Here is a 56,555-nt window from a genome sequence, read left to right as displayed (position 1 = left end):
CGACGACGGGTGCCGAACGCAATTGCCCGATCAGAAAAACGGAATCGGCCTTTTCAAGGAGGGTGACCGCGTCCGCGAGAGCTTTCGGCGAAATGTCCGCGAGCATGTCCTGAAGGGAGGCAATGTCCCGAACCACCAAGTCGCGCAGGAAACCAACTTCGCTACGATCGGCGCGGGCACCCAACTCGATGTCCAGAGCTTTGATGCGGGCCTCGAAACCCGGGGCGGCGGTTGACAGGCGCCGTTGAAATAAGGCCTGCAGCTCCTTGAAACCTTCATAGCCAAGTGACTGGGCAAAGCGCACGAAGCTTGAGGCGTGGATGCCGCAGCGATCGGCGATTGCGTTTACCGACAGGACCGCGACATCATTCGGGTTCTGGGTCAGATAAACGGCAATCTTTTGATAAGACTTGCTCATGTCATCATGGCGATCGTGGATGACACGGATCAATTCCTCATAGTCTTCCGGTGTCTTCACGCCCTGCATTTAATGTGCTCTCGTCACTGGTTTCATAGTGTGCGGATGCTGACAACTTCTCGTTCGGAACGTTGTCCTCTCCAAAAATTCAGCAAGCGCCAGGGCGTCGGCATTTGGTCGAGTATCAGCTGCACAGCCTGGCCGTTGACCGGACCGGTCAAGGACCAAAGAGACTCGCGCGCCCTCGCATCACCATCCCTGGCGGCGGAGCACATCATCGATAGCGCCGGCGAACATTTATTGACACTTATGCATATCCGCAATATCTCTTGCAAGCAAATCGAACATTCGTCGGCGTTCATTGCGGGCGTTCGCGACGCTGCGCCGTCCCAAGCGACATTCGACGACGGATACCGCGCGCTCATGCTCGCGGAGGCAGGTCGAGTCCGGCAGGACCGGAAGAAGGTCGGAGTTCGCAATATCGCGTGCACCTTGAGGGTCCCTTTGGCGTCGAGCAGCAGCGACACGCCGAGCAGCGCTCCGACTCTTGGAGAACCCAAATGACTTCGATGCATGGAAAGATCGCGATTGTCACGGGGGGAACCCAGGGGCTCGGTGCCGCCATCGCCAAACTGTTCGCCGAGCGTGGCGCGCAGGGCATCGTCACGTGCGGTCGTGATGAGGCGAAGGGGCGAGCAAAGGCCGATGCAATCGCCACAGCCACGGGCGCTGCCGTGGTATTTGTGCGCGCTGACCTGACGAAGACCGAGGATTGCGCCAGAGTCGTTGCTGAGGCGGACAGGGCCTTCGGGCGCGTCGACGCCTTGGTGAATGCTGCGGGCGATACGAGCCGCGGCACCATCATCGATACAAGCCCAGAATTATTTGACAAGATCTTCGCCGTCAACGTGCGTGCCCCGTTCTTTCTGATGCAGGACGCAATCAAGCTGATGCGCCGCGACAAAGTGCAGGGCACGATCGTCAATGTCTCTTCAATGTCGGCGATGGGTGGCCAGTCCTTCATTGCGGCCTATTGCGCATCGAAAGGCGCGCTCGACACGCTGACGCGAAATACTGCCCATGCGCTGCTGCGCAACCGCATCCGTGTGAACGGTCTCAACATTGGTTGGATGGCCTCAGAAGGCGAGCTCAACACGCAGGAGGTCTACCATGGCCGGTCCGCGAGTTGGCTCGAAGAAGCGGCCGCGCGGCAGCCTTTCGGCCGATTGCTCGATCCCACCGAGGTGGCGCGCGCCGTTGCGTTCCTGTCCTGCGATGAGTCTGGAATGATGACGGGGGCCACGATCAACTTCGATCAAAGCATCTGGGGCGCCTATGATGCGTCACCGCATCCGGAAGCGCCGCTCTGAGACGATTCGAGGCCAATGGCTTTTCTCTGCGGCAAGCGGGCGACGGCATGGACGGGATCGCGCCAGGCAAGCTGGACGTGGTCTTCCTACACTTGCGATGTCCAGCATTCCGGCCAAGCCGCCATGAGCGTCCATGCAAGCGCCCTCGCCAGCATGTGAAATAGGTGTTGCAGGATTGCAGGGTATGCAATATTGGTTGCAAAAAGACGATGCGGCCGGATAGAGCCGCCACCGCATGGAGGGAACGCGTGGCTTTGCTCGATGTGCGAAGCATCTCGAAGAGCTTTGGTGCTATTCGGGCGCTGTCCGATGTCAGCTTTTCGGTTGATGCGGGGGAAGTGGTCGGGCTGATGGGCGACAACGGCGCCGGCAAGTCGACCATGGTGAAGCTGATTGCCGGAAACTTCCCGCCGACCGAGGGTGCCATCGTCGTCGATGGCAAGGAATGCCATTTCCACAGGCCGATCGAGGCTCGGGCCGAGGGCATCGAAGTTGTATATCAGGAGCTCGCGCTCGCCGACAACCTCACGGCCGCGGAGAACGTCTTCCTCGGACGCGAAATCAAGAAGGGTTTCGGGCCGTTCCGCATCCTCGACAAGCAGTCGATGATCGGGCGCGCCGGCGAGCTCTTCGCGGAGCTCAAATCGGAAACGCGTCCCCGGGACCTCGTGAAGAAGATGTCGGGGGGGCAGCGTCAGGCCGTTGCGATTGCCCGGGCCCGGCTGTCTAATGCCAAGCTCGTCCTGATGGACGAGCCGACAGCCGCCATTTCTGTACGACAGGTCGCCGAGGTGCTCGAACTTATCCGCCGGCTGAAGTCTCGCGGAGTATCGGTGATGCTGATCAGCCATCGCATGCCTGACGTGTTTTCCGTCTGCGACCGTATCATTGTGCTCCGGCGTGGCTCAAAGGTGGCCGACAAGGAAACCGCGACGACCTCGCCGGAGCAGATCACCGGCCTGATTACGGGGGCGATCCGTGAAGCCTAGTTCTGCCAAAGTGATAGAAGAAACACACGCCGCAATCAGTGATGTCGTCAGCATTCGCGAGCAGACCACCTTCCAGCGCCTGGTGGCCAATCAGGCAATCTGGGTCGCAGCCGCACTCTTGGCTCTGGTGATCTTCATGACCTGGCTGGAGCCGAGCTTCGGCACAACCGACAACGTCACGAACATTACGCGCAACTTTGCTCCGCTTGCGATCATGAGCCTTGGCATGACTGTTGTCATCATCACGGGGGGCATCGATCTGTCTGTGGGCTCGGTGATGGGGCTCGTTGCCATTGTCACCGGGTTGCTGCTGACCTGGCATCATTCCTGGTATGCCGCCTTCGCAGCCGGACTCCTCGCGGGACTGGCGTGTGGAGCCTTCAACGGCTTCTTCGTTGCCTATGTTGGCATGCCGTCCTTCGTCGTGACACTCGGCATGCTGTCGATCGCGCGCTCCCTGGCCGTGGTGCTGTCCGGCAACCAGATGCTCTACCAGTTTGGTCCGGACGCGCCGATCGTCAGGGCAATCGGCCAGGCGAAGTGGCCGCTCCATGCGCCAGCTGGCTGGGCTCCACGCTGGATTCCCGAGCTCTCATCCCATTTTTGGGTGATGCTGATCCTTGCCTTCATCCTTGGCGCCGTCTTCATATTCACAGCCTGGGCGCGCCACCTCTATGCGCTCGGCTCCAACGAAAACGCTGCGCGCCTGACCGGCGTGTCGGTCGACTGGATCAAGTTTCAAGCTTACCTGTTTTCGTCATTCACGGCTTCCATTGCTTCACTGCTGCTCCTCGGCTACAGCGGCTCGGCCATCAACGCGATGGGCACCGGCTACGAGCTTCGTGTGATCGCCGGCACGGTCATCGGCGGCGCCAATCTGATGGGCGGCTATGGGACCGCCTTCGGTGCCGTGATCGGTTCGGCGTTCCTCGAGGTCATTCGCAACGCGCTTCTGATGGCCGGCATCGATTCGAACTGGCAAGGCGCGTTCGTTGGCATGTTCATCGTCATTGCCGTGCTGCTCGGCATGCAGACGAGCGGGACGTCGCTTCTTGCTGCGTTCCGCGAGTGGATTGTTTGGAAGCGTAGCTAGAAATCCGATGGCAATAAGGTCGGAGACTGGGAGTCAACAAAAAGGGAGGAGAACGTGCATAAGCATCTATTGATGGCCGCCGTGGCGTTTTCAGCGTTCTTGGGAGGACAGGCCAGCGCGCAGCAGAAGTTCACCTTTGCGCTCGTTCCCAAGAACATGAACAATCCGTTCTTCGATCAGGCGCGGGACGGCTGCAAGAAGGCGGAAGCCGAGTCCAAGGGCGCGTTCCAGTGCATGTATATCGGCCCCGGAGAGCATGGCGGCGGCGAGGAGCAGGTGCAGATCGTGCAGGACCTTGTGGCCAAGAAGGTGGACGGCATTGCCGTGGCACCGGCCAACGCGGCGGCGATGGCCGTTGCGCTGCAGGCCGCCAAGGGCGCCGGCATTCCCGTGTTGACCTGGGACTCCGACGTTCTCCCCGAGAACAAGGATCTGCGCCTTGCCTATATTGGCACCCACAACTACGAGATCGGCGTCAACATCGCCAAGATCGTGCAGACCATCAAGCCGAAGGGGGGCACGATCTGTATCCAGTCCGGCGGCGCAGCTGCAGCCAACCACAACGAACGCATGAAGGGTATCCGTGACACGCTTTCAGGCAAGGAATCCGCCCAATCGCCTGGGGAGCGGCTGACCGGGCAGAATGGCTGGAAGGAGATCGAGGGCTGCCCGCTCTACACCAACGACGATTTCCCACTGTCGGTGCAGCAATTCCAGGACATTATGGCAAAGAACCCGAGCCTGGACGCGTTCACGCCGACGGGCGGCTTCCCGCAATTCGTACCGGACGCTAATCGCGCTGCGGTTGCGCCCTTCAAGGACAAGATCGGCAAGAAGGACTTGGCGTTGGTGGTTGCCGATACGCTGCCGGTTCAGATCGATCAGATGAAGGAGGGGCTGTCGCTCGGCCAAGTCGGGCAACGTCCGTTCGAGATGGGCTACAAGACCATGTTCGCTTTGAAGGACGTCAAGGAAGGCAAGGCTCCGCCTAAAGATCCGACCTATACGGGTCTTGACGTTTGCACTTCCAAGAACGTCGATACCTGCATCGCAAAGTAGTTTCGATGGACGGCAGCGGGCTAGGGAGCTGGCCCGCTGACCTCATCGGCGATGAAAGCGAACGTAGCCGCTCGCATCTCCGATCTACCCGACCACTATCTAGTGAAGGGGCGGCTTGCAAAGCGGACTATTCTTGCCGACCTTGGTAGGCCGCCATCGTCGCTGGCCTCGCCGATTGCGTCGTGGTGTTCCGGTCATTGGCCCAAGGCTAATTGGTCGTTTCGGTCAGACCAGCAGTATCAGACGCCGTGTCGGGCGAGAAGGCCTATCTGATGCCTTATGGTGTACTGGCGTCGCCGCAGCGCTTTGCCATGCGCGTTCGCCGTTTCATGCACGAGTACGGCGTGCGCCAGGAGGCGCTGCGTGCGATTGCACTCGCCTCCTACCATCATGGGCAGACCAATCCGCCGCGACATACGTGGCAAGCCTCTGGATCCCGACAGGTACGACGCTTCACGATGGATCGTTGAACCCTTTCATCTCTATGATTGCTGCATGGAGAATGACGGCGCGGCCGCGCTCGTGCTCGTCACTGCCGAAGGCGCCGCCGAGTTCCGGAACAAGCCGGCCTACCTGCTGGGCGCGGCGGTCGGCTCTGGCCATCGCGCTGGAGCTGCGCCGCACAATACTCCACGGCGCTCCTTCAATCTGCATAACACCTGAAAGGTTCGGCGTTTCGCATATCCCCTCGCGCCACAACCGGAAGCCTAAGAGAAAGAATGTGTTTCGCGCTTCGGCGGTATTTACCAAGGTACCTGCGCGCTGCCTTCAACGAAGTTGAATGCAATAGCTTCGCTTCGTTTCAATGCGTGCGCGGTGAAGCAGAAGTCGCGGAGCGTTGCACATTTGCAACCCGCACAGCCGCTCGAGGTAGTAAGCTGGGCATCAGAATGACTGAAACATATTTCGTGCTTTCTTCAATACGATCAGCGGGGGCGAAAAGTGTTTGATGTTTATCGAAATGAGAGGCGCGACTTTCTCGTTCTAAGCACTGGCTGTGCGATACCCTCGGTTTGCTGTCAGAATAAGTGGCGCAAGAGCAGAAAAAGAGTTCTCAAAGTCAGCGACGAGATCAAGTCAGCCGTTCAAAGACAGGGCTATTACGTTCGCAGCTTGCGCGGCCAACGAGTGCATGATCTAGGGCGAGCGGCAGCTTCTACCGTCCATCCCAAAGGAGCGCCGGGTGATCCTGACGACCGATGCGGAGCGCGATGATGATAGCAACGACTATTCTGTCGTACCTGTCCCGCAGCACATTCTCTTGAGGATCATCTAGGGAAATGCTGAGCCATCTTAGTAGGTATTGTGGAGCCGATAGCCTCGGGCGGTAAAAAGAGGAAATCTCTGTGGCCACCTGACCCGAACTTGCAATGCTTGACGTCATCGGGATCGACATAGGGCTAGTATCGGTCACCGAGAAACATCACCTCGGAATAACGCAGATTTTCGAAGTAACCAAAAAAGGTCGGAAGCTTCGGCCGGAACGGCTTCAAACTGGATCACGGGTCGGCTCTTTGTTATGGTCTGCTCGGTTCCCGAGAAGACATTCAATTCGTGCCCCTCAACGTCGCACTTGATGAAGCGCAGATCCGGCATGTGCATGCTGTCGAGAGCGGCGAGTTGGCAGGCCATGCGCTCGACGCCATGCTCAGGGTTATCGGTCTTCGCAATTCCGGCGCTTCTCTTTCTATCGCTCGCGGAAGGCGCGCAGGCGGCTGGCGACGGCACGGGCGTCTTGCGCTCGGCTTGAGTCTGGCCGAATGCGTCTTGTTCGGGATGGGCGTGATCTATTCGTACTTTTCGCTGATCGGTGTTCCGATTGCCCAGGCTTTGCTCGGGAACCAGGGTGTCTCGCTGCTGAGCCAGATTCATCGCCATTCACACGATCGTCCTGAGTCCCCTCGCTAGGCTGTTGCTGGCATTCGGCAACAGCGCAAGGGGATGCTCGAAAGGGCTTGATCTCCGTGACCAGCAACCCATGACAGTCGCTCTGGCCGCCGGCCTTGTCTGGCGCCGAATCGTATTTTTCGGGCGATGCGGCGTCCGACCTCAAGGGACTGGCCGAATATGGTCTCGACGTCCGTATCGTCGACGGTCCAATCGGCGCGGCCTCGGCTTTGAAGCTATCCTACGCTGGAATTACCAAGGGGTTGGTGGCGACCGCGATGGTGCTTGCAGCCGAACGCGAGGGAGCGGGGTCGGCGTTGAAGGCGGAACTGGCCTTGAGCCAGCCGTGGCGCGGAGTTTCCGGAAGCGCTAATGTACAAGGCCGCAGCCGGCCTCTATGCCGCCGACGTCGCGGGCGATCGTGAGGCCTGCAAGCGCATCGACGCGTTCCTCGCTTCGTAGCGGTCCTGACGGCGGGCCTTTTTGTCCCTCCAAGAGATGCTGGTCTGGTGGTCGCTTCGGGGGCAAAGTTCTCTAGACGATTTCTCGCGGGTGCTAGCGGACGTCTTCCGCCAACTATGATTCTAGGAGGGAGGTGATGGGCTAGTCGCCGTTCTCGACCTTACCGCCAAGAGCACGAGTGGCGCGGGACGCGCTGGCGAGCAACGATTTCACCTGCGCACTTGTCGACTCGGTCTGCATGGACGCCCGTGTGCCGGCCAAGCTTAACGTGAACCGGAGATCGCCGTTCCAGTCCAGTACGGGTGCCGCAAGAGAGACATAGCCGGCGAGATCGGAGCGGACGATGGCCGTAAAGCCTTTGCGCTTGAGTTCCCGGCTTGCGTCTTCCCTGAACTTGCAGACATCGGGTTTGCCGCCGAAGGCTGCACCCCATTGTTGTTCAATTAGGGGCGCCGTCAAGTTCAATGGCATTCGGGCCGCATAGATCTTTCCTGCAGCAGTCGTCAGCATCGGGATCAGCCCGGTACGAAATTCGAAGGCGCCTCGCTGGTCTCCATCCTGCTTGAACAGACTGATCGGACCGTCGTCGGTCCATGTGGTGACGGCAGCGCTTCGCCGCGTTGTGTCGCGCAGAATGGTCACCTCCCGGCGGACGACTTCAAAGCCGTCGATCTGCTGTATCGCGCTGACACCAAGGGAAAGTGCCGCAGGCCCCAGTCGATAGAAGCCGGGTTTCTCATCAGCGGCAGCGAGTCCGATCCTCACCAGGCTCACTAGATAATTGTTCGCAGCGCTGGTCGTCAGTTCCGCCAGCGGCGCGATATCCTTGAGAGCCATCGCCTGCTGGCTCTTTTGCAGAGCGTTGAGGATACGAAAGGCAACTTCAACCGACTGAATGCCTCGGCGGGGCTTCTTTTCCTGCATCTGCTTCTTTCAGCGGTCCGGGATTGAAAATCCGGATTGACACAAACGCACGCGGCTGCATTTTACAACAGTAAACAATATCTTCGATAGCATTGAAGGTGGAAGGGAGGACGGGGGTGTCTCTCGGTGCTATCCGGAGCGGGCTACACGGTCGCTAGCTAGTGACATGGATCTCATGCAGCGCTTCTATGAAAGAGCGCTGGGGCTTCCGGTGGCATTCGGGATCGCAACAACTGGTGTCAGTTCAAGGCCGGACAGGTTTCATTTGCCTTGAGCTCGCTGCCTGAGGCGGCCGGAGGTGCGCGCGGCAGCGTGATCGTTTTTGACGCTCGACCTTCACTGACGCCCGTATGGAGCGCATCCTGAGGCGTGCCGGTTGGCCGTTGGAGCGGCTCTGTGAGGCGCAGGCGGTAGGGTCGACCATGGCGCTTGCAGGATTTCTTCGCGATTCAGATCAAGTGCTCTCGGCCATGTACCGGCAGGCCGAGGTCGATGGACCGGTTCTGATTTCGTCCACTTCGGAACGCAAGGCGGACTGATCTCTGGTCGGCGATGTCTCGTCCTATGGTGGCAGATCCGGCAGGGCCACGACATCTGGTTACTCTGAACCGCTGGCGATCGACCTGACGATCGCAGAGGTCGCCGCCCGCCATGGCGGCAGTTACAGCGATCGGCTGCATCGGGAATTCGATCCCCAGGCGTCGGGCGAATTTGTCGGATCCCACTTGCGGCAACTGGAGGCGATGCGGCGCGAAGGCATGGTCGGCCGTCTCGCCGACGGCAGTTGGAGTTGTTGGGAAGGACTATCTGGATCGGGCGCTTCGATACGAGCAGTTCCAGCGATCGGGCAATCCGGTGCGGGTCACGGTACTGTCATGGCAAAGGTTCGAAGACCCGCCGCAGGCGCTGGGCGCAACCTGGCTTGTCGCAAGCTTGTTGGGAAGGAATCCGAGGAGCTCGCGTCGACGGGCTTCGGCGCGGACGTCGAGACCGCGCTACGAACGAGGCGGCAACGGCTGATCGGGCAGGGGTTGGCGCGAGAGGAAGGGGGCCAGGTGCGTTTTGCACGGAAAATGCTCGAGACGCTCGAAGCGCGCGAGTTGGCACGGACTGTCGCTAAGATCTTCGCGCGCACCGGCCTTGAACATGTCGATGTCAAGTCTGGCGACAAGATCGACGGCGCCTAGCGGCTTATGCTGACGCTGAACAGCGGGCGGTTCGCCCTGATCGAGCGACCCCACGAGTTCGTGCTCGTGCCCTGGCGGCCGGTGCTGGAGCGAGCACGCGGGCAACTGGTCACCGGTCAGGTCGGCGGGGAGGGCATATGCTGGTCGATCGGCATCAAGCGCGGGATTGGACGATGACGAAGAACTTACTTCCGTTTGGGCGCTCGTCGGGCTGAAAAGCTATCGACGTCGGATGTCTTGACCAAAACGCCGCCGGGCTCGTCCACCGGCGCTGAGAGGTACTTGGCGCGAGCGATCTCCTCGATCCTCGACCTGTTCTTGAGGAACGCTTGCAGGCGGCCGTCCTGCCCGAGGCCGTCGGCGCCGAAATGGTCGTCCAGTGCCTCGCGGCTGACTGCGCAGTTGACCGCGCCGCCGGGCGCTTGGCCCTGGAACGTCACGACATCGCGGCTGAAGTCATAGCGAGCAGGAGGATTGTCGAAGGAAAGATCCATGTCCGGAATGATCGAGCGAGGCGCGGCAATGGTCTTGAGCACTGCGTCGCGAACCGAGGCCGCAAGGAGAGCAAGCCCTTCGAACATCAATTGGCGCCATTTGGGATCGCGACCATGAGCCTCCTCCCAGGCCGATTTCAGCTCATGAGGTCGCTTTTCTGCCAGAGCCGCGAGCAGGGCCTCGGACTGCTGCAGGTCCTTGTCGCGTTTGGCAAGCCCCTCCGGGCGCCTGCGGGAGATGATGAGCTTGTGGACGGCGTAGCGCGCCGGCGCCGGCACGTGCACATAGATTCCGGCGCCATGCAGGATGACCGCGGGCTCGGGTTCGCGGATCAGGAAGTCAAGGAAGCGCAGCGGCTGCGCGTCTGTGTTCAGGGCGGGCAGCTTTTGGGGACGGGCGGTCTCCTTGCCCTCGTGGGGCGTGAGAAAGTCGACGCGCAAGCCGCCCTTGGCGGCATAGCTCGTCACACGCCGGCCATCAGATACGTGAGGGACGGCACGAAAGGATCTGTCGACTTCCTTCAGAACGTCCAGAACAAGCGGCGTGGAATTCTCAACCGCCACCGAGACGTTCTTGAACTGCGCGATGTCCATGTCGCCGGCCTGCAGCGAGCCGGCTGAGAGGCGAACGCCGAGCATCGCGGTATAGGTTTGGTAGGCGATCGTCCCGACGAGCACGCCGCGAAGGCGAAACACCCCTACCTTGGCGAGCGCTGCGATGACGTCGCCGATCTCTGGAATGGGACGAGGGAAGCTGAATGAGCGGACCAGCGTAGAGACAAGCGCCCGGCGTTCACGCTCGTCTTCGCGAACCTCCTTATGGCGGGCAATGCGCTCCAGAAGCTCTGGCGTCTCGGGCCCGACATAGCGCTGGGACCGATCGGCGCCGGTGCCGGTCTGGAAGTACCAATACTTGCGGCCATTGATGTTCTTGGCCGTGAATGAGCCGTTGTCTGCGAAGGCGTTCTGGAAGGCGGCGTTCGCGGCGCGCTCCAGGAGCTCGACGTAGGTCGTCTGGGCAACCAGGGAGGGGGCCGGCATGGTCGTTTTTCGGATTATACTCAGTCCGCGGATTGAGTATAAACGGAGTGGAACCCGGGGTCCAGTACGTTATACGCGTTTCGCGAAATGAGTATAACGCCGATCAACCCTCCGTTACATTGTTTCGTGTGGGGAGATCCGCGAGCGGATTGAGCAGATGACCAACTATTTTATCTCGCTCACGGTATTGCGGACTACGGCCCGGTCCTTTGCCCAGCCATGCTCCTCGCATTCGTGGATCGCACCGGCCTCAAGGAGCACGGACATGGCCCAGCCCCGCAGCGTCCGGATTGCGGGCCGCCGTTCCTTCGTCATCAGCATCGCGTTGGCTCCTGCGGGGGACGAATCCTTACGACCCCATGCTCGTTCCGGGCGGTTAGCACGGGGCAGGGATTCGCAATCGGCAGGGCGGCGGCTTGTCCACCTGTTCCGCGCGGTCTGTGCAGAACGTTATGCTTGCGGCGCGGGTCTCCCTTCTCGCCAGTCGCCACGATCTTCAACGCCCCATCGGGCAGCGGTCGTTGCAGCGCTTCGGCTTCATCCCACGGCGCCCGCATCCACACATCGTACTCCTCGGTCGTGGTGAGGATCACCGGCATGGCCTTCGGATGGACGCGCTTCACCTCGGCATTGGGTTCGCAGGTCAGGAACCCGAAGACGTCGATGTTGACCTCGCCTTCCTTCGCCTTGCGAACGCTCGTCCAGTTCGTCCAGATGCCGGCGCAGGCGGCGAGGGGACGAGATTCATCAAATGCGAACCACACCGGGACCTTCTTGCCGTCAATCGTGTCGTACTCGGAAAACGATGTAAGGGGCACGAGGCAGCGATTGTCAGGCCCGAGCCAACGCTTCGGTGGCTGCTGCTTGTGTTGCGGATGTTCGTGGTGCCGCTGTCCGGCTCCATCCGAAGCAACTCCTTGAAGTCTACCGTCTTGCCCTTGGCCTCGAGTTTCTCCGCGCGCTTCTTGGTGGCGTCCATCAAGGCCTTGGACGACGAAGGCATTCCCCATCGCGCCATTGCGATCTCGCGTCGTCGGCTGCATTGCGGACAATGGGGGGCAGGATAGTCGGGAAAGATGCCCGGCACGCTCCTCTCCATCCGAGACCTGACGATGTGGGGGTGGTGAGCGAGCTGCAGCAACGTCGCGGCAGGGCGGCGGCCCGCCTTAGTTTAGAAAGGGATCGCGGGCGGCGCCGGCCTAGTGCGCCGTTAGAGATATTGCCAAGCAAGAGCTTCCACGGCTTGAAATTGAAAGGAAATTCCTTACAGTAAGGAAAGTCCTTGACCGGAGTTGCGCATGATTACAAGTAAACTGACTACCAAAGCTCAAACCACGATCCCCCAGGCAGTCCGAACCGCTCTGCGTCTGAAGGAAGGTGATGAGATCGCTTATACGATCACTGGTGATAAGGTCGTGCTGACAAAGGCTGAACCTGCTCTGGTCGATGATCCCTTCGTCACCTTCAGCGAATGGGACAGCGAGGCAGATCGGAAAGCCTATGGCAGTCTTTAAGCAGGGTGACGTCGTTAGGGTTCCTTTCCCGTACACTGATCGATCAACTCGTCAGCATCGCCCGGCACTCGTTGTATCCACAGGAGGCATCGGGGAAAATGGAAACCTTATTTGGGTGGTGATGATCACGAGTGCTGAAAACAGAACATGGCCCGGGGATCTTGCAATCAGTCGCTACGAAGAGGCCGGTCTGCCTGCTCCCTCCATCATTCGACCTTGTAAGATCGCGACGATAGAGGCGCGCCACGCGGAACGGCTCGGTCGCATCAAGCCTCGTTTGATGATCGAAGTTTTATCAGAGATGCGCAGCATTCTGGGTAGCTGATGGGAGGATGGTGACCTTTCTAATGAGCGTCTACACGAGCGATTCGCATAACCTTCATTATGGAATATCCGAAGCTGAGCTGTGTCAGAGTCGCAGCTGCCGAAAGGACTGTCCAGCTAATTTACTGTCGTCCGGTTTGCGAGCATCGCCATCGAATCGTTTAGAGCGATTCGATATGTGGCCTTATGCGGTGAAACGGTTTGCAAACAAGCTTACAGATGCTCCGCGTCCCGCTCGGCGAGATTCGCAAGCGCGTTGCCTCGCTTCTCATCACGCGCGCGCTTATATGCGAATAGGTCCTCTGCCCTAATTCTGCGATGACGCCCCACCGTCACGAGCTGAATTTCGTTCTTCTCGAGCAGTGAGACCAAAAACGGACGCGACACATTCAGGATGTCGGCAGCTTGCTGAGTAGTCAACATCTGATGTACAGGGACGAGCGTTACCGCATCGCCGCGACCGATATGACGAAGCAATTCCATCAAGAGACTCGACAAGGCCGGCGACAAGGTTATCTCAGCAGCCTGCTGTGCATCGTCGAGCACTCGCAGCTTGGCGTCTCCCGTCGCATGCGAAGCGAGTATCTGACGAAGTTGGTTGGCTGCCGCCTTCTCGCTCGCGGAAGGCAGGCCAGTACCTCCCAGCTCTTCAGCGTAGGCTGGCATCGTCATCGTATTTTCTCCCCTGTACGGCGGCGAGGGTGCAAGTGCAAGCCTCGTCGGCTTCCTGTCATTCGTGTCGGAACGTTGCGCCTGCCTAATGAGCGCGGCCGTAAGTCGTTCAGTGCTCATGTCCATGCAAACCTGGACAGGCGACTTCCCAAGGCAAAGTCGAGGGTATCTCGGGCAAACTTGGCAGTGGCAACCTTGACCTCGTGCGACATGGTGATGTTCTGACATAGAAATCTAATGTTGTTTATTTCTTTGCGGAGCAAATTCACTCGCAGATCGTGTTCACTCAAAGGGAAGTCATATTCGCCTCGGTATCCCTCGAGAAAGCCTGCATAGATGAGCGCTTCCGCCTCATTGCCCTCCGCCCTCAGGGCCCAAATAAATGTCGCTATGTCGTAGGCTAGTGGCCCATGACCAAAAAATTCGAAGTCAAAGAGTACCGCCGTCCCGTCGCGGTTGATCGCATTGCCAAGCCAGGCATCGCCGTGGCAGATACCGTCCGAAGCGGAAGGCGTGTCGGATAGCTGCTGGACCAAGCCGGTAAGTTCTTCAAACACGGGGCGAATCATCGGGTCAATTTCACCCTCACCGCTGATGGCCAGCATGCGCGTCGGCCCTTTGATTGGTGTGCGATGCAGCCGGGCCAGCGAATGTCCGAAAGCGCGCGCGTCATGTGCTGTCGAGGCGAGCACAGATCCAGCAATCGTGTGGGTCAGCAAAACATTGTATTCGAGGCCATTGACAATGTGCGGGCCATGGACAGAACACCCGTCGATAGCTACCAGCTCACAGCATGGTATGTCCTGCTCACGCAAGGTCGCGATCAAAGCGGCTTCGTTTATAAGGGCCTTGCGGCTGTGCAAGGAGGTCGGCGAGAAGCGAACGAAGGCGTCATCATAATCGCTGACGACGCGAAGAGTTTTGTTAACGCCGTCCGTGATCATTCGGACGGTGCCAGGTGCGACACCGAACCACCGGGCCGCGAGTACGGCAAAGGGTGACATGTTAGAAGTGCCCTCTTGGAAATTTTTCGGTCGCATAGAGAATTGATAGAATCGGAGAGTATGGATTTCTAATGTCCGCTAGATCGCCGACCCTCTCCGTACGAATGGCATCCGCCCTGAGGATGCCCATATCGATCAGCCTTGAGGTCGACAATGTTTGGATCACGACGTCGCCGCTTTGCCAAAGCGATCGGTCAGAGGCGTCCTTCAGGGTCTCCTTGTCAGGAAGTCCCAGGGTTTTGCTGGGGCTAGGCATCAACGCATTCACCGGATCGAACCGCTACGGGTTTGCCGAAGGCCATTTGGTTTGAGTTCTGCCGCCATGGCCGATTGTTCCAGCATGGCGTCGCAGCGTTACTCGGGTTCGAGGGCGTTCGAACTCGACGGCCTCAAAGCTGTAACCCGCGCCAATGCATGTCGATTTCAGTTCGGAGACGTCCAGCGACTTTCGGGGCGAGCTCGTGGAGGGTTGGAAGAGGATCGTGGCTTCGGACTTTCATTTCACGACGAAGCCGTGGGCGTAGGGATCGCGATCGTCGATGAAGATCGTATTGATGCCGGTCATGCGGGCCCAGCCGGCAATTGAGGGCACGATCGCGTCCCGGTTGGCGACCCTGGCGGCGGCCTCGACTCGTCCTTTGAACAGCGAGCCGATGATCGATTCATGTACAAATTCGTCGCCAACCTGTAGCCTGCCTTTGGCGGCGAGCTGCGCCATGCGCGCTGAGGTGCCGGTACCGCACGGTGAGCGATCGATCGCCTTCTCGCCGTAAAAGACGGCGTTGCGCCCATGCGCCTCCAGTTTCGTCGGCTTTCCCGTCCACTGAATATGGCTGAGACCTTTGATCTCCGGATGCTCGGGATGGACGAACTCATACTTCTCATTGAGCGCGGCGCGTAGACGCCGCGACCACGCCACCAGTTGGTCGGCGGTATGGTCGGCGATGTCGCGAAAATACCTTTGCGGTTCGACGATGGCGTAGAAATTTCCACCATAGGCGACGTCCACGATAATTTCGCCGATACCATCGACCTCGGCCGTCAGCCCCTCCTCGTAGAGAAAGCCCGGGACATTACTGAGACGCACCTCCTCCACGAAACGGCCTTCTTGGCGGTAGGTGATATCGACCCTGCCAGCCGGCGCGTCGATTGACAATTTTTCGGGTTTGCGCGGCGTTATCAGGCCATTCTCAATGCCCATCGTGACGGTTCCAATGGTGCCGTGGCCGCACATCGGCAGGCAGCCGGATGTTTCGATGAACAACACGGCCACATCGCAATCCGGACGTGTCGGTGGATAGAGGATGGAGCCCGACATCATGTCGTGTCCGCGCGGCTCGAACATCAGGCCGGTGCGGATCCAATCATAGTCGCGCAGGAAGTGGGCGCGCTTTTCAAGCATGTTCGCGCCCTCCAGATGCGGCCCCCCGCCGGAGACGAGACGCACCGGATTGCCGCAGGTGTGACCATCGATGCAGGAAAATGTGTGGGTGGCCATGGTCAGAGTCTCCGAAGCGAGAGAAGAGAGAGGTCGCTGGCGGGCATTCGCCCCTGGCACGCGGCCGGCGACAAACCGGGCAGCTGTCGGCCGACTACCGATGCTCCAGAGCACGCCAAGCGAATAGAGGCGACGCAATCCTAGGAGCTTTCGACAGAGAGTGGTTGTATGTGTTGAACCACGATTGATCAATTCAAGCCTCGAAGAAATTGCGTCGACGAGGCAAATTGAACTCAACGCGCTTTCTGCGCCATCTTGTCACGTTCGCGAGAAAGTGACCGACAAAGCGTCGCACCTAAGAGTAATTCTAAGAGACAACAACCCAGAGTTTCAACAATAAATCCCGCAATGACGCGGGCAAAGGGAGTTACCTGCCGACGGCAATGACCGGATAGTCGCCGGCGGCTCGTTAAACGCAGAGCATGAACGATTTCGGCCTCTATGGCGAGCGGCTCGCCACACTTTTTCCGATGATCCAGCAGCCCCGCTCGGGACTCGTCAAATCGCTGCAGAAGGGAACGTTCGCCGCTGTACGAATGGCCCATTTCGGGCGGGCTAGCGATCCGACCCTGCCATCACCGCCCGACGAGGCGTTCGCGCTTTGTCTGCGGCTGCGACATCAGCGAGCAGAGGCGTGGGTCGATGGGCGCTACGCGCGCAAAGGTGCTATGAAGGATGAGATCAGCATCTACGATCTGCGATGCGAGACGATCGTCCGCTTCCAGGATCCATTCGATTTCCTCTATTTGTACCTGCCGCACAGCACTTTGAACGGGCTTGCCAGCGAGTTCGATGCCAGCCGCATTCAGTTCGACATCGCAGCCGGTTTGAGCATTCGCGATCCGGTCGTGGCGCATCTCGGCAAGTGTCTATTGCCGGCGCTGGAGAGGCCACATGAGGCAAACGAACTGTTCGTTGGCTATGTTGCGATGGCGCTCAATACCCATTTCCTTCGCAAATACACGACCATCCTGCCCGTCGATCGCTTGCAACGCAGCGGCCTGACACCCTGGCAGCTTCGGATCGCGAAGGACGTGATCCGTGCCCATCTCGATGGTGAGGTTTCTCTCTCACGTATCGCGAGCGAATGCGGTTTGTCGGCAGCCCATTTTGCCCGCGCTTTCAAGATCAGTACGGGCACCCCGCCCCATCGTTGGCTGATGGATCAGCGCATCGAGGAAAGCAAGCTCCTGCTCTTGGGGTCAGCATTGCCGCTCACCGAGATCGCAATCAAATGCGGCTTCTCCGACCAAAGTCATTTCACGAGGGCATTCTCGGCGAAGATCGGGACGACACCCGGGCGCTGGCGACTCATTCGAAAGAGCTGACGGTGCCGCACCCTCGGCATGGTGCTATGATAGCTGATGATCTCTGCTGTTTTGTTCGATCTTGACGAGACGCTGCTCGATCGCACCACGTCTCTTGTGGCGTTTTTGGGCGATCAGCACTCGCGCTTCGCAGCAGGTCTTGGCTCTGGCTCGTTCGAGGCATGGCGTGATCGCTTCCTCGAGCTCGACGCTCGCGGGCGCGTTCCCAAGGCAGTCGTTTATCGCTCGCTGCTGGCAGAATTTCACGGTGATGCATCGCTCGCTGAAACGCTGCTGTCCGATTACCGAACGCGCTGCTCGCGCTTCGCTCGCCCATGTGACGGCATGGCGAGCACCCTGATGTTGCTCCGCGCAAAGGGATTGCGACTGGGTGTCGTGACTAACGGAGAGACCGAGTTCCAAGTCCGGCATGTGGAAGCGCTCGGGCTCGATAGTTTAGTGGACGCAGTACTCGTGTCGCAGACTGAAGGTTTCAGGAAACCGGATGCAGCCCTGTTCCGTCTTGCCGCAGGCAGGTTGGGAGTCGAGCTCGCCAATTGCCTCTTCGTGGGCGACAACCCTGTGGCCGACATTCTGGGAGCCGACGCAGCTGGAATGGCAACGGCATGGTTCCGGTGCGGACAGGAGTGGCCGCCGGCCCTGCCACCCACTCCTGGTTTCGTAATCGACCGGCTTTCTGATTTGCTGGAGCTTGTGTGACTGCATCCACATGTCCTGTGGCTTTGCTGCCGGGTCGACGGGCAGTCAGCAACGAAGGGGACTATGAGAGTTCCCGTCACACCAGCTGCCTTGCTTTGATCACCTCTCGCGTTGAGGGGGACGCGGCATTGCTTCGACAACGAGGGACGTCCGTGCGTGCGAACGCTGCTCAAAGTTGCTCCAGAGCATGATCCGGAAAAGTGTGGAGCGGTTTTCCGAAAAGATCCTGCTCAAACAAGGAGCTAAAGCGCGATGATGATTCAGCCCAATCTCATCGCGCTTTAGTGGCGGTCTCCGTCGCAATCCTGAGCACAATGCTCTCGTTCATCGTCTTAGATGGCATCTTGGAGATGCAATGGAGAGGACGCATCAAATACTGAGCGCTGCGACAGGGCTGTTTCGGCGGCAGCGGCTGTCGGAAGCGAGGCAATCAGGACAAGTGCCGTCACGGCGGCATGCAGCAGCGATCGATATTCCGTCATCGTCAGCTTCCTTTGGGGGGCGCAGTCTTGAGCCAGATGCCCAGCGCCGACAAGCATGACAAAACGTAGAGCGTCGCGACGAGCGGGAACGCAGCTTCAAGACCAAGGAACTGCGTCACGCCGACGCCGGCAATGATGCCGCTTGCGGAGGCGATTTGCTGGGACGCCTGCGCGAGACCCAGAACCGACCCCTGCCGATCATTGATAGCGGTTGCCGAAATGAGCGCGAGGAGGACCGGCGTCGTTCCCCCAAGAAGCGCGCCCCAGATAAAGTACAGGAGCGCGAACACGGCAACGGAGCCCGTACCGCCCGCCAGATATGTGACCAAAACGCACGCGGCCGAGATGAGCACGTGGGCCCCCAGCACATAGGATGGCGATCGGTTCTCAAAGAGACGAGCCCACAACGGTGCGGCCAGAACAAAGCCACAAGCCAATAGCCCATAGGTCAGGCCGGCCACCCAGTGCGGCGCACCAAATACCTGGGTCATGTACAGCGAGAAAGGCACCTGGAGGACCATGCGGCTAGCGAGCAGCATTCCCATCAAGGCAAGAAGAGCTGCGATCGGGACAACAGTCGACGTCGCAGGTTTTGCGGTCGTTGCGTTCCCGGGATTGGCAGCACCCGCTCCTCGCGCCGGCACCGGCAGGCTCGACCAGGCAACGGCAGCGCACAGCGCACAAATTATCCCGGCCGTCAGATTGACCGCGGCAAAGGGAAAGCGATCGAGAATGAGCCCACCCAGGAAAGCGCCGCCCAGCGAGCCTACATTGGTGGCAACCTGAAGCCAGGCAAAGAGGCTTGCGCGATCCTTCCCGCCGGTGATCTGCACGCCATAGGCCTGGGCCGGGGCGATATAGCCGGCGCAGGCACCCTGCAGGAAGCGCAACGCCATGATCGTCCAGACATCCTGTGCAATGGCAACGAGTAGCTGCGTGACCGCCAGACCGCAGAGCGCGCGAACCATCATCAGTCGATTGCCATAGCGATCGCCGATGCGCCCCCAAAGGGCGCTGGTCAGAGACATTCCGATCATCGGGCCGACATAGACGGCAACGCCTGCCAGTCCGAAGACGCCGTCGGATGGGCTCAACGCCTTGATCTGGATCGGCCAGAATGGACCGCTCATTTCCATGGCCCCCATGGAAACGAATTGCAGGCCGAACAGCAGAACAAAAACAGGTCCGAAGCCGCGAACCGCGACGGAAGCATTTGTCATTGCGCTCCCGCCAGGGGATTTGGCAACTCGTGCTCAAGGCGATAGTCACGATACCGCTCCAAATGCATCCGCAGCACCGAGCGGCTGGGCCACGGCTTCTCAAGGAAAGCCTTGCGCTCTTCCAACCAGAACGCGTCCGACAATACCCGCGGCCTGAGTGCGTCGAAAGCGGCCTCGGTCTCCTCCCGCAGGATCTGCCAAAGGTTGGTTCCGGGTAGCGTATAAAGTTCGTCGAGGCACAGTGCGACTTCATGAAGATGGCAGACAAAGCAAGCGTTGATAAGGAATGAGCGCACGAGGCCGATATCGTGGTCGAATGTGGTAGGCAAGATTCCCGCGCGTGTGAAGGGTTGGAGATTATGCCCTCGCTCCCTAAAGAGTGGAGCAAAACTGCGCCCATCACCGAAATCACGGATCAGGAGTTTCAGCGGGCGGCCAGTTTCGTCGAACAGAATGGTGCTGTTTTGCTGATGCGCCTCGAAGGCAATTCCGTAAAGCAGGTACATGGCGAGCGTAGGCCGGATGACGGTCCCCGCATAGGCGCGGAAGAACGCAGAAACCGCTGCTTCGCTCTCGTTGCCGTTTCGTGCAATCAGCTCGCAAATGAGCGGACGGCCATCGATCGGGCTTGCCGTCAACAGCGCCGCGACTGTGACCGGCAACAGCCCATCATTTCGCGCCAGAGCGTCGGAGTTGCGGTAGACGACCGAAAGAAAGCGGCCCGGATGCTCGTCACCCGTTACCGGATGATGCAGAATCGCACCCAGCTCTTCGGTGAAGATCTCCAACCTGTCACCAAGATCCCTCTCCTTTGACAGAATATCGGAAATCAGGGTGCTGAGACGCGGCCCCATGTGAATCGACTTGGCCTGCAGAGTGCGCTGTTCGCTGGTCATCCAGATCGCCACCGGCAGCTTGATAAAGGGTCGTGGTTCCCGTGTGTCCGGCAGCATTGTGCGGAACGACATCGACGGTAGCGTCACGACCTCCGGACCATCCGGGTCGAAAACTCCGGCAGCTATCTCGGAGGCGAATTCACGATACAGGAAATTGTCGAGGTGCCAGATATGGACGGGCAGAGGCAGCCAGTCCTCAGGAGACTTTCCACTCTTGTTCAATCCTTCGGTCCAGTCCCGCCAGAGTTCAGGAAATTTCTGCGAGAACCATTCCGAATAGCCGCCGACATGCGGCATCTTCTCCACATAGGACCATTCTTTGCGCAAGGCTGCTATCCGGACGCGTACGCGAGCACCGAACTCAGGCGACAACGCCGTGACATCCTCGGGCGGCAGGTCGGGTTTCGCCTTCCATGTTGGATAGAAGGGATGACCCTCCAGCGCGCCCCACTGATCGAGAGTCATGGCCGCCAGATGCGGCGGCTGGCTCTTTTCCAGATATGCGAGGAAGCCACGCGCTTCTGCCTCAACTATTGCGCCTCGAAGCTCAGCGCTCCAATGCTCCCGGTGACGACGCGCCAGAACGTCGTTGCGCATGCTGTCCTCGACATCTCTTAGTAGATGCTCGAGGCCGTCCGATGCGGGTGCGATCGCCAAGGCGGGCGCGACCTGCCGCATCAGGTCGGAGGGACCATCGATCCGGTAACGAGCGCTGGTCTCGTCCAGGACTTCGACAGAACCACGATTTCGCAATGTTCCGGCAGGCCTACGACGTAAATCGGTGAAATGCAGAACCCGATTCGACTGCCAAAGAGGCAGCCATGCCTGGTTACCGTCGCGCGCCCACAACAATGCATCCGGGTTAAGAAGACGTTCGGCAAACAAGCATCGAATCAACCGATTGAGGGCATTGCGCGCTGCAGCCGACCAACGCTGTGCCTCACGCGCCCGGGCTTCGGCCTCTGCTGGGGAAGACATCCGCTCCTCCATTACGCTTCCTCCGGCCAGTTGGCGGGCAAGCAGGCCGATGCGCCTTCGGAGAGCCCGCCGTGGTATTCGAGCGCCCATTTGTAGGTTTTCGAGATCGCGGGAGTAGCTACGTCAAGTCGCGCGGCCAATTCCACCAGTAGCGCCTGTCCGAGGGCGATGTCTTCGTGGAAAGCGCGGCTTGCGCGATCGATGACAAGACCGGGCCCGTCCGGATTGGGAACAAGGGGAGCGTGAATGCCCGCGTAAGCACGGTTGGTACGCAACAGGGAATACACGGTCCTGTCGTCCTCGATCTGGCTGCCATAAGCCTCGACCAACTCCTGTCGGAGCGGCTTCACCGAACACAGATCAATGCCCAGGCGTGATTCCGCCGCATAACGGATTGCCTGGTTGTCCGCATCGCAGGCCTCCAGCAATGCAGCGCCGGCGCGAGGGCAATCGCTCCACCAGCAGAGAGGACGGTCAAAGGGCTTGTTTTCCCAGGGGGCGCCGGGGCCGATCAAGGCATAGAGCACCGCGGGATGCATCAATGCGTTGCCCGGCGTCAGCGTGATTTCGAGATAGTCCCGCAGCAGGGTGACCGGAGCTTCGTAAAGGTGGCTCAGCATCGCTTGAAGCTTGTCGCGGCTCGCGGCGGTCTCGCGGCGATGGAGCGCCGCGAACAGCTGAGCTTTGGCCCCTCCCATGCGAACCCGCTCGCCCGGCGCCAGATCAAAGGCGGTATGCGGCACGTCCTTCAGGCCCCAGATCACCACATTGTCCACGCCCGAAAGGGCTTTGGCCGCGAGCCAGTCGAAGCCGCAAAAGCCAGGGATCGCGCCGACATAAACCAGCTTGTCCCGGGGCAAATGCCGCGAGAGGCCGTGGAGAAGCACGGGCCGCGCGTGGGCCGGCTGCGTCACGATCACCATGTCGGTATCGACGAGTGCCTCACTCGGATCGATGCCAACATAGTCTGGTCGCCCACTCAACACGCGACCGTCGGGCGTCTGTGCCCGCCAAACACCATCACCGCCCCCCCACCGGTCGGCGACCGCAGGCGCTCCCGTCAGGACGGAAACGGTGATATGTGGCCGCTGCTTGAAGAGCACGGCATTCAAATGCCCGGTGCGCCCTGCGCCGCAGATCGTGACCTTCATGCTGCGCGCGCTCTTCCAGGTAGCCAGGCGTCGAGTTGTGCGGCGATTGTCGGATCCAGCAAATCGCGCTTGCCCATCCATTCATCGTCGAAGACCGAGCCGAGATATTTCTCGCCACCGTCGGCAACGGGCGTGACCACCGTGCCATGCAGCTTGCCTGCCGCAATGAATTCCAGCGCCTTGTATATGGTGCCCCCGGTCGAACCCCCGACCAGAAGCCCGTAGCGCCGCGCGATAAAGCGTGCTGTTTCGAAGGCTTGGCCGTCGGTGACCTGGACCCCCTCGTCGATGCATCCATAGTCGAGCACCTTGCCGACTTCGTCGCCCGCAGGTGTTCCCGTGCCCGACTGGTAATAGGGATGCCCGGGTTTGCCGAAGATGATCGAGCCGGCCGGCTCAACCGCGATGGTCCGAATAGCAGGGTTAGCCCGCTTCAGACGCTGGGCGATGCCGGTCATTGATCCGCCAGTGCCGACACACCCAACATAGGCGTCGATACCCTCCGGAAGCTGTGCCAGCAATTCGTCGACGAAACCGGCATAGCCTTCCGGATTCGCCGGATTGTCGGATTGGTTCATGAACAAGGCATCAGGAAGCTGGGCACCAAGTTGGGCGGCCAGCCGTTGGCGCTCAACAACCGCGACCTCGTCTTCCCGAAAATCGCCCTCGACATAGCGAATTTCTGCGCCCAGCGCGCGCATCGTGCGAATCTTGTCCGGCGCGGCGTGATGATCGACGACAGCGATAAAACGCAGGCCCAACTCCACTGCGGCCAGCGCCAGCCCGATCCCGGTGTTTCCGGACGATGACTCCACGATCGTACCGCCCGGCGGAAGCCTTCCGTCCTGAAGCGCGGCGAGCACCATGCTGCGCGCCATGCGGTCCTTCATCGACCCACCCGGATTATTCTTTTCGAGCTTCAGCACAAGCGTGGCGTCGCTGTCAGGGACCGCGATCGGCATCACCGGCGTTTGGCCGATCAACTGGCTTACGGTCGTGCAGAGCATTTTGTCTCTCCTATCGTGTCGGGAACGAGCGTCGGCGGTCCTTTCGCATCCCCAACCACGCAAAGGCGGCGCGGCATGGGATGGCGATGGAATTCGTTTTCGAGGAGATCCATCTGGTAGCCGCCGGTGTTGGCGTAGATCAGGAGGTCTCCAGCGCGTGGAGCGATTGGAAAGGTGAGCCATCGATTGCTGAGAACGTCATCATCCAGGCAGCTGTGGCCCGCCAAATAAGCTCGAATCGGTCGTGCGCCGGCAGGCGACGGAGAGGCCGGCACCAAGATCGGATCGACCAGAAATTCGGAGCTGAACCAGGTCTCGCAAGCGCTGAAGCTGCTGCCTTCGACGAAGACGACATGGGTATCAGGGCCAACGGCTTTCACTCGCAGCACGCGGAAAACGGAAATTGCCACCTGATCGGCCAGTGCTCGGCCGGGCTCCATCCCGAGCACCAGCCCTTCGTGAACAAGATAGTTCGCGAGACTTCGGCCATCGGCCATCCGCGCGCGCAGCAAATCGCGCAGCCACGCGGCTGCCGAAAGCTCTCCACCATAGGGATAGAAGGATGCAGGCACCTTTGCGGTGCGGTAATCCTCAGCCGTTTGTCTCTCAAGATGCGCATGGTAAGCGGTCTGATCGACGTATTGAATTGGCAGGCCGCCACCGATGTCGATCATACGTGGCGCAAAACCTTGCGCCCGCGATTCCGTGATCAGACCAGCGGCCTCTCCAATCGCCTGCGCGCGAGAGTCCCACTCATAACCGCTCAGGTGGAAGTGCAGCCCGTCGAAGCGCAGCCTGTCTTCGCTGCCAATCCGGGACAGACAATGCCTGATGGACGCCGCCGGCATCCCGAAGCGACTCCGCGGCTGGTTGGTCGGACGCAAACGCAGCAGCACCGGCTGAGCCGCGCCACCTTCCGGAAGCAAGCGGATCAGATCCTCGAGCTCTTCCGGCGAATCCAACGATATGAGAGCGTTGCAGCTGATGAGTTCCCTGTGGAAGGCGACGGTCTTTGCCGGGCCCGTTGCCACGAGTTGTGTGCCGACGGCACCGAGCTGCCTCGCATCGCGCAACTCATAGAGGCTCGAGACGTCAATGCCGGCGCCCGCACGCAACGCTGCGGCCAGTAACCCAGGCGATTTGTTGACCTTCGCTCCGTAATAGATGGCGCTCGAGACGCCGGCTTCTCGCAAAACGCCCCTAAGTGAGACGAGATTCGTCTGAAGCTCATCGGGCCAGATCAAATTGACCGGAGACCCGTGTTGGGTGATCCAATCGATCAGCAGCCGACTGTTGCCATTCAGGAGCTTCGTCGCGCTTGGTCGCAGGATCGGCGGGAGGCCTGCGCCGGGCTTGTGGCAATACAAGGTCATCGCCTCCACCTCAGGCACGAGCCACAGCGCGTTCCGTCGGAGCAAGGACGTGCAAGCTCTCCAATGGCAAATTGCAATTGGGAAGGCTCTGATCAAAGATATGCCGCGTCGTTTTGCAGGGAAACTTCCCGCCGCTGCGCGCCATCGCGAAGATGGACGCGGGTGTAATCGTCTGGTCCGGGCGCCAGCTCTCCACCCGGACCGCGGTGTAGTCCAGCAGAACTACCGGCACCAACGGCAGCTGCAGAAGATGCGCAACTGCCAGGCGGTGATGACCGTCCATCACGAACAGGGCGTCCTTTTCCGCCGTGATCGGAACAGTCCAACAACCCGCACGGAGGATCTGCGCCTGTAGCGCCTCCACCCCGTAGGGATCGACCTCTTCCGTTGGGATCAAGCATGTCGGCGAAAGGAGGCAAACTTGCATATCGACCAGCCTGATTTTGTCAGCAGGATCCGAAACGTCTCACCACGCTGTGAGATCAGCGATTACATGTCGACGGTCATCGACAGAAGATACGTGCGCGGCGCTCCCAGGAAGAACGTGCCGAATGAGGCAACGCTGGACCAGTAACTTTCACCGGTCACATTCTGGATATTTGCGCGGAAGACCGTCTTCCTGCCGTTGATCGCCGTCGTGTAGAGGGCCCCGAGATCCAGTCGTGTCCAATCCGGGATTGGTTGCTTATTTGCGCTATCGACGAACTGCTTGCCGGTGTAGATGACTGTTCCGCTCAATGTGAGATCTCTCATCCACGGGAGATCCCACTCTGCCCCGATGTTGGCTTGTACGTTCGGAACGCCGATTGGCGTGTTGCCCACGTTTGCCGAGATGGCCGTCTTCGTCAGAGTACCATCCAGCAGCGAAACGCCTCCGAGCACACGAACATCGGGCATGAGTTCGCCGTAGACGTTGAACTCGAGCCCACGCACTTGCGTTTCCGCGGTCGCCGCGAATCGCCCGACGGACAATTCGCCGCTCGCCTTCGATATCTCAAAGGCGCTGAAGGTAGTTGCGAAACGGCCGAAGTCCACCTTGATGCCGGCCTCGTACTGCCTGGCGACGTAGGGTGCGAGCACTTCGCCGAAATTGGAAGCCGTCTGAGGCGCCACGTCGCCTCGGGCGAGCCCTTCTATATAATTCGCGTACAGGGAGATATTGTCCCGAGGCCGGACGACCAGCCCGACCACCGGGGTGGTCGCCCACTGGTCGTAGGACGACGTCAACGTTCCGACATTGGAGACATAGTTGTTCGCTTCGATACCCTGGCGACGGACACCCAAAGTCAGCAGCACCCGCTCGTCGAGCACTGACAAGGTGTCGGCAATCGAGAAACCCGTGAGCTGACTGTCCGAGAGCCGGGGGCGCCCCGGGACCTCATTTGCGAACTGTGTTGCCGATACGGTCGGACTATAGATGTTCGATGCGACCAGGCTGCCATTGGTGAGCCGCCGGAACAGCTCGTCGTGGTAGACCGAGGCCTGGAAGGTGACGGCATGGTGAACGAAACCGGTATCGAAACGAGACCGGACGCCGCCATCATACGTGTACCGATCAATGCTTAGGCCGAAGAATTGCGGCGTTGAAGTGGTGTTGCCGCTCGCGCTGGTGATCGTCGGAAGACCGAAGAACCGCTCGACATTGGTCCGCGATCCCCCGACATCGGCAAACAATGTAACATGATCGTTGACATCGTATTCGTTGCGCCACAGGACCGATTGATCGTCGATGCGCGACCATTCCCAGGGTTGCGTCACGTTCAGCCGGGCGTCCGGCGCCTTCGGTACTTGCAAGCCGGCAGCCATGAGGAATGGACGTGACGGAGCGTCGAACCGATCGGTTTGGGCAATGAGGTAGAGCCAAGACCTGTACCGTTCGCCCTGATAATCGAGAGCCAGCGATCCGACACCCGTCGTTTCGGACAGGCGGTCAATCGGCGTATCGCCGTCGCGGAAACTACCACTGGCTCGCACGCCCCATTCCCTGCCGTCGCCATAACGCCGCGCAACATCCCAGTGGCCGCCAAATCGTGCGGTCGAGCCGTAGCTCGCAGTCAGGCGGGTCAAGTCCTCTTCCGCGCGCTTAGGCACGACATTTATGACGCCGCCAACGCCACCGTTTGGCGCAATTCCGGAGAGCGCGGCCGAAGGGCCTTTCAGCACCTCGATACGTTCGACGTAGTCCGTGAAGATGCGGAATGTCGGCGCGATTCCGTAGAGGCCCTCGAAGGCGAACTCACCGCTGTTGCCTTCGTTGATCGGGAAACCGCGAATGTTGAAAGAGTCCACCACACCGCCCGTTGGGTGGGAACTTCGCACGGAAGGATCGAGGATCAAGGCATCCGCACCCTTCGCAGCCTGCTGGTCCCGGATGAATTTATCCGTGTAACTCGTCACGTTGAACGGCGACTTCATTGTGTCGGTGTTTCCGAGCAGTCCGAGCCGTGCGCCTTGAGCGACCTGGCCGCCTGCAAAGGCGGGCACGACCCCTGACTTGGACAGCTGCGATTGCGCTGTGACGGTTTCGGTTTGCGGAGCGCTAGGCGCCGCAGCGCGTCGTGACGCTGATCGGACCCCGCCGGCACTTCGTTTGACCGATGCGCGGCGGGCCGACGGCTGCGTCGGAGCATCGACGGTAACGGGTGGGAGAGAGTTTACGCCTTGCGATGTTTGGGACCGAGCCGGCGACCCGAACCACGCCAGCAACGCCACTCCACCCAGCAGCGTCGCACCATAGCGAGCCGCCGTCCCGACATCACCTGCACGTCGCATTTCCAGAAAGTCCCTCATCAACTACACGTCGCCACACCGAAATGACTCCGTGCTCACCTGCACCAAACATGGACCGAAGATCTGATCTCCGCGCGCGAGCGCGGTCGGCGCTAGAAGCGCGGGAATTAGATCCTCCGCAGATCGGAGCTTGCAGACAGTTGCTCGCTCGTTGTTTTCAACGTCCGATTGCCGCGTCTGCACCGCCTCTTTAGAGAGACGCTATCGCGATCGCAATGCAAATGCGTGCGCTGCGACTTAGAATGTCTCGACCATTGATGACGCGAGGCAGTCGCCAGCGCGTTTGGAAAGAATCCAAAAGCGCGTTGGAAGATTTCAGGTCAGTGCTGTTGGAACGTCGCGAGAAGGATAGACACGAGTGCTCTGCGAGCTCGCCGTGCCGTTCGTGGGCACGGCAACGCAATAGCCTCGTCCTCTTCAGTAATGCAGCGGCACTGCCATGGAGGGAATGTCGCGCGTCACCGTGTCGCTGATACGGCGCTCCCGCGCCCCCGGTCGATCGTCAAGCTTTCCTTGCCGACATCGCGCACACTTGGAGGTCGTGCCGAAGGGCGCGACGCACTTCCCCCGCACGGCATCAACGGCACCTTGCCGACAAGGCAAGGAAGCTCGGCATCCCTGTCTGGCGAATCGGCGGCGCGTGAGCGCTATTCGCGTCGCTTGCGCTCGTTCATGTTCTGACGGATCACGTTACGCAGTCCTTCAGCGTTCGCGACGGCCGTTCAGCGATCCCCTCAATGACAATGCGGATGATATGCCTAACAACTCCCGTACCAATCAGGACCCGGGTCCGAAGAAGCTTTCGCCCCGCCGCGCGACCTGGCCGTAGAGCCCGGGCGAAGCCAGTGTCGCCATCGACAGCTCTTGCGCCGTCTGCAACAGCGACGGCGCAAGCTCGAGCATGCACTCCTCGGTCAGGCGGATGTGGGGACCGGCGATCACCACGGCGCCGGTCACCTCCTTGGTCTTGGGATGACGGATGGGAGCAGCGGTCGCACTCATCCAGGGCGTATAGGTCTGCACGCAGATGCTGACGCCGCGCTTGCGCGTCTGGCGAAGGAATTTCAGCAGCGCCGGCCAGCTCTCCGGCGCTCGCGGACCATAGTCCTTGCGCAGCCCATAGCCCTGCTTCTCCACCAGCGCGCGTGCCTCTTCATCCGACAGGCATGACAGCCAGGCGTGGCCGCTCGCCGAGCAGGACAGCCGCCCGACCTGGCCCATATCCGGATCATAGCGCAGGCCGGCAGGCGAGCCCTGCGCCTTGGCGACCCACACGAGCTCGCGGCCGTCGATCATGGCGAGACGCACGAGTTCGCCGCTCTCCCGCGCGAGGCGGTCCAACAGCGGCTGGGCAAAATCGGTGATGCCGCTGCCGGCGAGGAACGTGAAGGCGAGCGAAGCGATCTTGGCGGTGAGCTGGTAGGCGCCCTGCTCGCGCTCCTGCTTGACGTAGCCATGATCGATCAGGCTCGTCAGCACCCGGTGCGTGGCGCTGCGCGGGATGTGCAGCGAATCGGCGATCTCGAACAGCTGCACCCCATGGGCATTGGTCGCGAGCAGCTCGAGCACCCCGAGCGTCCGCTCCAACAGGCCGCTCGGCGCCTCGGCGGGATCCGGTTTCTTCGACATCAAGGCAGTTTTCTGATTCACAACTGCATCTCCTGATCAAGTCCCACTATCTGACCGGTTTCAGCGGCCTTGTGACGCTATCGCAGCGACCTCTGTCATTCTTCATCCTTGTGAATTGCCTTGCTCTGGGCCGCTCTTTAGCATGCCCCAAATTGTGATTGGAATTAGATTCCAGTTCTTGACTTCCATACTGGAATCGAATTCCAGTCGTGGTAAGTTTAGGCCCAGGAGCCGCATTAAACGGCCCGCCGGCAGCGACCGGCGCATGTCAGAACGGGAGGAAAGAAATGACGGATCGGAAGAAGCCGGATGCCGTGATCGGCGGCATCGCCGCGAGCGATCTCACCGCCTTCCTCAAGCAGTGGAACGAGCTCGGCATCAAGGACAAGATTCCCTTCGATATTTCGGTCGGCAACGCCGACCTGTGGGGGCCTCGGCCCGGAAGCCGCCGACGGGCGACATAGCATCACCCGGTAGTACAAGAATCCGAACAACTCCCGCGAGGAGCAGGCGATGGTCGCCGCCTATGAGAAGAAATACACCAGGCCGGCCGCCGACAAAGCCTGGATGGGTTGGTTCGGCCTGAAGAGCCTGCTCGATCCGATCGAGATGGCGAAATCGGCCGAGCCCGGCGCCCTCGATGGCTCGAGCTAACTGCCATGTTCAGGACCATCGACGAGATTTCCGAGGGCGCGAGATACGACCTGGTCGTGATCGGCTCCGGTGCAGCCGGCATGGCCGCCGCTCTGTTCGCCGCGATCGAGGGTCGAAAAGTCCTGCTGATTGAACGCACCGACTATGTCGGCGGCACCAGCGCCCTCTCCGCGGCAACGACTTGGGTGCCGAACTCGCACCATTCCAGGAGCGTCAATCCCGACGACAGCAAGGAGAAGGTCCGCACGTTCCTCAACGGCGTCGTGGGCAATCATTCAACACCCTCCATGCGCGAGGCGTTTCTCGACAGCGCACCGGAAGCAATTGCGGCGCTCGAAGCCAACAGCATGGTCAAGTTCCGCCCCTATGCGACGCATCCCGACTACGAGCAGCAGTTCGAGGGCGCGACCATGCGGGGGCGCGCGCTCGAACCGGTGCCGTTCGACGGCCGCAATCTCGGACCCGATCTCGACAAGATCCGCCCGCCGATTCCGGAGTTCACGATTTTCGGCGGCATGATGGTCGACCGCACCGACATCGGCCACCTGCTCGCGATCAAAAAGTCGGCGCGCTCCGCGGCGCACGCTTGCAAGATTATCGCACACTACGCCGGCGATCGGCTCAGGGGCCGGCGGGGCTCGCGCCTGGTCATGGGCAATGCACTGATCGGGCGTTTTCTGGCGTCGCTGCATGCGCGCGGCGTCGAGATCCTGATTCGGACAGAGGTGCAGGATCTCGCCACCGAGAACGGCGCCGTCAACGGCGCAATCCTCAAGTCGGGTGCCATGACCCGCCGCGTCGCGGCCACGAACGGCGTGGTGCTCGCGGCCGGCGGGTTCAACCGGCATCCGCAACGCCGCGCCGAGCTATTGCCCGAGGCCGAAACGTACAGCCCATCGGCGCCGGGACATACCGGCGCCATGCAGGACATCGCGTTGCGGCTCGGCGCCCGGCTCGGCGAAGGCAATCTCGACAGCGCCTTCTGGGCGCCTGTGTCGATCCGCAAGCGTGCCGACGGCACTACGGCGAGCTTCCCGCATTTCGTCATGGATCGCAGCAAGCCGGGGACGGTCTGCGTCGATCAAACGGGACGACGCTTCGTCAATGAATCCGTGTCCTATCACCTGTTCGGGCGAGCAATGTTAGGGCACAACAAGCAGGTACCGTGCATCCCGTGCTTCATCATCACCGACGCGGTCGGGCTCTCGAAATACGGTCTCGGCATGGTGCGGATGGGCACGCGCAACCTGGTGCCCTATCTTGCCGACGGCTACCTGACACAGGGCGCGAGCGTCCCCGAGCTCGCGACCAGGATTGGCATACCGGCAAGCGGCCTGGAAAGCACGATTGCGGCAATGAACCGCTATGCCGCAAGCGGCGTCGATCCCGATTTCGGACGCGGCACCACGCCCTATCACCGCGTCAATGGCGATGCCTCGGTCGGGCCCAACCCCACGCTCGGCCCGATTTCGACCGCGCCCTACTACGCCGTGCGGCTGTATCCCGGCGACATCGGCGCGGCCACCGGTCTCGTCATCAACGAGTGGGCGCAGGTCACGCGCGCCGACGGCAGCGCGATCGTGGGGCTCTATGCCTGCGGCAACGAGGCTAATTCCATCATGGGCGGCACCTATCCTGGACCCGGCATCACCATCGGCCCGGCCATCACGTTTGCTTACCGCGGGGTGCGGCACGCAATCGGAGCGGCACAGGCGCGGCGCGCGGCGTGAACCGGAGTTCTGGTATGACAGGTGATCACAAACTCGACTGCGATCTGCTCGTCATCGGCTCGGGCGCTGGCGGCCTGGCGACGGCGGTCACAGGCGCGGCGCTCGGTCTCGACGTCATCGTGATCGAAAAAGAGGCGCAGCTTGGCGGGACCACGGCCTGGTCCGGCGGCTGGATGTGGATCCCGGGCAATCCGCTGGCGAAAGCCGCCGGCATCGTCGAGCCTCCCGAGCAGCCGAGACTCTATTTGCGGCACGAACTCGCGGATGGCTATGACCCGAGGCGGGTCGAGATGTTCCTCGAGCAGGGTCCGCGCATGGTCGAGTTCTTTCAGAGCGAGACTCATCTGGCCTTCATCGACGGCAATCAGATTCCGGATTTTCACGGCAGGAGTCCGGGCGCGGTGACGGGCGGCCGCTCGGTCTGCGCGGCGCCGATCGACGGCCGCGAGCTCGGCCCCCGCGTTCGTGATCTCAAGCCGCCTCTGGATGAAGTGGCCCCGTTCGGAATGGGCATCGCCTCAGGTGCCGATCTCAGGCACTTCCTCAACGCACGTTCGTCTCCGACGTCGTTCTTCCACGTCGCCCGCCGGCTTGCGATGCACATGCTCGACTTGCTGCGCTTCGGTCGCGGCATGCATCTCGTCAACGGCAATGCCCTGGTCGCCCGACTGCTGAAATCTGCAGATAGCCTCGGCGTCCGCATCATGCCGGCGACGCCGGCGCAATCGCTCTTACGCGAGGGAGCCCGCGTCATCGGCGCCCGGGCTGAGCATGACGGCGCGACGCTCGAGATTCGGGCCCGCCGCGGTGTCGTGCTCGCCTGCGGCGGCTTTCCGCATGACACGCAACGGAAGGCTGCGCTGTTCGCCCATGCCCCGAGTGGCAACGAGCACTGGTCGGCAGCGCCGCCGAGCAATACCGGCGACGGCATCCGCCTCGGCGAAGCTGTGGGCGGGCTGCTGCGGACCGGCCTCTCCGATGCAGGGGCCTGGGCGCCCGTGTCGCTGGTCCCGCATCGCGACGGCTCGTTCGGTCACTTCCCGCATCTGATCGAGCGCGCCAAGCCCGGGCTGATCATGGTGCGCAGCGACGGGACACGCTTTGCCAACGAGGCGGACTCCTATCACGACGTGATGAAGGCGCTGTTTGCGGCCACGCCGAAAGCCCTGCCGGCCGAGGCCTGGGCGATCTGCGATGCAAAATTCCTCAAGCGTTACGGTCTTGGCCGCGTGCGTCCCCCGCCCTTCCCGGTCTCGCCCTGGATTCGCAACGGCTACCTGAAACAAGGCGCGAGCATTGCGGCGCTTGCGCAGGCCTGCGGGATTTCCGCCGACGGGCTCGCAGCGACGATCGAGCGCTACAATCACTTCGCAGCGCGTGGCGAAGACCCTGCCTTCGGGCGCGGCGACACGCCCTACAATCGCGTGCAGGGCGACGCAGCGCATCTGCCGAACCCGTGCGTCGCACCGATCGCATCCGGCCCGTTCTATGCGGTCAAGATCGTGGCCGGCAGCCTCGGAACCTTCGCAGGCCTCAACACCGACGAACACGCCCGGGTGCTCGATGGGCAGGCGAAGCCGATCGAAGGTCTCTACGCCGTCGGCAACGACATGGCCAGCATTATGGCCGGCCGCTACCCGTCAGGCGGCATCACGCTGGGACCGGCGATGACCTTCGGCTACGTCGCAGCCCATCATGTCGGTGGAATTCCACTCGCGAACAACCGGTCGGCGGCCGCCTGACCGCAAGGAGAAGAACATGCTTTATGAGATCGCAACACTGACGGTGAAACTCGGCCACGCGGCCAAGGCCGTGGCCGGCATTGGCGACTACGTCGGCGCATCGGACGCCAACGGCACGCTGCTCGGCTGCTGGGCCAGCGAGATCGGTGAGCTCAACCAGCTCCTAGTGCTGCGCTCGTTCAGGGATCACGAAGCATGGCGCGCCGAGCGCGAGCGCACGCTTCGTACCACAAATCCCTTCGGGGCCGGCGAGGCCATCACCGAGATGAGCTTCGATACCTATGCGCCTTTTCCGTTCCTGCCGCCGGTCATGCCGGGCAAGTACGGCAGCGTTTACGAGATCCGCACCTATCGACTGAGGCACGGCGGTGTTCCACCGACGATCGCGGCTTGGGACGCGGCTATGCCCGAGCGCGGCAAGCTGTCGCCGCTCTCGATCGTTATGTATGCGCTCGACGGGCCCCCGCGCTTTACCCATATCTGGCCGTTCGCTAGCTTGGATGCACGCACCACGCTGCGCGCCGAGTCAGTTGCCAAGGGCATCTGGCCGCCGAAGGGCGGCCCAGACTGGCTGACCGGCAACATGCGCTCGATCATTGCGCTGCCGACCGCAATCTCTCCGCTGGCCTGAGGCGACGGACATGCCGCATATCTATTCGCTCGCCTATCTGACCTCGGCACCGATGGCCCCACCCGACGCGCTGGTGCTCGCCGCAAAGCTCAGCTACCAGGCGATCGGGGTTCGTATCGCTCCCGCCGCACCTGGGGGCGATTTCTCGCCGCTGGCGACTGATGGCGCCATGCTGCGCGAAGTCCTTCGCCGCATCGACGACACCGGCGTGACGGTGTTCGACGTTGAAATCGCGCGGCTGAACGCGGATTTCACACCTGATCACTTCGCCCGGTTCGTCGAAACAGCGGGCAGATTGAAGGCGAGCGCGATCCTTGTCGCCGGCGACGATCCCGACGAGGCACGCCTGACGGAGTCGTTCGCGGCATTCTGTCGGACTGCGGCGCCTTACGGCCTCACCGCCGATCTCGAGTTCATGCCGTGGACCGCCGTCAAGAACGCACGGGCAGCGCTGCGAATCGTAACGAACGCCGGTGAGCCGAACGGCCGTGTGCTGGTCGACGCATTGCATGCCGCGCGCTCCACGACAACGCTCGATGACATCGCGAACTTGCCGCGGCAATTGCTAAGCTATGCCCAGCTCTGCGATGCGCCCGCAGGCATTCCGGCCAGCGATGATGAATTGGTCCACACCGCGCGGTGCGCGCGGCTCCTCCCAGGCGATGGCGGCATCGATCTTCCCGGAATCCTGCGAGCGCTACCGGGCGACCTCCCGTTCAGCATCGAGATTCCGAACCACGAATGGCTCCCCAAGCTCGGCGCAGAGGAGTGGGGACGACGGGCACTCGTCGCTGCACGCAGAATCGTCGCGCGCGCGGCGGAGGGAAAGGCGAGCGCATGAGTGGTCTGGATTTCACAGGTCGCGTCACCGTCATTTCTGGCGGCTGCGGCGGCATCGGCCGGGCGGTTCGCGAACGGCTTGCAGCCGGCGGCGCCAAAGTGCTCGTCTGAGATGTCGCGGATGACGCCGATGAACGGATCGATCTCACCGACGAGACCACCGTCGACGAGACGATGGCGCGCCTCCTTGCGCGACACGGCCGCATCGACATTTCAATGCCCGGAATCACCGGACCCACGGTCGATATCGAGCGGTACAGCCTCGCCGATCGGCGGCGTGTTCTTGACGTGAACCTGACCAGCACCTTCCTCTGCTGCAAGGCCGCCATCACGCCGATGCGACGGCAAAACGGTGGCCGCGTCGTCAACCTGGCTTCGATAGCCGGCAAGGAAGGCAATGCCAGCATGGCCGGCGATGCCGCGGCAAAGGCCGGCGTGATCGCGCTGACGAAATCTCTCGGCAAGGAGCTAGCCGCTACCGAATTTCGCGTCAACGCCATCGCACCTGCCATGATTGCCACCGATCTGGTCAGGAAGTCGCTGCGCTGGTCGCCTGGCTCGCCTCCGATGAATGCTCATTTTCGACCGGAGCGGTGTTTTATCTTTCCGGTGGGCGGGCAACGTATTGATCAGCCAACGCCTTCCTCCTCACTTTGAGCGATCTTCGCCGTGCAAGGTTCTCAGGCCTCTTCTCTTGGACATATCGTTCTGGGAGCTTTGAATCCCGCCGCGCTGGACGAACTGCTTGGAAAAGCGAAGCTGGTGAAGCCAAGTGCAACACCATCACTGACACAGCGACTGAAGAAGGGCGATAGCACGCCGCTCGACCATTGACGACATTGCGAATTGCCTCGCTTCAGAGTGGGACTTCAAGGTAGGACCAGGAGATCGACAGACAAGCGCGCGCCTAGCGGTGACGGACTCGGATTTAACAAGTCCGAACTATGCGCTCTCGAACCTGCATAGAACGCGGAGATGAACTTGTACTTCTTGAAGCGGGAGATAGGTCGCAGCTAGTGAACATCGCCCGCATCGGGCGATCGTTGCGAATTCAGCCACTCGCCGCATTTGTCGTTAGCGCGTCAATCGGACTCCGGGGTGGTCGCCGTCGATGAATTCAACCCCTGCGGCCTCCAAAGCACGTCTGACCGCCGCCAAGTTATTTATTGAAGGGATCCTGCGGCCTTTTTCGAAGTCACGAATAGTGCTCTCGCTCAAATTGGACCGAGCAGCCAATTCGGCCTGAGACCAGTCGAGCAGTCCACGGGCTGCCCGAGATTGATCGGGAGTCATCCATCCGCCATTTCATGAGACACGTTTTGCGTCTAACAGCCACGAAAAGCGTTGACACCCGCGATTTTAAACGATAATCGTCTATTTCAGACGGTTTTCGTGAATTGGGGGGTTCATTTTGATGGGCGAGCATCTTGGGAGCATTTACCCGAATGGCGATACGTCGTCAGACGTAGCTCTTTTGGTTCTTGAGAGGCGATTCCTCGCCCTGGCAGCAGAACTCGAACGCAAAGCTGGGGATCTTGAGCTTTCCGACGGCTATTGCACGATGGAGGACGAAGCACTGCTAGCCTGCCTCGATCCTATCGAAAGAGCGATCATGGAGACCCCGGCGCAAACGATAGCAGGCTTGGGCGTCAAGGCCCGCCACTTGGCATATCTTGTATCGGAGTACTGGGAAGCCCCGATCGATCAAATCGCTTGGGAAGGACGAGCGGTACGTCTGCTAATCGAAACAGTCTGCAGTATCGCAAACGCTCCTTTGCGCATCGAATGCGGTGACGCCGATCCTCTCAAACTGACGAATAGACCGACTCAGGATCGAGTGTTGAACAGACAGCAACTCGGCGGCTTGCCGGTATGGCGGCTGCGATAGCGAACCGGAGCTGCGGGTCACCAGCGAGCCTCCGCGACATGTGTTGTCGTATCCATTGTCTCGTTTCTCACAAGCTTCGAAGCGAGGAAGAATGCGGCCCGCCAGATCAAGAGTTTGGAGCACCCTACTCGATTGCGATTAGACGAACCAGAAGGCTGGCGTTTACGCGAGCACACCGGCGATATCCTATGAGCCGGTTTCTTCGGCGAACAGATCCACGATCGAATAGGCGGATTACCGGAGGACGGCGTGACATACGTCTTTGATTTCACGGCTATTGCCGCGCATTGGCGCGAACTGCTGAAGGGCTGCCTGCTGACGCTGCAACTGTCGTTGCTCGCGATGCCAGTTACGCTCGCGATCGCAGTCGCCGCCGTGCTGGTGCTGCAGATGCGGGAAATCATCAGCACTTGGCTCATCGGGACATTCGTCGAGATCGTGCGCAACACGCCGTTTCTCGTGCAAATCTTCTTTCTCTACTTCGGGCTGCCCAGCATCGGCGTGCGGCTCGATCCAAATGTAGCGGCGATCATCGCGCTCAGCTTGAACGGCGCCGCCTATACAATTGAGATCCTGCGCGCCGGGGTGGAGGCGGTATCGCGCGGTCAGATCGAGGCTGGGCTCGCGCTCGGTCTCAGGCGGACGCAGATCTTCCGTTACGTGGTTCTCAAGCCGGCGCTGCGCATCGTGTATCCGGCGATGACGAGCCAGTTCATCTTTCTGATGCTGACATCGAGTATCGCCTCGTCCATCACAGCTGCCGAGCTGACGCACGTAGGAGCGGAGCTCGAGGCGGTGACCTTCCGCAGCTTCGAAATCTACTTCACGATCGCCGTGCTCTACCTGGTGATGTCCTTTGCGCTCTCGAAGTTGTTTACGCTGATCGGGCGCATCAGTTTTGCATATCCGGCACGGTAAGAGGCGCGTACGCGAGATCAGCCATGATCACCTCACTTGGGCCCGCACAGTTTCATCTGTTGCTGGTAGGTACCCTGTGGACGCTGGCCTTGTCGACAGTCGCTTTCCTGTTTGGAGGGTTCGGTGGACTCGCCGTGGCGCTATGCCGAACGTGCGGTTTGAGGGCGCTGGAGCGGTTCGCCGCCGCCTTCATCGAGGTATTCCGCGGCACCCCGCTGCTACTGCAATTGTTCATCGTTTACTACGGCATCGGGCTGCTCAACATCTCGGTGAATCCGTGGATCGCGGTGTCGATTGCATTCATGCTTCACGCGAGCGCCGTTCTTGGCGAGATCTGGCGTGGATCGGTCGAATCCATCCCCCGCGGCCAGACCGAAGCCGCAAAGGCTCTCGGCATTCATTACTGGTTCCGGATGCGCTACATCATCCTGCCGCAAGCTCTTAAGATTTCGCTGCCGGCGACCATCGGCTTTCTGGTTCAGCTTATCAAGGGCACGTCGCTGGCGGCGATCATCGGATTCACCGAGCTGTCCCGGACCGGAACGCTGCTCTCCAACATCACGTACCGGCCGCTGCTGATTTATGCGATTGTCGGCCTGATCTATTTTTTCGTCTGCTGGCCGCTGTCGCGGCTGGGACAGGCGATGGAACGTCGCCTCTCGCCAGTGAGAAGCCAATAAGCCAAATGAACCAAGGAGGAAACGTGATATCGAAATATTTTTGTCGTCGCGCGATTGTTTGTGGGGTAGCGCTCGTCGCGCTCGGCTTGGAGGCCCTGTCCCCACAGCGGACAGTCGCTCAGACGATCGCGGAAATCAAGCAGCGTGGCGTAGTCAGGATCGGTGTGCTGTCGGAGTTGCCGCCGTGGGGCTTCCTAGATGCGTCGGGCAATCCTGCGGGCTATGATGTGGACGTCGGCGAGCTGCTCGCCAAGAAGATGGGCGTCAAGGCGGAGTTCGTCGGCACGACCGTCGCCGCGCGTATCGCGCAGGTCATGACCGGTAAGGTCGATATGCTGCTTGCGACCATGGGCATGTATCCGGAGCGCGCCAAGGTGGTGCAGTTCACCGAGCCTTATGCCGGCATGAAGATCATTCTGCTTGCCAAGAAGGGCCAGACGATCGACAAGCTCCAAGACGCAGCCGCTCTTCGCATCGGTGTCGTGCGCGGCGGGGCGCAGGATATTGCCATTACCAGCGGCCTGCCCAAGTCCGCCGACATTCGCCGCTTCGACGATGACTCGGCCGTCATCCAGGCCCTAATTACGGGGCAGGTACAGGCCATCGGAGCAAACACCACCTACATGATCAACATCAACAAGATATTCCCCAACAATGAGTTCGAGCAGAAGCTGGTTTTCAACGAGCAGTGGATGGGTATTGCGACCAAACCCGGCCAGAGGGATCTGAACGTCAGGCTAAACACCCTGATCGACGAAATCCGGGCTAGCGGTGAACTGGCTGCGATCAACAAGAAGTGGATCGACCAGCCGCTGCCCGATTTCCCGACCAGGATCGAGGGCGTTCCCTTTACCGTGCAATAAGCAGGACGCTCCATGCCGCCCACCGTCGATTCCCAAACCGCCATCGCGATGGATGGCGTCAACAAGTACTTTGGCGGATTTCACGCGCTGAAGAACATCAACTTCACAGTTGGAAACGGCGAGCGCATCGTGCTGTGCGGACCGTCCGGTTCCGGAAAGTCGACCCTCGTGCGTTGCATCAACCAGTTGGAGACCGTTCAGAGCGGCACGATCATCGTCGATGGCATCGATCTAACGGCCGGACGCAAGAACGTCGACGCGGTGCGGATGGAAGTCGGCATGGTGTTCCAGCAATTCAATCTCTTTCCGCACATGACCGTGCTCGAAAACTGCATGCTTGCACCGATGAAGGTCCGGGGCGTATCCCGGGATGAGGCGCGGGCAACAGCGAAACGCCTGCTCGCTCGCGTCAAAATCGGCGACCACGCGCAGAAGTACCCGGCGCAGTTGTCCGGCGGCCAGCAGCAGCGCGTGGCGATCGCCCGCGCGCTGTGCATGAACCCAAAAATCATGCTGTTCGACGAGCCGACTTCTGCGCTCGACCCGGAAATGGTCAAGGAGGTGCTCGACACCATGGTCAGCCTTGCCTCGGGCGGCATGACCATGGTCTGCGTCACCCACGAGATGGGCTTCGCACGGGCGGTGGCCGACCGAGTGGTCTTCATGGCCGACGGTGAAATCGTCGAAGAGGCATCTCCCGAACAGTTCTTTTCGGCACCCACACACAAGCGGACGCAGGCCTTTCTAGGCCAACTTCTCGTCCATTAGAAGTCGCCCGAGTGAGGGAAAATATGAAGAAAATCTTCGTTCTGAACGGACCCAATCTCAACCTCCTTGGCCAGCGCGAACCCGAAATCTACGGGCGAACCACGCTCGCCGAAATTTGCGAGCGCTGCATCGCCCGCGCCAAGCCGTTTGGCTACGAGATCGACTTCCGTCAGACCAATTTCGAAGGCGAACTGGTTGAGAGCATACATCAGGCGCGCCAAGAGGCCGCGGGTATCATCGTCAATCCGGCCGGCTATACCTTCACCTCGGTCGCGCTGCTGGACGCGCTGAAGATGTTCGACGGTCCAAAGATCGAGCTGCATATCTCAAACGTTCATACGCGTGAGAACATCTACCACAACTCCCTGATATCACGCGCCGTGACTGGTATCCTGATTGGCTTTGGCGCGAACGGATACGAGCTCGCCATCGATGCCATGGGTCGATTCTTGGTCCAGGCTGATCGGCGGCCGCCCGACGTATTGCGCTCACTGGAGAAAACCTCTTCAGAAGACATTGTCTCTGCTCAATGAAATGAGCAAGGATTGAGCGCGGCGAAGTCTGCTATGGGTTAATAGCGACGGTTTGGCCGGGTCAGAGCGGCGTCCGTTTACTCCTCATTGCGACATGACGCGCCGGACGGAGCGCGCCGCGATGGGCCAAGAGGCCGCCCCCGGCTTCTTTAGCGGCTTTGACTGTTGTCCGAGGCTGTTGTTTCAGCCTGGAAAGAGCGATACGTCTTTAGGTTGTAAATTGAAATCGTCCTGAAGTTGGCCATGACCATCGAAATCGCATTTTTCAACGCACTGGGCTGCTTACCGATTGAGATCGAAGCCGAAATAAGCAGCGGCATTCGACGACGGGATGGTCTCACCTTGATTGTATTGGCCGAGCGGCATACTTCCCGTCCCTGCTCTGCTTCCATCCGCCGCACTTGAACCGACCTCTCGCTTCCAAGCGCGATGGCGGCTGCAATCTAAATTTGCTCTGGCGCGATGATCTATCACGTCGACGACGATGCCATGCAGGGCCGTTCCACATAGCGAGTACACTACGAATCGCCGAAATGGCGCTGGCGCGCTCCGAGACGGAAGAAAGCCGAGACCCGCGCCCGACCCTCCTGCGAAGTCGCGCATTTGCTCGGTTGAAATCCCAGCCAGAGATTTCCGGGTGCATCTGCCACGCGTGCTGCCTGCGGTGAAAGCGGCGCTTATCCATTGACGCGACGGACCGGCCGTGATTCGATTCGCAGCACTGGCCACGGGCCAGGCAAGCGGCCCGCACAGGTGCGCGAACACCTGCACGAGCCTAACCCTCAACATGGAGAAAGCCATGTCTCAGGCTGAGACTGCCTATACCACGAGTCGTTCGATCTTTCCTCGCTGCCCGGCCGTTCGGCGCCGGCAGTTCGTCACCGGCGGCGCCGCCATCCTGGCCGGGGTCGTCAGCGCTTCACGGGCTGAAAGCGTTTCCGTTCCGACCGCGCCCGACCCAATCCTCGATGCCATCGAAAGCCACCGTAGGGCCTTCGAGGAGCTGGGGCACCTGCTCGCCGAGCAGGATGCCGTCGAGCGCGAGCTGCGGTGTGCGCCTGCTCCTAGGCGAGCCGAGCTTGAAGCCAGATTGGCTGGCCTTTGCGAGGCCGAAGGCGCACTCGGTCGGGCTGAGATGAAGGCCTCGCGTCAGCTCGCCGGCGCCGTGCCAGGAAGCCTCAATGGAGCGGCCGCGGCGTTAAAGTATGTGCGTGAGTGTTACGAAGTTGGCCAGTACCCCCTTTACGAGGAGGATGGCTACCGGCTGCTGCTGCTCTCGACTGAACGCGCGATTTGTGCGGCAGTTGGTCTCACTATTCCGCATCGTGGTGATTGATTCTCGATAGCGATTGCGCACCTTCCTACGAGCGGGATGTGGAAACGAAGTCCTGGTGGAACCACCAAGGCACCGCCAGACGAAAGCGGTGGGAACGGATATCTCCGACCTACGACCACCGTGCCACATCCCGGCTCCACAAGAGGCTGAAGAACTCACGATGAACATAATCAGTGGTCAAAATCTTACACTCGAAGTACAAGAACGACTACGAGGATTTGCACGATTACGTGCTCTTCATGGTCAATACCGGACTGCGCCCAGATGAATCCAAGCGCATTCGATTCCGCGACGTTGCTATCGTGGACGATGACTGCAGCAAGGAAACGGTCCTAGAAATCGACGTTCGTGGCAAGCGCGGCGTCGGCTTCTGCAAGAGCATGCCGGGTGCCGTGCGTCCCTTTAAGCGCGTGCTGGCACGGCGGAAGCCAAAGCCCGACGAACTCGCCTTCCCGAAATCCCGCCACGAGTTGTTCAATACCATTCTTGACGAGACCAGCCTCAAGCTCGACCGCGAGGGGCAGCGTACAGTCTGCGCCACAGCTAAATCTACTTCTGTCATTCGGCGCACTGATTGACGCCTTGTCGGCGCCGAAGGTTGCGACAGCCAGACGCCCACTGATCGTCGAGCCATGGCAAATGCAGATTCAACGAACTTTGCCTGGTCCGGAAGACGTCGTTGCGGTCGCCGCGGATCCGGATCGCCGCCAAGTCGTTCAATTTGCTATCACTGCCCTGGGCCGCCGCGGCGTTGCCCATGGCCGACGGCACTCGTCGACGTTGCGGAGCAGAACATCTGGCAGGTTGCGGGATCCGGGGCACCTAAATCCGCAATGCATCGCTCTTTTCCGAGCCACCAGAGGCTTCGGATGGGATAGTGGGATTCCGGACGCAGCGGAACGACCGGCGCGCCAGCGAGGGTTTCGGTGTCTTTCGATTGCATCATGTACCCCAGTTTGCGATGCAGGCGCGACGGGATGCGCTGCCTACGACCAACTACGGGGGTGAGCTACAGGTCGGAATTTCTTGTCGCAATTTGTCGATTGTCGGAATTTCTCGCGAATTCGGTGGAGAGGGTATAGTTGCTCGACATAAACTGTCGCTCAACCTGCAATTCTGCATCTTGCCGGGTCCGGAAAGCGGCGGGCCCTTCGCTTCTGATGTGGTATTCGGGCCTATACCTTTATCGAACTGTGCAACAACAACCCGAAGCCCTTCGAATGGACCAAGTCCGCAGACCAGATCTTGGCTTCCGTCAAACGCTCCTGCCACAAAGCCCAGCAGACCTTATGTGGGGAGCTTTCTTTATGTTCACGTGACTAGAATGATTCTACGCCGGGAGAGTCGTCTCCGTAGTTCGCGCGAAATGTTATCGTAGTCTGGAGGGTTGGAGCTTCATTCGATGGGCGCACGACACTCAGTCGCATCGAATGAGAAATCCAACTTTCGCCGTGCTTCCATTCTTGGTCTTCACTTAAGGTTGTGGTTTGATGGCTTGACTCTCGAGGGGCGCGATGCCATTTTAAGTTGTATCGAGCTGGCGCGATGGTTGTAAGGACAGATGAATGCCTTCGGATGTTGGTGTGGCGAGGCGGCCGTGTCTGTATTTTACGCGTCTAACTGTTAGTGAAGAAGGCGCCTACTTCCCCGCCGATGCCCACGCGCGAGCGCAGCTGATAAGTGAAAGCCGAGATATTCCTGCAGTCGCAGAGCTGTTGGACGGTTATCGCGACATCCTGGATGTGGATCTGTTTGACGAATTAAATAGCTTTAAATCGTCGCGAGCGGACAAGCGGGCCTTCGAGACCGGCATTTATGCTGCGGCGGCTTATTGTTTCGAGCGGAGCTCCGGCGTCAGCCCGACGTGTCTTGCATTCTATTCGTCGGGAGTGGCGCCAGCGCTGCTCTTTTCCGGCGTCGTGTCCCCGTCGACCTATCTGCGTGAGCTGCTGCCGTTTCATGACAGGAATCGCGAGTGCTACGCGGCTTCGGCGTGCAAAGTGCGCCTCGCTCAGGTGCGGCTGGAAGGAGATCGGGATGAGGATGTCGAGACATTTATCGCAGAGACGATCCGCAAACATGCCTTTGAAAGACGCGTGTATCTCAAGGACCGGCGCGGCCTTCATACGACCCTTATCGGCGGGGAAGAAAAGCCGGTTCTGCTCGTACGCGAGGCTGTTTGCGAAAGATTTCCCAGTGTTCTGCGGCGAGGCGCGGTTCTTCGGTTGAACGAGGCATCGGCGCATCTGCCCTTCTACGATACCGAGCCTCTCCTCCAAATACTCGATGGTGTGCGGTTCTCGCCGCCTCGTTTTACGCTCATCGGCGTCGCGGGCGAACGCGTCCCGGCCGGCTGCGGCGACCAAGAGGTTCTTCGCAAGCTGGTGATCGAGGCCGCCTTCGGTCTGCTCGACACAGGGCGCGCGCTGCGGGTTGCTAGGGAGGGTGCCGATGAACTCGTCATCGTCGGATCCCGGCGAGGAGCCTATCTGCTTAGGCGCCCCAACACCGACGCATTTGGTTCGTTCAGCTTTGCGTTCGCGGAGGCGGCGCCCGACGCCGCGACGGCTCGATCTCGCAAGCGCTCAACCGCTCTTGAATCAGACTAAAGGGAAGCAAAATGCTTGTCTCAAGCGGAATTGGATCGCCCAAGATCAGATCGATCGTGTTCGATCTCGGAGGGGTGCTGGTCGATTGGGATCCTCGATATCTGTATCAGCAGCTCATTCCGGATCACGAAGAACGTGAGTGGTTCTTGCGGGAATGTTGCTCAAGAGACTGGATACTTGAGCAGGATTTGGGTCGTCCATGGGTTGAGGGCAACGAGATTCTCATCGCTCGGTATCCAGAGCACCGACATCTCATTGAGGCCTTCCGCGCGCGATGGCGCGACATGCTGCGCGGACCGATTGCTGAAACCGTCTCGCTCCTCGGGCGTCTGCATCAACGGGACGTGCCGCTTTATGCCCTTAGCAACTGGTCGGCCGACACGTTCGAACTTTCGAGAGATCGACTACCGTTCCTCGGCATGTTTTCCGGCGTGCTGATATCGGGAGAGGTTGGAATCCGAAAGCCGGATCGCCGATTCTTCCACATTCTCGGCGAGCGTTACGGTGTCGAACCGAACACCTCTGTCTTTGTTGACGACACCAAAGAGAACGTGGACGCTGCCGCCGCGCTAGGGTTTGATGCGATTCACTGCATCTCGCCCGCGGCGCTTCAACACGAATTCGAACGGCGCGGTTTGCTCGACACGTCCCACGACGGTCCGCAGCAATGACCGATCGCCATTCGATGCAGCCAGTCTCCGGCGCTGTGCCAACGTTGTGGGAGGGCCAGCCCGGCCCATGAAGAAACCAGCGCCCGGATGCACGGCGGTCTGTACCCCTGCACTCTTGTACTCACTCTCTCTTCTGCCCACCGCTCAACCCCAAAGGCGACTACCCATGCATATGGACAAGATCTTCTCTCTTTCTTCTATGCTGAATGGACCAGGCGTGGTGTTTGAAAACGAAAACCCGCCTTGGCTTGCGGACTTCATCCTCAAGTCCGGAAATCTCGATACCCTCGCCGAGTTCGAACCGCGTCTTTCGGATCCAGGCTACGCCGCGACCACGACCTTCAGCAATCTCGAAGGCAACAGCTTGCTGTTCCTGATGAATCTCATACCGAGGAAGAATCACCGAAACCGTTATCCGAATGGTCTCCAACAGTCCTACGGCGATCATAACAGGCTCATGATGCTCGGCATCGACAGGTTGGCCGCGGGTGACTGGAACTGGCTTCTGTCGCGCTCGATGTTCTTCAAGGAAACCTTCGTGTGCGACCTTCAAGACTATGTGAATAGCATCCGAGAGAGATTGACCGCGGACGAGCGCTTGCGAAAGCTAGTTATGCTTTCGGCATCGTTTCACGATTACGGAAAGCTGTATCGGCGCCGATATGGGTTGGATTCGTACGATGCGGCGTTTCTCGTGCAGCCGATCCTCGACAGAATTTGCGCGACGCCTGAAGAAAGGGCGGCAACCGTGTTCTGCATTCGCAATCACGACATTGTCGAGCATGTTGGCAATGGCGCCGTGCCGCTGCAGGCTGTTCTCGCTTCCTATCGCGAACTTTCGCCGAAATATCAGGAGGTGTGCTGGCCCGCTTTGTCGATGATCCAGGTGGCCGGTGCGGCGAGCCTCGGAAACGGCCGGCTCACTGAAATGAAACTAAGCCTCGGAAAGCTTCTTCTGACGGGCGAATTCGCGAAGCAGTCGACGGATCATGTCATCCGGCTCAACAGACTGATCTTCCCAGGCATGGCCCCTGACGATGCAAAACTGCTCGCTTTGTCGCGCTCGCAGTTGGCCAACCATGGGCTTGAGCAGCCGGAGTTCGTCGAGTTTTGCAATCGCGTAACGATCCGCAACTGGAATGTGCTCGGCCTCGCCCGCGCTGACATCGAGGACAGTCGCATCCGCAAGTCGTTCGACGCTATCGAGCAACTGCTCCAGATATGGAAAGGCCGGAAGAGTTACACGGATATGATCCTGCTCAATGGGAATATCACTACGGATGCGGTCAAGACGGGCGTGACGCTGTCCGGTGATCACTTCCTTACCGTTGGAGACAGTGGGGAGCAGTCTCGGCAGGTGGCCTGAGCGCATTGCTCGTTAACGTCGCGTACTGCGAGAGGAAGGTAGCGTTAGCGGCAAATGCAACCAGGGCACGGGATCGGGACTAGGGGTGCACGCCGAAAGGCGTGCACCGCGCTATGGCAAGGTTAACAAGACAGGCGCTCTGTAGGTTAGCCCGGCAGTCTTGTTCAGGCGCTTGGTAGGTGGTCAACATTTTTCACGAAAACGTCGTCCAGGGATTATTTTTCACAAGGTAAGATTGAAACTCAACTAGGTGAGCGCTTTGTGAGGGAAATTCATGCTTCAGGCCGGGTGAACGTTTTTCGCGATCGGGGGCTCCCCAAAGCGGCGCCCCGGCGGGTTGCGCTGCCCTCATCGACGCTTATAAGCTGACTGTTCCGCTTCCCCGTACTCTTTCGGCGATTGGCGCCAAGCACCGCATCACCGAGCAAGGCGGCTGGTGCATCTTTACCCCCGCCATGCTCCCGAGGCCTCCCTTGAAGGGCACCTGATCGATCGGATACTCACCGAGACAGACGGCCCCTTCACTCAGCTTGACGGACGTCCGACCGAGCCCGCTGACGGTCGCCGCGATCGCCGACGTCCGGAGGATCCCGGTCGAAGCCGTCACGACAGCGGTAAGATCGAACCTCCGCTCCCTACTGAGATCGCCTGCTCAAGGGGCTCTAGAAAAATTGTAAACTTCGTGCTACATATTCGGCCAATTTGTAGTGCGAAGGTGCCAAAATGCCCACTCCACACAACCCTCCTGCTTCGGTGCGGCGTGCGCTGCGCAAGCTTGGGGCGGACATCCATGACGCCCGTCGACGCCGACGGCTGCCGATGGCGGTCGTTGCCGAGCGCGCCTTCACGTCCCGGTCGACATTGCAAAGGGTCGAAGCTGGCGACACCAACGTCAGCATCGGCATCTATGCCGGCGTCTTGCAGGCACTCGGTCTGCTAGACGGCTTGAGCCAGGTCGCCGACATCAGCAACGACAGCGTCGGGCAGGCATTGGCCAGCGCCGACCTACCGAAGCACGTCCATCTCAAGCGGCCAACCGGATCGTCCCGCGATGGCTGACTTCGAGGTGCATATTGATCTGGACGGCCGCACACGCCCGATCGGATTGGCGAGGAGCAACCGCGTCCGAGGCGCGGAGACCATCCTCTTTGAGTACGACGGTGCATGGCTTGACGACCCGGACCGCTTTTCGCTGGAGCCAGCGCTTGCACTGACGCATGGCGCATTCGCTCCTCCAGCCGGACTGGCGACCTTCGGCTCTATAGGCGACTCGGCGCCCGACACCTGGGGCCGTCGGCTCATGCAGCGCGCAGAGCGGCGTCTGGCCGAACGCGAAGGTCGGGCTGTTCGCACCCTGGCCGAAAGCGACTACCTGCTTGGCGTCGCCGACGAGACCCGGCTTGGCGCACTCCGCTTCCGCTGGGTCGGCGAAGAGGTTTTCCAGGCACCGATCAGGGCTGGCGTTCCAGCCCTGATCGAGCTTGGACGGCTGCTCCAGATCACCGAGCGCATCCTCCGAGACGAAGAAACAGATCAGGACCTTCAACTCATCTTTGCTCCCGGTTCCTCCCTCGGCGGCGCACGTCCAAAGGCGTCGGTCATCGACCAACATGGTCGCCTCTCCATCGCGAAATTCCCGAAGGAGACCGACGACTACAGCATGGAGACCTGGGAAGAGATCGCGTTGCGGCTGGCCGGCCAGGCCGGTATCGCCACTCCCGACCACGAACTGATCGACGTCGCCGGTAAGGCGGTCATGCTGTCGCGACGTTTCGACCGTGAGGGCGCCATCCGCATCCCGTTCTTGTCCGCGATGGCGATGATGGGCGCCAAGGATGGCGAGCGCGGCAGCTATCCGGAGATCGTCGACGCCCTTGCCGAGCACGGCGCCCAAGGGAAAACGGACGCCCACGCCCTTTATCGGCGTGTCGTCTTCAACGTGCTCATCTCCAATGTCGACGATCACCTGCGTAATCACGGCTTCCTGTGGTTCGGAAAGGCGGGTTGGTCCCTCTCGCCGGCATACGACCTCAATCCCGTTCCGACCGATCTCAAGGCGCGCGTGCTGACCACGAACATCGATCTCGACGAGGGCACGTGCTCGGTCGATCTGCTGGAGGCCGCGTCGGAGTTTTTCGCGCTCACGCTACCGCAGGCCCGCACCATCATCAAAGAGGTCGCGACCGTGACCGCAACCTGGCGCGATGCAGCCAAGGCGGTCGGAGCCCGCTCGGCCGAGATCAACCGCATGGCCAGCGCATTCGAGCACGACGATCTCAAACGGGCGCTGGCGCTATGACGAGGACTTTCCTTCACACCTTTGAACCAGCCGCCGCTAATCCCGTCACCGGTCCTACCGTCGACCTGGAAGTCTCGGACATCGAGGACGCCGGCGTTCGGGAGGTGCTGCAGACTCCCGGCGCCGCCTATGGAGCTTGGTCCATTCTTGACGCATTGCTGGCGCCTACAGGCGTGGGAACGCCGTTCATCTTCAAGGAGCCGCTCGGACAAGCGCGCGAAGTCAAGGTCGCATTGTCCGGCCTGTTCGGACGCTTCGTCGCTCGCGCCTACCTCGAGCGCTATTTCAATCTCTCAATTTTCGCGCATCTCGGTAGCCGCGTCATCGACTTTGATCGCCGCCGGCAGGTCAAGGTCACCCGCCTCTCGCGGGGCGAAGAACACTCCATCGCTGTCAGCATAAGAGCTAGACATTGCGTAGCCCATTGATGGGACAATCAGGAGCAGCGCGTACATCAGGGCGTGCACGGCCTGCGAGAGCAGTCTCTCTTGGGTGGGGAGGGGTGCCGGTCCGGGCAGGCGCGATATTGCGCGGATCGCAAGTTGCGCAAGGACAATCAGGGTTACCAGCAGGCCGAACGCCTTGTGCCAGGGATAAAGCAGGTTGAACTTGGCCGTGACGGCATCATCGAGCTCGGTCATAGCCAAGCCAGCCGCCATAAGGCCAAGGACCAGCAGGGCACGCACCCAATGTAGTATCCGCAGCGCCGCCGGATACTTGTCGATCATTGGGGTTATGTCATAGGGCACGCTTTGAACTCCTTGGTGGGAATGGACGAGTGCACGGAGGTAATGCGCGTGCACATCGCGTAGCTGTACGATTCGGCGGTGCCAGTTCCGTTGTAGATCCGTCATGCTAATTCATCTTCAGGACTGAACAGAATGCTACCCGTCCCTTTCACTGATCGGTACGCGTATCTAGTTGATGCCGTGTCGCCACTATCGGGACAAACCTGGTCAGTGTTCGTTGCGTGACCAGAGATACGGCAGCTTTGTACACGGCGTTGATCCAATAAGGTACAACAGCCCGCCCGATATGACCAAGAGGGCCAAGAAGCCGAACATGAAGCTCCCACCTGCTTGGCCTAACAAGTAGCCAGCCGCAAACGGTCCAACGAAGTTACCCATAGACGACATTGAATGGACACCAAAATATGTTCCCCTGTTTTCAATGTTGCAAAGACGGTCCACAGCAACGAACTCGGAAGGCACAACAAGGACCTCCCCGAGACTGAATATAGCCATCGAGACAATAAAGCTCAGCGCGGAATCTGAGAGCGCAAATCCTAACGTTCCAAGAGCGAAGAAAAACACACCAATCATGAGGGAACGAATCTCTCCCAAATACTGGATCGCGACCTTAGCCGGTCGATTTGCGAGCAAAACGACGGCAGCGTTGGTCGTGACCATGAACGAGAAAATTTCGAGGCCGCCCTTGATAGATCCGTTCATGTATTGGGATAGGGTGACAGTCCATTGGCCGTGCACAGCAAGTATGAGAAGACCTCCCATGGCATAGAGGAGCAATCGCGCATCTCGCCTAGCATTGCGAAATGCGATCAACATCGGAGGAGCCGTATGAGATCGTCGCTCATCGTCCGAAAAGCGATCGGAAGGAATGATCAAGGTGAAAGCGACTGTCACAACAGCATAAATAATGCTGGAGACGATAAACAGAAGAGCGGTCGCGGGCCCCAAAAGAAGAGCAACCAGCGGCCCGATACCCCATCCAACATTGATAGCAAGGTAACGCCAGGAAAAGAGTTGGAGTCGGTGTTCTTGTGAAGATGCATCACTGAGAGCAGCTCTAGACAGGGGTTCAAAGACGAAAGACGAAACTGAACCGACCGCTTGTGCCGCCACAAATATCGCGACAGATTGCGTTACTGAAATAGTCGCGAGGGACGACGTTATCAACGCCAAGACTGTGACGAGAAGTCGCTTCCGTCCCAAAACATCGGAGAGGTTGCCTACAAATGGAGTGGCGAAGGCAGCGACAAAGGGGCCAATGCCAAGAACGGCACCTACGGAGGCTGGAGTGAGCATAAAGTCTTCCTGCAGCTTGACTGCGAGAAACGTTAAACTCATACCCCTTGCGACTGAGACGATTCCCGAGCCGCCAATTAGTAGCGCACTTGTTTTGTTGATGATGCGCAAATGTTTAGTTAGCATGGATCACGCAGCTTGGCGGCTGATCTCGATCGTGCAAGGAATCAACCTTGATCGCGGGTTTTGGAAGCCCGAATGCTTGCTTGATTTGCGCTATGCAGGTATCCATGCTTACCCTTACGGTCTCCTACTTCGCTTCGCGCCACCAGAGACTTTCGACCGAGAACACCGCAAGCGCTATCCAAATGGCGCCATAACCGACGAGTTGCACGTGACCGAATGGCTCGTCATAGGCAAATACGCCAAGTAGCAATTGCAGCGTGGGCGTTACGTATTGCATGATCCCCAGGGTTGACAACGGGATAAGGCGAACTCCCGCCGCAAACAGCAACAGTGGTACTGCCGTCACGGGACCGGCTGCGGCCAGCAGCAGCTGCATGCCGACATGCACACTGCCGAAATGACTATCGCCGTGCGCCGCGAGCCACAGCAGATAGAAAAACGCGGCAGGAAAAAGCAGCGTTATCTCCAGCGCAAGTCCCTCGAGGGAGCCGAGCTTCGCGGTTTTACGCAACAGTCCGTATGCGCCGAACGTGACTGCGAGCACGAGGCTGATCCATGGCAGCGTGCTATTTTCCCATGTCAGCCACAGGACGCCCGCAGCTGCGATGGCTATCGCGCCCCACTGCAGGCCCCGCAAACGCTCGTGCAAAAACGCAAGCCCGAATAGTACGCTGACGAGCGGGTTGATGAAATATCCGAGGCTCGCCTCGACGATCCGGCCGGTGTTAACCGCCCAGATATAGAGGCCCCAATTCGCCGACAGCAGTGCGGCGCAGGCTCCGAACCGCACTAAATTGGCAGGCTGGCGAAGCGCAGCGACGAACCAACGGCCGTCGCGGCGGACCGCAACCGCAACGGCTACGAACACCAGCGACCATACCATCCGGTGCGCAAGCACTTCGAGAGGCGGGATGGCAGCCAGCAGCCTGAAATAGAATGGGAAAAGACCCCAGATCGTGAACGCGATTAGCGCATAAACGAATCCCAAATTCATTTTAACCAACCGCCAGATCGCTGCCGGCAGCCGCTTGCGATCCAGATCATTCCGGCGGATCCCATTGCGGTGCGTACTCCGGACTAACCACCCGCTGGTCTTTCGGCAAGGAAGCGATCAATGCGCGATCCTCATCGTCGAGTTGCACCTTGAGGGATGCCAAGTTGCTCGACTGGTTGGCCTTGCTGCTGGCTTTGGGAATGGCGGCAACATTCGGTTGATCGACCAGCCATTTGAGTGCCACCTGGGTCGGAAGCACCCCGTGCTTCTCGGCGATTCGAACGAGTGCCGGCATCTGGGGCGCTTTGCTGCGCATGAGTGGGCTATAAGCCGTCAACGCCATGTCGTGTTCACGGGCGAACTGGAGCAAGTGTCTCTGGCCCAATGTGACGTGATACTCGACCTGTATCGCCGCCAACGGAGCACCCATCCCCTCAACAACCTGGCGCAGCAATGGCAGGGGAAAGTTGGCGACGCCGATGTTGCGCGCCCGCCCCTGCTCTTTGAGCGCGACTAGCGTCTCGATCGTGCGCGGCAAGTCCCAGTCCTTTGCTGGCCAGTGAATCAGAAACAGATCCACGTACTCGCTCCGCAGCGCGCGGAGCGTATTGTCAAATGACCGGCGCATGTCCGTGGGGGCCAACTTGTCCCACCAGACCTTGCTCGTCACGTGGATAAGTTCGCGGGGCACGTCGGTTTCGGCGAGCGCGCGACCTACCGCATCTTCGTTCTCGTAGGCCGCCGCGGTATCCACGTGACGGTATCCAATGTCGAGGGCCTGAAGCACGGCTCGCGTGCAGTCCTCGCCTACCATAGGCCAAGTTCCCAAGCCGAGCTTCGGCATGTTCAGCTGGCGGGAAGTGATAACATTGTTCTTCATGCTTGGCCTTTCCATCAGAGAGTCATATCAAGCCGGGCTATGGGCGGACGAGTGTTCTTCAGCGGTGCAATCGCCCTGCGGCGTCACCTTCGTCTTGGAGAGCGCAACGCCGGCGAGATATCCAAACGTCATTGCCGGACCGAGCGTTATCCCGCCGCTCGGATAGAAGCCACCCATCATGCTGGCGCTGTCGTTCCCTACTGCGTAGAGCCCAGGAATGGCGCAGTTATTCTCGTCTAGCACCCGCGCGTCGGTGTCGGTCGCCAATCCGGCGAACGTGCCAAGGCTGCCGGGCAACAATTTGACCGCGTAAAACGGCCCCTTTTCGATCGGCGCAAGACACGGGTTCGGCTGATGTTCGGCATCGCCCAGCGCTCGATTATACGGTGTCGAGCCCCTATGGAATAGCGGATCGGTGCCTTCCCTGGCGTGCGCGTTGTAGGTTTCCACCGTGCTCTTCAACGCCTGCGGGTCGATGTCGCATTTTGTCGCCAGTTCATCCAGGGTAGCCGCCTGTACGAGATATCCCGAGCGCCGATATGGGCCGACCGGAAACGGAAATGGCTTAGAGAAGCCCAAGCCGTATCGCCGCTGAAAACGATGATCGCAGATCAGCCAGGCGCAGACCTCGTCGCCGTCGCGCGTGGCGGCCAGCAGTGCGCAGATGAAGTCCCGATATGAATCGGCTTCATTAACAAAACGTCTGCCGGCGCGCGTCACCGCAATCACGCCAGGCTTTGCCCGATCGATCAAATGCGGAAAGACGATATCCGCGCTGCTTCCACGTTGAGGAACCAACGAGACGGGTGTCCATGCGGCGGGAGCGTCAAGAGTGTTGTTGAAGCGACCGCCGACGGACTCCCCAAGACGTATGCCGTCTCCGGTGTTTGTGCGTGGGGCCGCAGACCAATGGTCAAGCCCAGATGGGGTATAGGCGAACGTCCCCGCCCTTCTTTCTACGTCATGTGGATAGCCACCGCAGGCGAGCACAACACCGCGCCTCGCATACACCTCATACTCGCTACCGGCGACGATTACGGTTGCTCCGGTCACGCGGCGGCCATCCCTCAGCAGGGCAACACCGCGGGCTTGCGTGCGCAGGTCGACCCCGCGATTATCCGCCGATTTCAGCAGCCGGGCCACCAACGCATTGCCGTTGACGAGGTGCATCGAACGTCCGTACCGAAGCTTGTGCCAGGCAAATGCAAGCAGTCGACGGCCTACGTAGAGGGCAGAGCTCGGCGAGCGCGTCGCTCGGTAAAAGTGCGCGATGTCTTGCCCCGCCGCAATCCCCATGCCCTTGATCGTAATGACTGAGAGCGGCTCACGCAGCTTGTCGATCAATGGGCCAAGTTCACGCGCGTCGAACGGCATGGCACAGACTGAACGCCCCCCTGTCGCCGCACCAGGCGTGGTATGGAAATCCGGAATACGGTTGCCATCGATGAACCGAAGCGAGGTGTGACGTTCGAAGAAGTCGAGCATTTCAGGGCCACGTTCGAGCAGCGTATTTGCCTTGGCGGCGTCGAATTGCGCTCCCAATTCGCTTTTCAGGTACGTGAGGGGCGCATCGATCTCCTCCCGGATGCCTGCCCGCATGGCCAGCGAATTGCGAGGGATCCACATCCAGCCTCCCGACCATGCGCTTGTACCGCCGAAGACGTCCTCCTTCTCCGCTACGATCACGGTCAGGCCATACGTTGCGGCCGTCACCGCCGCCGCCAAGCCGCCTGCACCGGAGCCAAGCACCAGCACGTCACACTCGAGCATCCGTTTATGGCGCATGTGTTGCACTCTCTACTGCCCTGACGGTCACTTCGAGTTGCTGAGGAACCGTGGTGCCCTTGCCAATGTCATGATGCGCACGTGGGAGAAGCTCGTGGGCAGTTCGCGTCCGATTGCGATCCGGCAATATGGTTGATCTCGGCAGCGAGACTTGCACTATCGTCTTGCAGGTTGGTCGAACTGACGGTTGGACAACCGATTGGCTTCCAGATGTAGCTTGGTTTCATTTAACGCCCGGCGGACATATCCACGAAATCCGACCTTCCTTACGGACGGATCGTTGGGTATCTCAAGCGAATAGACGATGCCTTCCGGTAGACAAGCTAGGATGCTCTTTATGTCTATTCCGCCTTCACCGGGAATAAGTCGTTCACACCGTGCCGTGTAGATCGCTTCTGCTGGGCCAGGTGGATGATCTGCTGGAGCGTCGCAAACCTGAATCCATTTGAACCATCCGGGCGGGAGCGCCCTTAGGAAAGTCAGATCGGAGCAAGACCGGTCAAAGTGCAGCACGTCCAGCAGGATGCTGGCGTTAGGGCGATTAACCTCGCGCACGATGCGAGCGGCCTCGACCAGACCCGGTGTCTCCGTCCACGAGACAAACTCAAGACTGACATTGAGATTGAGTGGCTGGGCCATGTCACATAACGCCCCGAACCGGTCAACTGCGCGACTTTTTTCGGGATCGGGCAACTGGGTCAGGACGTGCCGGGCTCCGAGTTCAGCGCCGGCTTCGAGAAACGCCCGATAGTGCAAGTGATCACGTGAGGGATCCATTCGCGCCGCCTCGATGTCCCAAACCTTTATTCCGGACCTTGCGAGGCTCGCCTTGGTTTCTCTCATAAGCATTCGATCATTGACCAGATCGTACAATGGTTCCTCTGGTGTCGTACGGTTGAGCCGCAAGCCCACATATTCGTAACCAGCCTCGCTTGCTGCGTCGATCAGCTGAGGTGGAGCGAGTCCCAGAGCCGTCAGGTGTGCTAGCGAATAGAGATTTCTCATCGCGACTGTCCCTTGGAGAGTAACCGATGATGGTGCAAGCGACGCGCAACCCTTGCGTCAAGCACATTAGGCGAGGTAATGACCAATTCGGGCTGCCCGAGTCGAGTGCGGTCGAGGCACGTCATGCAATTGGAGCCTGTGCTATGGCACTCATTCCCGCACAGTGTTTCACAATCCCCTGCTGCACCAGGGCGAAACGCGCGGGATTGAATAAGCGCGTCTCGTCGTTGCGGACATGCGATATGCGTAAGCGTAGCGCCGGCCTCGAAGGCATCGTGCGTCGACACGGTCTGCTCGGTCGTCGAGATCGGATCGCGGCATTGTCCTCCTTGCGCGCAACGGAACGGGTGATCGCAACGGCATTGACAGCGGGGTTCATCCTGCAACCTCGTGATCGCGCTCGCGCGCATGAAACGTCAATCGACAGACGGTTACCGTGAAGCTGCGTCGCTGCGAGCGCCATCGATCGCAGCGGCGCGGCCTCTCTCGGTCAGGTCCGGGCGGCGGCAGCACCGCTCGTTGCCTCCGTCCGCTGCCGATCATAGTCGGCCCGCGCGATCGGAACGGCTTTGGGATTACCGAGATCGTCAATGCGGACCCGATAGGTTTCCCGGGCCGTAACGGCTGCCAGCGCCGCGATGACCGTGATGCCGAAGGCGATCGCCCCCACCGTCAAGGGAATGTTGGCGGAGCCGGGAGGCGC

Annotated in this window: 55 protein-coding genes and 6 pseudogenes (1 of these 61 running past the window's edge); 35 read left to right on the top strand and 26 right to left on the bottom strand. The window is 60.1% G+C overall.

Annotated elements, in window-relative coordinates:
* A protein-coding gene (locus XH80_RS07410) for a MurR/RpiR family transcriptional regulator (RefSeq protein WP_271598010.1) crosses the window boundary here: on the bottom strand, nt 1-487 show its 5' portion. The gene continues 383 nt to the left of window position 1, outside the view; the window shows 487 of its 870 coding nt (coding positions 1-487); the start codon lies at nt 485-487; the stop codon falls past the left edge of the window.
* Nucleotides 488-978: 491 nt separating this feature from the next.
* Here XH80_RS07410 and XH80_RS07405 point away from each other — a divergent pair, with 491 nt between their 5' ends.
* The 7 genes from XH80_RS07405 (at nt 979) to XH80_RS07375 (ending at nt 6,144) form a co-directional block, all read left to right on the top strand.
* Entirely contained in the window at nt 979-1,788 is an 810-nt protein-coding gene (locus XH80_RS07405; RefSeq protein WP_271598029.1) for an SDR family oxidoreductase, read from the top strand.
* A gap of 209 nt (nt 1,789-1,997) precedes the next feature.
* Complete coding sequence (locus tag XH80_RS07400; protein ID WP_442868597.1) at nt 1,998-2,777, top strand: ATP-binding cassette domain-containing protein; 780 nt, start codon at nt 1,998-2,000, stop codon at nt 2,775-2,777.
* Nucleotides 2,778-2,787: 10 nt separating this feature from the next.
* Nucleotides 2,788-3,870 carry an ABC transporter permease gene (locus XH80_RS07395; protein WP_271598009.1) on the top strand — a complete coding sequence of 361 codons (1,083 nt, stop codon included), beginning with the start codon at nt 2,788-2,790 and terminating at the stop codon, nt 3,868-3,870.
* Between the two features lie 54 nt (nt 3,871-3,924).
* On the top strand, nt 3,925-4,929 hold the full coding sequence (locus XH80_RS07390; protein ID WP_271598008.1) for a substrate-binding domain-containing protein: 1,005 nt from the start codon (nt 3,925-3,927) through the stop codon (nt 4,927-4,929).
* Nucleotides 4,930-5,177: 248 nt separating this feature from the next.
* A complete protein-coding gene (locus XH80_RS07385; protein ID WP_271598007.1) occupies nt 5,178-5,399 on the top strand; it encodes a hypothetical protein in 222 nt (73 codons plus the stop codon).
* A 25-nt stretch (nt 5,400-5,424) separates the two neighbouring features.
* On the top strand, nt 5,425-5,592 hold the full coding sequence (locus XH80_RS07380) for a hypothetical protein (RefSeq protein WP_271598006.1): 168 nt from the start codon (nt 5,425-5,427) through the stop codon (nt 5,590-5,592).
* Nucleotides 5,593-5,871: 279 nt separating this feature from the next.
* Complete coding sequence (locus XH80_RS07375; RefSeq protein WP_271598005.1) at nt 5,872-6,144, top strand: hypothetical protein; 273 nt, start codon at nt 5,872-5,874, stop codon at nt 6,142-6,144.
* A 195-nt stretch (nt 6,145-6,339) separates the two neighbouring features.
* Here the strand turns inward: XH80_RS07375 and XH80_RS07370 are convergent, their stop codons facing one another.
* On the bottom strand, nt 6,340-6,807 hold the full coding sequence (locus XH80_RS07370; protein WP_271598004.1) for an FkbM family methyltransferase: 468 nt from the start codon (nt 6,805-6,807) through the stop codon (nt 6,340-6,342).
* A 612-nt stretch (nt 6,808-7,419) separates the two neighbouring features.
* A complete protein-coding gene (locus XH80_RS07360) occupies nt 7,420-8,202 on the bottom strand; it encodes an IclR family transcriptional regulator (RefSeq protein WP_271598003.1) in 783 nt (260 codons plus the stop codon).
* A gap of 344 nt (nt 8,203-8,546) precedes the next feature.
* Here XH80_RS07360 and XH80_RS07355 point away from each other — a divergent pair.
* Together XH80_RS07355 and XH80_RS07350 are read left to right on the top strand one after the other, a co-directional pair.
* A pseudogene (locus XH80_RS07355) lies at nt 8,547-8,741 on the top strand (acyl-homoserine-lactone synthase); the annotation flags it as partial.
* Nucleotides 8,742-8,744: 3 nt separating this feature from the next.
* Nucleotides 8,745-9,566: pseudogene (locus XH80_RS07350) on the top strand (DUF3363 domain-containing protein).
* Nucleotides 9,567-9,574: 8 nt separating this feature from the next.
* Here XH80_RS07350 and XH80_RS07345 read toward each other — a convergent pair.
* From XH80_RS07345 to XH80_RS07335, 3 genes and pseudogenes are all read right to left on the bottom strand, one after another.
* A complete protein-coding gene (locus tag XH80_RS07345) occupies nt 9,575-10,924 on the bottom strand; it encodes a GSU2403 family nucleotidyltransferase fold protein (protein ID WP_271598002.1) in 1,350 nt (449 codons plus the stop codon).
* Between the two features lie 165 nt (nt 10,925-11,089).
* Entirely contained in the window at nt 11,090-11,245 is a 156-nt protein-coding gene (locus XH80_RS07340; protein WP_271598030.1) for a hypothetical protein, read from the bottom strand.
* A gap of 146 nt (nt 11,246-11,391) precedes the next feature.
* Nucleotides 11,392-12,014 (bottom strand): annotated as a pseudogene (locus tag XH80_RS07335) (SOS response-associated peptidase family protein); the annotation flags it as partial.
* Nucleotides 12,015-12,222: 208 nt separating this feature from the next.
* Here XH80_RS07335 and XH80_RS07330 point away from each other — a divergent pair.
* Both XH80_RS07330 and XH80_RS07325 read left to right on the top strand, forming a co-directional pair.
* Nucleotides 12,223-12,438 carry an AbrB/MazE/SpoVT family DNA-binding domain-containing protein gene (locus tag XH80_RS07330; RefSeq protein WP_271598001.1) on the top strand — a complete coding sequence of 72 codons (216 nt, stop codon included), beginning with the start codon at nt 12,223-12,225 and terminating at the stop codon, nt 12,436-12,438.
* Complete coding sequence (locus XH80_RS07325) at nt 12,425-12,763, top strand: type II toxin-antitoxin system PemK/MazF family toxin (protein WP_271598000.1); 339 nt, start codon at nt 12,425-12,427, stop codon at nt 12,761-12,763. The genes XH80_RS07330 and XH80_RS07325 overlap by 14 nt, the downstream gene beginning before the upstream one ends.
* A 212-nt stretch (nt 12,764-12,975) precedes the next feature.
* On the opposite strand, the gene XH80_RS07320 is transcribed toward XH80_RS07325, so the two are convergent.
* The 3 genes from XH80_RS07320 to XH80_RS07310 form a co-directional block, all read right to left on the bottom strand.
* Nucleotides 12,976-13,434, bottom strand: a complete 459-nt coding sequence (locus tag XH80_RS07320) for a helix-turn-helix domain-containing protein (RefSeq protein WP_271597999.1) — start codon at nt 13,432-13,434, stop codon at nt 12,976-12,978.
* A gap of 116 nt (nt 13,435-13,550) precedes the next feature.
* Nucleotides 13,551-14,378 carry a phosphotransferase enzyme family protein gene (locus XH80_RS07315; RefSeq protein WP_271597998.1) on the bottom strand — a complete coding sequence of 276 codons (828 nt, stop codon included), beginning with the start codon at nt 14,376-14,378 and terminating at the stop codon, nt 13,551-13,553.
* Nucleotides 14,379-14,934: 556 nt separating this feature from the next.
* Nucleotides 14,935-15,936, bottom strand: a complete 1,002-nt coding sequence (locus tag XH80_RS07310; RefSeq protein ID WP_271597997.1) for a 4-hydroxyproline epimerase — start codon at nt 15,934-15,936, stop codon at nt 14,935-14,937.
* Nucleotides 15,937-16,358: 422 nt separating this feature from the next.
* Between XH80_RS07310 and XH80_RS07305 the strand changes: the two genes are divergently transcribed.
* The gene (locus XH80_RS07305; RefSeq protein ID WP_271597996.1) at nt 16,359-17,264 is read left to right on the top strand and encodes a helix-turn-helix domain-containing protein; all 906 of its coding nucleotides are present in this window, start codon (nt 16,359-16,361) and stop codon (nt 17,262-17,264) included.
* Nucleotides 17,265-17,300: 36 nt separating this feature from the next.
* Nucleotides 17,301-17,963: an HAD family hydrolase gene (locus tag XH80_RS07300; RefSeq protein WP_271597995.1), complete on the top strand. Its 663-nt coding sequence runs from the start codon at nt 17,301-17,303 to the stop codon at nt 17,961-17,963.
* Between the two features lie 332 nt (nt 17,964-18,295).
* On the opposite strand, the gene XH80_RS07295 is transcribed toward XH80_RS07300, so the two are convergent.
* The 9 genes from XH80_RS07295 to XH80_RS07255 form a co-directional block, all read right to left on the bottom strand.
* Nucleotides 18,296-18,445: a hypothetical protein gene (locus XH80_RS07295; RefSeq protein ID WP_271597994.1), complete on the bottom strand. Its 150-nt coding sequence runs from the start codon at nt 18,443-18,445 to the stop codon at nt 18,296-18,298.
* A 2-nt stretch (nt 18,446-18,447) separates the two neighbouring features.
* A complete protein-coding gene (locus XH80_RS07290; protein ID WP_271597993.1) occupies nt 18,448-19,665 on the bottom strand; it encodes an MFS transporter in 1,218 nt (405 codons plus the stop codon).
* The gene (locus XH80_RS07285; RefSeq protein ID WP_271597992.1) at nt 19,662-21,551 is read right to left on the bottom strand and encodes an IucA/IucC family protein; all 1,890 of its coding nucleotides are present in this window, start codon (nt 21,549-21,551) and stop codon (nt 19,662-19,664) included. Before XH80_RS07285 ends, XH80_RS07290 begins: the two co-directional genes overlap by 4 nt.
* The gene (locus XH80_RS07280; protein ID WP_271597991.1) at nt 21,551-22,690 is read right to left on the bottom strand and encodes an NAD/NADP octopine/nopaline dehydrogenase family protein; all 1,140 of its coding nucleotides are present in this window, start codon (nt 22,688-22,690) and stop codon (nt 21,551-21,553) included. Before XH80_RS07280 ends, XH80_RS07285 begins: the two co-directional genes overlap by 1 nt.
* Nucleotides 22,687-23,697, bottom strand: coding sequence for a PLP-dependent cysteine synthase family protein (locus XH80_RS07275; protein ID WP_271597990.1), 1,011 nt, complete (start codon nt 23,695-23,697; stop codon nt 22,687-22,689). Before XH80_RS07275 ends, XH80_RS07280 begins: the two co-directional genes overlap by 4 nt.
* Nucleotides 23,679-25,070 (bottom strand): Y4yA family PLP-dependent enzyme, encoded by a 1,392-nt coding sequence (locus XH80_RS07270; RefSeq protein ID WP_271597989.1) that lies wholly within the window; start codon nt 25,068-25,070, stop codon nt 23,679-23,681. The genes XH80_RS07275 and XH80_RS07270 overlap by 19 nt, the downstream gene beginning before the upstream one ends.
* A gap of 10 nt (nt 25,071-25,080) precedes the next feature.
* Nucleotides 25,081-25,497: a hypothetical protein gene (locus tag XH80_RS07265; protein ID WP_271597988.1), complete on the bottom strand. Its 417-nt coding sequence runs from the start codon at nt 25,495-25,497 to the stop codon at nt 25,081-25,083.
* Nucleotides 25,498-25,559: 62 nt separating this feature from the next.
* A complete protein-coding gene (locus XH80_RS07260; protein WP_271597987.1) occupies nt 25,560-27,860 on the bottom strand; it encodes a TonB-dependent receptor in 2,301 nt (766 codons plus the stop codon).
* 777 nt (nt 27,861-28,637) lie between these two features.
* Nucleotides 28,638-29,489 (bottom strand): IclR family transcriptional regulator, encoded by an 852-nt coding sequence (locus XH80_RS07255; RefSeq protein WP_271597986.1) that lies wholly within the window; start codon nt 29,487-29,489, stop codon nt 28,638-28,640.
* A 287-nt stretch (nt 29,490-29,776) separates the two neighbouring features.
* Between XH80_RS07255 and XH80_RS07250 the strand changes: the two genes are divergently transcribed.
* From XH80_RS07250 to XH80_RS07215, 8 genes and pseudogenes are all read left to right on the top strand, one after another.
* Nucleotides 29,777-29,953, top strand: a complete 177-nt coding sequence (locus XH80_RS07250; protein WP_271597985.1) for a hypothetical protein — start codon at nt 29,777-29,779, stop codon at nt 29,951-29,953.
* A gap of 49 nt (nt 29,954-30,002) precedes the next feature.
* Nucleotides 30,003-30,143 (top strand): hypothetical protein, encoded by a 141-nt coding sequence (locus XH80_RS07245; protein WP_220005930.1) that lies wholly within the window; start codon nt 30,003-30,005, stop codon nt 30,141-30,143.
* Between the two features lie 5 nt (nt 30,144-30,148).
* Entirely contained in the window at nt 30,149-31,873 is a 1,725-nt protein-coding gene (locus XH80_RS07240; protein WP_271597984.1) for an FAD-dependent oxidoreductase, read from the top strand.
* Nucleotides 31,874-31,887: 14 nt separating this feature from the next.
* Nucleotides 31,888-33,615, top strand: a complete 1,728-nt coding sequence (locus tag XH80_RS07235; protein ID WP_271597983.1) for an FAD-dependent oxidoreductase — start codon at nt 31,888-31,890, stop codon at nt 33,613-33,615.
* A 16-nt stretch (nt 33,616-33,631) separates the two neighbouring features.
* On the top strand, nt 33,632-34,246 hold the full coding sequence (locus tag XH80_RS07230) for an NIPSNAP family protein (RefSeq protein ID WP_271597982.1): 615 nt from the start codon (nt 33,632-33,634) through the stop codon (nt 34,244-34,246).
* 10 nt (nt 34,247-34,256) lie between these two features.
* Complete coding sequence (locus tag XH80_RS07225; RefSeq protein WP_271597981.1) at nt 34,257-35,087, top strand: sugar phosphate isomerase/epimerase family protein; 831 nt, start codon at nt 34,257-34,259, stop codon at nt 35,085-35,087.
* Nucleotides 35,084-35,715, top strand: a pseudogene (locus XH80_RS07220) (SDR family oxidoreductase). Before XH80_RS07225 ends, XH80_RS07220 begins: the two are co-directional and overlap by 4 nt.
* A gap of 40 nt (nt 35,716-35,755) precedes the next feature.
* On the top strand, nt 35,756-35,920 hold the full coding sequence (locus XH80_RS07215; protein ID WP_271597980.1) for a hypothetical protein: 165 nt from the start codon (nt 35,756-35,758) through the stop codon (nt 35,918-35,920).
* 240 nt (nt 35,921-36,160) lie between these two features.
* Here the strand turns inward: XH80_RS07215 and XH80_RS07210 are convergent, their stop codons facing one another.
* Nucleotides 36,161-36,379, bottom strand: coding sequence for a helix-turn-helix domain-containing protein (locus XH80_RS07210; RefSeq protein ID WP_271597979.1), 219 nt, complete (start codon nt 36,377-36,379; stop codon nt 36,161-36,163).
* A gap of 121 nt (nt 36,380-36,500) precedes the next feature.
* Here XH80_RS07210 and XH80_RS07205 point away from each other — a divergent pair, with 121 nt between their 5' ends.
* The 14 genes and pseudogenes from XH80_RS07205 to XH80_RS07140 all read left to right on the top strand — a co-directional run bounded on the left by XH80_RS07205 (nt 36,501) and on the right by XH80_RS07140 (nt 49,017).
* Entirely contained in the window at nt 36,501-36,974 is a 474-nt protein-coding gene (locus XH80_RS07205) for a hypothetical protein (RefSeq protein ID WP_271597978.1), read from the top strand.
* A gap of 249 nt (nt 36,975-37,223) precedes the next feature.
* Nucleotides 37,224-37,892 carry an amino acid ABC transporter permease gene (locus XH80_RS07200; protein WP_271597977.1) on the top strand — a complete coding sequence of 223 codons (669 nt, stop codon included), beginning with the start codon at nt 37,224-37,226 and terminating at the stop codon, nt 37,890-37,892.
* 23 nt (nt 37,893-37,915) lie between these two features.
* Nucleotides 37,916-38,572, top strand: a complete 657-nt coding sequence (locus XH80_RS07195) for an amino acid ABC transporter permease (RefSeq protein ID WP_442869128.1) — start codon at nt 37,916-37,918, stop codon at nt 38,570-38,572.
* Between the two features lie 23 nt (nt 38,573-38,595).
* Nucleotides 38,596-39,435: a transporter substrate-binding domain-containing protein gene (locus XH80_RS07190; protein ID WP_271597976.1), complete on the top strand. Its 840-nt coding sequence runs from the start codon at nt 38,596-38,598 to the stop codon at nt 39,433-39,435.
* A 12-nt stretch (nt 39,436-39,447) separates the two neighbouring features.
* Entirely contained in the window at nt 39,448-40,203 is a 756-nt protein-coding gene (locus XH80_RS07185; RefSeq protein WP_271597975.1) for an amino acid ABC transporter ATP-binding protein, read from the top strand.
* 23 nt (nt 40,204-40,226) lie between these two features.
* A pseudogene (locus XH80_RS07180) lies at nt 40,227-40,643 on the top strand (type II 3-dehydroquinate dehydratase); the annotation flags it as partial.
* 336 nt (nt 40,644-40,979) lie between these two features.
* Entirely contained in the window at nt 40,980-41,141 is a 162-nt protein-coding gene (locus XH80_RS07175; protein WP_271597973.1) for a hypothetical protein, read from the top strand.
* A gap of 382 nt (nt 41,142-41,523) precedes the next feature.
* On the top strand, nt 41,524-42,072 hold the full coding sequence (locus tag XH80_RS07170) for a hypothetical protein (RefSeq protein WP_271597972.1): 549 nt from the start codon (nt 41,524-41,526) through the stop codon (nt 42,070-42,072).
* 173 nt (nt 42,073-42,245) lie between these two features.
* Complete coding sequence (locus XH80_RS07165; RefSeq protein WP_271597971.1) at nt 42,246-42,650, top strand: hypothetical protein; 405 nt, start codon at nt 42,246-42,248, stop codon at nt 42,648-42,650.
* 987 nt (nt 42,651-43,637) lie between these two features.
* Entirely contained in the window at nt 43,638-44,681 is a 1,044-nt protein-coding gene (locus tag XH80_RS07160) for a hypothetical protein (protein ID WP_271597970.1), read from the top strand.
* A gap of 11 nt (nt 44,682-44,692) precedes the next feature.
* On the top strand, nt 44,693-45,352 hold the full coding sequence (locus XH80_RS07155; protein ID WP_271597969.1) for an HAD family hydrolase: 660 nt from the start codon (nt 44,693-44,695) through the stop codon (nt 45,350-45,352).
* Between the two features lie 172 nt (nt 45,353-45,524).
* Entirely contained in the window at nt 45,525-46,718 is a 1,194-nt protein-coding gene (locus XH80_RS07150) for a hypothetical protein (protein WP_271597968.1), read from the top strand.
* A gap of 723 nt (nt 46,719-47,441) precedes the next feature.
* The gene (locus XH80_RS07145; RefSeq protein ID WP_271597967.1) at nt 47,442-47,777 is read left to right on the top strand and encodes a helix-turn-helix domain-containing protein; all 336 of its coding nucleotides are present in this window, start codon (nt 47,442-47,444) and stop codon (nt 47,775-47,777) included.
* Complete coding sequence (locus XH80_RS07140) at nt 47,770-49,017, top strand: type II toxin-antitoxin system HipA family toxin (RefSeq protein WP_271597966.1); 1,248 nt, start codon at nt 47,770-47,772, stop codon at nt 49,015-49,017. Before XH80_RS07145 ends, XH80_RS07140 begins: the two co-directional genes overlap by 8 nt.
* A gap of 293 nt (nt 49,018-49,310) precedes the next feature.
* Here the strand turns inward: XH80_RS07140 and XH80_RS07135 are convergent, their stop codons facing one another.
* The 7 genes and pseudogenes from XH80_RS07135 to XH80_RS07100 form a co-directional block, all read right to left on the bottom strand.
* Nucleotides 49,311-49,745, bottom strand: a complete 435-nt coding sequence (locus tag XH80_RS07135) for a cytochrome b (RefSeq protein ID WP_271597965.1) — start codon at nt 49,743-49,745, stop codon at nt 49,311-49,313.
* A 228-nt stretch (nt 49,746-49,973) separates the two neighbouring features.
* Complete coding sequence (locus XH80_RS07130) at nt 49,974-51,173, bottom strand: MFS transporter (RefSeq protein WP_271597964.1); 1,200 nt, start codon at nt 51,171-51,173, stop codon at nt 49,974-49,976.
* Nucleotides 51,174-51,312: 139 nt separating this feature from the next.
* Nucleotides 51,313-52,182 (bottom strand): EamA family transporter RarD, encoded by an 870-nt coding sequence (gene rarD / locus XH80_RS07125; protein ID WP_271597963.1) that lies wholly within the window; start codon nt 52,180-52,182, stop codon nt 51,313-51,315.
* A 46-nt stretch (nt 52,183-52,228) separates the two neighbouring features.
* Nucleotides 52,229-53,062 carry an aldo/keto reductase gene (locus XH80_RS07120; protein WP_271597962.1) on the bottom strand — a complete coding sequence of 278 codons (834 nt, stop codon included), beginning with the start codon at nt 53,060-53,062 and terminating at the stop codon, nt 52,229-52,231.
* Between the two features lie 27 nt (nt 53,063-53,089).
* Complete coding sequence (locus tag XH80_RS07115) at nt 53,090-54,847, bottom strand: FAD-dependent oxidoreductase (RefSeq protein ID WP_271597961.1); 1,758 nt, start codon at nt 54,845-54,847, stop codon at nt 53,090-53,092.
* Nucleotides 54,848-55,003: 156 nt separating this feature from the next.
* Nucleotides 55,004-55,852 (bottom strand): sugar phosphate isomerase/epimerase family protein, encoded by an 849-nt coding sequence (locus tag XH80_RS07110; RefSeq protein ID WP_271597960.1) that lies wholly within the window; start codon nt 55,850-55,852, stop codon nt 55,004-55,006.
* A gap of 490 nt (nt 55,853-56,342) precedes the next feature.
* Nucleotides 56,343-56,555: pseudogene (locus XH80_RS07100) on the bottom strand (MFS transporter); the annotation flags it as partial.

The organism is Bradyrhizobium sp. CCBAU 45384 (genome assembly GCF_028128665.1).
In the GTDB taxonomy this organism is placed as follows: domain Bacteria; phylum Pseudomonadota; class Alphaproteobacteria; order Rhizobiales; family Xanthobacteraceae; genus Bradyrhizobium; species Bradyrhizobium manausense.
The sequence above is the reverse complement of the archived record's forward strand: the minus strand, read 5'-3'. Positions and strand labels throughout refer to the sequence as shown.

What these genes read in the sequence shown, in the direction of transcription:
- XH80_RS07295 (WP_271597994.1), bottom strand. Translation starts at nt 18,445, where the DNA reads ATGACGGAATATCGATCGCTGCTGCATGCCGCCGTGACGGCACTTGTC.
- XH80_RS07120 (WP_271597962.1), bottom strand. Translation starts at nt 53,062, where the DNA reads ATGAAGAACAATGTTATCACTTCCCGCCAGCTGAACATGCCGAAGCTC.
- XH80_RS07140 (WP_271597966.1), top strand. Translation starts at nt 47,770, where the DNA reads ATGGCTGACTTCGAGGTGCATATTGATCTGGACGGCCGCACACGCCCG.
- XH80_RS07310 (WP_271597997.1), bottom strand. Translation starts at nt 15,936, where the DNA reads ATGGCCACCCACACATTTTCCTGCATCGATGGTCACACCTGCGGCAAT.
- XH80_RS07110 (WP_271597960.1), bottom strand. Translation starts at nt 55,852, where the DNA reads ATGAGAAATCTCTATTCGCTAGCACACCTGACGGCTCTGGGACTCGCT.
- XH80_RS07260 (WP_271597987.1), bottom strand. Translation starts at nt 27,860, where the DNA reads ATGAGGGACTTTCTGGAAATGCGACGTGCAGGTGATGTCGGGACGGCG.
- XH80_RS07265 (WP_271597988.1), bottom strand. Translation starts at nt 25,497, where the DNA reads ATGCAAGTTTGCCTCCTTTCGCCGACATGCTTGATCCCAACGGAAGAG.
- XH80_RS07195 (WP_442869128.1), top strand. Translation starts at nt 37,916, where the DNA reads ATGATCACCTCACTTGGGCCCGCACAGTTTCATCTGTTGCTGGTAGGT.
- XH80_RS07225 (WP_271597981.1), top strand. Translation starts at nt 34,257, where the DNA reads ATGCCGCATATCTATTCGCTCGCCTATCTGACCTCGGCACCGATGGCC.
- XH80_RS07380 (WP_271598006.1), top strand. Translation starts at nt 5,425, where the DNA reads ATGGAGAATGACGGCGCGGCCGCGCTCGTGCTCGTCACTGCCGAAGGC.
- XH80_RS07285 (WP_271597992.1), bottom strand. Translation starts at nt 21,551, where the DNA reads ATGGAGGAGCGGATGTCTTCCCCAGCAGAGGCCGAAGCCCGGGCGCGT.
- XH80_RS07155 (WP_271597969.1), top strand. Translation starts at nt 44,693, where the DNA reads ATGCTTGTCTCAAGCGGAATTGGATCGCCCAAGATCAGATCGATCGTG.
- XH80_RS07230 (WP_271597982.1), top strand. Translation starts at nt 33,632, where the DNA reads ATGCTTTATGAGATCGCAACACTGACGGTGAAACTCGGCCACGCGGCC.
- XH80_RS07275 (WP_271597990.1), bottom strand. Translation starts at nt 23,697, where the DNA reads ATGCTCTGCACGACCGTAAGCCAGTTGATCGGCCAAACGCCGGTGATG.
- rarD (WP_271597963.1), bottom strand. Translation starts at nt 52,182, where the DNA reads ATGAATTTGGGATTCGTTTATGCGCTAATCGCGTTCACGATCTGGGGT.
- XH80_RS07270 (WP_271597989.1), bottom strand. Translation starts at nt 25,070, where the DNA reads ATGACCTTGTATTGCCACAAGCCCGGCGCAGGCCTCCCGCCGATCCTG.
- XH80_RS07290 (WP_271597993.1), bottom strand. Translation starts at nt 19,665, where the DNA reads ATGACAAATGCTTCCGTCGCGGTTCGCGGCTTCGGACCTGTTTTTGTT.
- XH80_RS07325 (WP_271598000.1), top strand. Translation starts at nt 12,425, where the DNA reads ATGGCAGTCTTTAAGCAGGGTGACGTCGTTAGGGTTCCTTTCCCGTAC.
- XH80_RS07185 (WP_271597975.1), top strand. Translation starts at nt 39,448, where the DNA reads ATGCCGCCCACCGTCGATTCCCAAACCGCCATCGCGATGGATGGCGTC.
- XH80_RS07175 (WP_271597973.1), top strand. Translation starts at nt 40,980, where the DNA reads ATGACCATCGAAATCGCATTTTTCAACGCACTGGGCTGCTTACCGATT.
- XH80_RS07210 (WP_271597979.1), bottom strand. Translation starts at nt 36,379, where the DNA reads ATGACTCCCGATCAATCTCGGGCAGCCCGTGGACTGCTCGACTGGTCT.
- XH80_RS07280 (WP_271597991.1), bottom strand. Translation starts at nt 22,690, where the DNA reads ATGAAGGTCACGATCTGCGGCGCAGGGCGCACCGGGCATTTGAATGCC.
- XH80_RS07250 (WP_271597985.1), top strand. Translation starts at nt 29,777, where the DNA reads ATGACGGATCGGAAGAAGCCGGATGCCGTGATCGGCGGCATCGCCGCG.
- XH80_RS07400 (WP_442868597.1), top strand. Translation starts at nt 1,998, where the DNA reads ATGCGGCCGGATAGAGCCGCCACCGCATGGAGGGAACGCGTGGCTTTG.
- XH80_RS07345 (WP_271598002.1), bottom strand. Translation starts at nt 10,924, where the DNA reads ATGCCGGCCCCCTCCCTGGTTGCCCAGACGACCTACGTCGAGCTCCTG.
- XH80_RS07135 (WP_271597965.1), bottom strand. Translation starts at nt 49,745, where the DNA reads ATGATCGACAAGTATCCGGCGGCGCTGCGGATACTACATTGGGTGCGT.
- XH80_RS07340 (WP_271598030.1), bottom strand. Translation starts at nt 11,245, where the DNA reads ATGCTGATGACGAAGGAACGGCGGCCCGCAATCCGGACGCTGCGGGGC.
- XH80_RS07145 (WP_271597967.1), top strand. Translation starts at nt 47,442, where the DNA reads ATGCCCACTCCACACAACCCTCCTGCTTCGGTGCGGCGTGCGCTGCGC.
- XH80_RS07170 (WP_271597972.1), top strand. Translation starts at nt 41,524, where the DNA reads ATGGAGAAAGCCATGTCTCAGGCTGAGACTGCCTATACCACGAGTCGT.
- XH80_RS07370 (WP_271598004.1), bottom strand. Translation starts at nt 6,807, where the DNA reads ATGGCGATGAATCTGGCTCAGCAGCGAGACACCCTGGTTCCCGAGCAA.
- XH80_RS07235 (WP_271597983.1), top strand. Translation starts at nt 31,888, where the DNA reads ATGACAGGTGATCACAAACTCGACTGCGATCTGCTCGTCATCGGCTCG.
- XH80_RS07150 (WP_271597968.1), top strand. Translation starts at nt 45,525, where the DNA reads ATGGACAAGATCTTCTCTCTTTCTTCTATGCTGAATGGACCAGGCGTG.
- XH80_RS07240 (WP_271597984.1), top strand. Translation starts at nt 30,149, where the DNA reads ATGTTCAGGACCATCGACGAGATTTCCGAGGGCGCGAGATACGACCTG.
- XH80_RS07305 (WP_271597996.1), top strand. Translation starts at nt 16,359, where the DNA reads ATGAACGATTTCGGCCTCTATGGCGAGCGGCTCGCCACACTTTTTCCG.
- XH80_RS07330 (WP_271598001.1), top strand. Translation starts at nt 12,223, where the DNA reads ATGATTACAAGTAAACTGACTACCAAAGCTCAAACCACGATCCCCCAG.
- XH80_RS07300 (WP_271597995.1), top strand. Translation starts at nt 17,301, where the DNA reads ATGATCTCTGCTGTTTTGTTCGATCTTGACGAGACGCTGCTCGATCGC.
- XH80_RS07205 (WP_271597978.1), top strand. Translation starts at nt 36,501, where the DNA reads ATGGGCGAGCATCTTGGGAGCATTTACCCGAATGGCGATACGTCGTCA.
- XH80_RS07315 (WP_271597998.1), bottom strand. Translation starts at nt 14,378, where the DNA reads ATGATCACGGACGGCGTTAACAAAACTCTTCGCGTCGTCAGCGATTAT.
- XH80_RS07115 (WP_271597961.1), bottom strand. Translation starts at nt 54,847, where the DNA reads ATGCGCCATAAACGGATGCTCGAGTGTGACGTGCTGGTGCTTGGCTCC.
- XH80_RS07405 (WP_271598029.1), top strand. Translation starts at nt 979, where the DNA reads ATGACTTCGATGCATGGAAAGATCGCGATTGTCACGGGGGGAACCCAG.
- XH80_RS07160 (WP_271597970.1), top strand. Translation starts at nt 43,638, where the DNA reads ATGCCTTCGGATGTTGGTGTGGCGAGGCGGCCGTGTCTGTATTTTACG.
- XH80_RS07255 (WP_271597986.1), bottom strand. Translation starts at nt 29,489, where the DNA reads ATGTCGAAGAAACCGGATCCCGCCGAGGCGCCGAGCGGCCTGTTGGAG.
- XH80_RS07360 (WP_271598003.1), bottom strand. Translation starts at nt 8,202, where the DNA reads ATGCAGGAAAAGAAGCCCCGCCGAGGCATTCAGTCGGTTGAAGTTGCC.
- XH80_RS07320 (WP_271597999.1), bottom strand. Translation starts at nt 13,434, where the DNA reads ATGACGATGCCAGCCTACGCTGAAGAGCTGGGAGGTACTGGCCTGCCT.
- XH80_RS07245 (WP_220005930.1), top strand. Translation starts at nt 30,003, where the DNA reads ATGGTCGCCGCCTATGAGAAGAAATACACCAGGCCGGCCGCCGACAAA.